The organism is Psychrobacter sp. AOP7-A1-24 (genome assembly GCF_052376235.1).
GTDB lineage: Bacteria > Pseudomonadota > Gammaproteobacteria > Pseudomonadales > Moraxellaceae > Psychrobacter.
Window position 1 is genome coordinate 1 of sequence record NZ_JBQSVM010000015.1, and the last position, 57,671, is coordinate 57,671.

Genomic DNA, 57,671 nt, shown 5'->3' on the forward strand with positions numbered 1-57,671 from the left:
ACACATACACAACGATTTTTCGAATAAATACGAGCCAGTGCCGATTTTTTTTGATAGGCACTTACACTCTTATTTTTATGTAGTAGTGATAGCGTAGTATGGATAATATGAACAATGTTATCCATACGGCTATGACTTAACACACTATCTGCGCGATCTAGATTGGACAAAACAAGATCAGGCTTACCAATGTATTTTGAGACGTATCTATCCACCATGATTGAAAAGAATTTATCACGACGCTCTAGTTTTGGTATTAACTTATAACGCTTGAAATTAAGAAAATGATAGTTCAACTTTGGATTAATCTCGTACTCTATTCTAGGCTTAAACCTTAGAATATGTACATCATAACCTAACTCATGAAAACCCTGACCCAATGTCAATACAACACGTTCAGCACCACCACCTTGCAGACAATTAATGACCAAAAGTACTATCTTTTTATCTTCTTTAGCTGCTTTTTTTCTTGTTTTAATCACACTATTAATCATTTTAAATTTTCTTAGCAACGAATATTTTGGTTATAAAAATAGCTGAGACTATTGAGTAGTCATACCGACTTGTTCAGTGAACTCTACATATTTTGCTGCTATTTTAACTGGTAGTAACGATTCATCGAATGGCGCATGAAACGCTTGCGGATTATTCATAGCCTGACGCATTTTTTTGGCAATGGCATCAACATCGTCCATTGGCATTAAATTATGTTCAGGCAATAACTCACTTGGACCTGATGGACATTTGGTACTGATAACAGGCGTACCTAGTACAAGAGCTTCAGCAATAACCAAGGCAAACCCTTCCCAATCAGAGGTCAATATTTTGAACTGCGCATGCTTGATATAAGGGAAAGGGTTATCTCGAAAACCTAAAAATATGACTTTGTCTGTTAGATTCAACTCTGTCACTAGCTCCTCTATCTCACTTTTGTGCTTGCCTTGACCTAAGAGTAATAACGGCATAGATTGATCTGTTTTTGCGTAGGCCTTTACCAATACATCATGGCGCTTGGCATCCTTAAAGCTACCGACATGAATGATATAGTTTTGATATTCAGGGACAAAAGCATCAGCCTGTTGTTGAATACTGTCTTTATCAATTGGATTATGAATGGCAGTGGTTGGCGTGATGTGACCAAAGCTCTTGATAAAATCTTTTTGAGCGCCCTCACTTACACAAACACACGGATGCTGAGCATATATCTCCACCATTCTTTGCTTCAGTTGCTCAGCATCATGATTTTTATTAAACTTGTAGAGTAGTGATACTGTGTTATGAATAATATAGGTGATATTAGGCAGTTTGCTGCTACTTAAGATACTATCCGCACGATCTAGATTGGACAGTATGATGTCAGGCTGGCCGATATGTTGCAAAACGTATTTATCAACAGCGCGTGCAAAAATGCTATCACGCCTTTGTGCGCCCGGTATCAGTTTGTAGGGCTTAAACTTTAGTACATGATAATTAAGGTTTTGGCTCAAATCGTACTGTACTAGTGGCTTGAATCTCAGAATATGCACTTCATACCCTAATTCATAAAACCCTTGCCCCAATGTCAATACAACACGTTCAGCACCGCCGCCTTGTAAACAATTAATAACGAGTAACGCTATTTTTTTATGCTGCTTCATAAATGATAACCTATGGAGTAGATCTTTGTATTCTTAAAAGAAATTATCACTGTTTCACTAAAAAACTAGCGTTTGAACAGCTTCGAAAAAAACGATTTGGAAGCCTTTGGACGAGTCACTTTATTGCCAATATATCCTTGTTGCGACTTCTTTGGAAAACTTCCAAAAGGCTCAATTCGATAGTTTTCTAGATCATATCCAGCAGCAAGTGCCTCATTATAATACTCATCAAAAAGGTCGACCAAATCTTGTCTCGGATGTGGCATCACTTCGCCATCAAACCAATGCTCGACCCCCTCCTCTCTTACTCTAGGCAACGCATATTTATGACTGAATTGCGTACCCATATCTGAATAGTGCAATATTTTCATTTCTTCGACTGCTAAGTTTTCACCATCTATACAGTTATAACTGTTTTGATAAGGCTCAATCAGCTGTTTATTTTTTTTGAATACAGCCATCATCTCTTTATGGCTTTTGGGATCTTTCCTAAGCTTTTGTACTGGCAGAACAATGTTCTTTGCAGCGTCACAGTCCCATACGCACGTGCATAGTCGTGTCATGTCAGCATTTGTCTTAGCCGCTACTATAGACTGCCCTTCGATAGGATGTTCCCACAGCTTCACTAAATCATCTAGAATAACAACATCAGCATCCATATATATAGCGCGACCAGAGTAATTGCAATACTCCGGAATTGCCCATCTAAAACCAGAGAAAGGTGTTGACCATTTGGTAGTATCCCAGCCTTTACCTGTCTCAGGATTTGAATACCAGTAGCTATTAGGGTCGCGCGATAACTGCATCCACACTATTTCCACTGGTATGCTGGTATGTTTATGAATACTATAATCTAGAACCATCATCTGCTCTAAATCACAGTTATTTGGGTCGCAGCCAACAAAGACTCTGATGGTATCAGTTGTTTTCATAATTCTATCCATTCACTGGGTAATGTCTCTATCCTTATAAATATAAGGATAGAAAACATCAATACTAATATCTGCTAAGACAATAATAACTACAAAGTTAAACCTACTCTTTCCAGTATTTCTCAATCCAACCTACTGGCAAGATAAAATGGCGCAAATGGCGCAATGGGCGTTTCAAGTTTTTAGGCTCAGTGAGTTTTCTTAGATGGTCTTTAGCATTGTTGGCAGCGTTTTTATTGTATTTGCCTTCAATAGCATGCGTAGGATACAAATCACCTGGAAAAATGACAATACGAGCGCCTTTAGGAATCTTCGGTTCTTTAATGTAGTTAAGCGGAAATGGTTGGCGACATTTACGTCTAAAGTGTGCCACCCAAGCTTTTGGAAATAGTTTTACACCGCCTGGTGCATTGCGAGTGACAAAACGCTGCTCAAAACGATATTCATCAGCGATACCTTGTGGATCAGCTTTGAATTTCTCTTGGAGTGAAACAAGTGACCCTATCTGAAATCTAAAGCAAGAGGTCTGTCCTAAGCGCTCTAGTGGATTACTTGGATTGTAAGACAAGATGACATCATCTGGCTCGCCATATTCGAAAAAAGGATCGAGACTATCAACTATAATCACATCCAAATCTACAAATAATACAGTTCCTGTTAAATTACCAAGCTTTTCACCCCACAAGCGAGATTTTGGCCATTTTCCCAATGTATTGGTTGGCATAGTGACATCTAATGGTGGCAACTCTTGACATTCAATTTCTGGACGTACGTCAGTCGTATCATCGGTAAAACATACGAAGCGAAACGGTGGCGTAATATTACGAGATACCATACCATATAGTTTATTGGCGTAATCAGCACCGTACTTCGTACCCCATTTGATACAAATAATTTGTTTGATGTTTTTATTATCGGCTGCACTAAAATCTATTGGCATTGACTGCTCACTTTGATCGTATGAATAAATATGATGGCTATATTAGCATAAAAAAAAGACTGAACAATTATGTTCAGCCTTTTTGGTCTTTAAAGTAACGGCATTGTTAATCGATAAAGCTTAACCAGTCCATATATTTCTCATTACGACCATGAACGACATCAAAGTATAAAGTCTGCAATTTTTCAGTGATTTCCCCGCGGCCACCATTACCGATGATACGGTCATCATATTCACGGATAGGCGTAACTTCAGCAGCAGTACCTGTCATAAATATCTCGTCAGCTAAGTAGAACTCGTCACGAGTGATACGACGTTCGATGACATTGATACCTAGATCAGCCGCGAACTGCAAGATAGTACGACGAGTGATACCATCTAACGCGCCACCTGATAGGTCTGGCGTATGTAACTCACCATTTTTTACCAAGAATAAGTTCTCGCCTGCGCCCTGACATACAAACCCTTGTGGGTCCATCAAGATAGCTTCATCGTAGCCATTACGCGTTACTTCTTGGTTGGCCATGATAGACACAGGATAGTTACTAGACGCTTTGGCCTTACACATAGTCACGTTTGGCATGTGATGCGTGTAAGATGACGTTTTTACACGAATACCATTTTTGATGCCCTCTTCGCCAAGATAAGCACCCCAATGCCAAGCAGCAACCATTGCATTGATACTGTTGTCACGTGAAGACAAGCCAAGTTTTTCTGCACCTACCCAAATGAGCGGACGAATATAGGCTTCTTCCAAATTGTTTTGCTTGACCACATCCTTATGTGCTTGCTCCAGAGTGGCAGCATCAAAAGGTACGTCCATTTGAAAAATTTTGGCTGAGCCAAGTAGGCGCTCAGTATGTTCTTTTAAGCGGAAAATAGCGGTACGATTATCAGCTGTTTGGTAAGCGCGTACACCTTCAAAAACAGCCATACCGTAATGCAAGCTGTGTGTAAGCACATGAACTTTAGCATCTGGCTGTTCGATCATCGTGCCATTCATCCAAAGCTTACCATCTTGTGTTGCCATATTCATTTTATTGTCCTTATGCTAGCACTGATGTCTAACTTTTTTAGGTAGGTTTTATTTAACAGTATTGATAAACATCGTATGATAACACCGCAGCGTCAATTTTTATTGCCTAAACAACAGCTTCATTATAACGAACGACTGACAGTATCATGATGATGTTTGATCGATTATATCACTGGCCGCATTAGCAAATGAAATCTTTTGGTTTGGCACTATATGGTTTTTCATTATATCGTACCTAGCTACCGTTTCTATCCATAGTTTTTATGCACGGTTTTTATTCATCGCTTTTATGCATAGTAGCGCATTACAGTTTAAGCGTCTCTTGAACTATCGGCAAGACCTTAATCATACGAGTTTCGATATTACTCGTCGTCTGTCTCCACGCCCATGAGATGCTGCCACTGTGACTGTACCAACGCTCGCGTCTCCTGCCATAGCGACTCATCAACGAGTAAAGACTGCTCTGATAGCGCTAACTGATGCGTAGCAGCACGTATCCTTAGATAGGCATCGGTCAAATCCTGACAGACTTGGTCATCCCAAATACCAAGCAAAGCCACTTCTGCAAAAATCCGCACATTATCGCTCCATTTGGCCAAACTCGGATATTCGTGCGAGTAAGCCAATACAGCAAACTGTGCTAAAAACTCAATATCTACAATACCGCCTGCATCTTGCTTAAGATGAAATTTGGCTGCCTCCCGTTGCCATTGCTTCGTACCAAGATGCTTTTGCATTTTGATACGCATACTAGTGACCTCACTACGCACTTGATCCAGTGTCCGAGGTAGTGACAGTACGTCGCGGCGAATATCACAGAAGCGTGCAGTGACACGCTTATCTCCGCAGATTGCGCGAGCACGTACCAGCGCTTGATGCTCCCATGACCATGCTTTATCAATTTGATAGGTTTCAAAAGCATGACAAGACACCACCATCATGCCAGCGTTGCCTGAAGGCCGCAGACGCATATCGATCTCATAAGCACGGCCATCACGCGTTTGAGTATTGAGATAGTTCATCAGTTTTTGTACCAGACGCGCGGCGAACTTCATACCACTGACTGACTTCTCACCAGTGGTCATGCCCTGCTCTTTTATCTTGTGTAAGAATACCAAGTCCAAATCTGAAGAATACGACAGCTCTAAGCCACCAAGCTTGCCATAACCGATAATCGCAAAGCCGCAGTCCGCTTCAGTTACTGGGTCCCCATCTTGGCCAATAGGATATCCATAACGGTTAACAATCTCTGCAAAAGCGCGCTCTAAAGCTGCTTCTAGCACTACCTCAGCGATGTAAGTTAATGAATCTGACACTTTCATGATTGGGCGTTCAGCCAATACATCACTAGCAGCGACAGCCAAGACTTGGTTCTTTTTGAATAGTCGCAGGACGGTCAACAGCTCTTCTTCATCATTTGGTTCAACGCGCAATAGCTGTTGGCGCAGGATGTCACGCAGCTCAAGTTTTTCTGGCAGGTGGCGATAACGCTGCTGTAAGAAAGTATCCAATAACACGGGGTACTGAGCCAACTCTTTTGCAATCCACGGGCTAGCAGATAGCATCGGAATCAGCTCAATCGTTGCGTTGGGATTTTCAGCAATCATAACCAAATAGATAGAACGACGACAAATCGCTTCAAGCAGTGAAACCAGTCGCGGTAACGCAGCGTTGGCAAGTTGCTGTTGTTCTTGATGTGCTAACAATGCATGAACGATGACAGGATATGCGTCATCTAAACGCTCTCTCGCCTCCTCACTTAAGTTGGCCACCATTTTTGATTGCCAGAAATTCTGTAGTAACTCGCGATTTTCTTCTGTTAATACCTCGTTTAAACGGGCAATTTGTTCCTCTAAATGCTCCGGCTCCAAATCAGTATCTTCGTTGTCAGGGACTTGACGCTCAGTGACCATACGCTCAAACGGTACATTGACACTCTCACGATGACGATTAAGTTGGTCTAATAAGGCACTCCAACTTTCAAAATTCAGCGTCACTGCCAAATTATCTTGCCACTGCTCATCATGTGGTAGGCGCTGGGTCTGCTGATCGTTAATCGCTTGAATAGCATGTTCCAGCCGGCGTAAGAACCGATATGCTGCCTGCAGTTGCTCATAAGTTGAATGCTCTAGGTAGCCGAGTTCGCACAATACTTGCATCGCTTGCAGACAAGGTTTGATTTGTAGCTGTGGGTGCCGCCCGCCATAGATCAGCTGAAAGGCTTGTACGATAAACTCAATATCTCTGATGCCGCCAGCACCAAGCTTGATATTATCTAAATCTTCACGTTGTGCAACTTGGTTTTGAATAAGAGACTTCATCTCTCTCAATGCCGAAAATGCACTATAGTCCACGTAATAACGAAAAACAAACGGCTTAATCAACGCTTGTATCTCATCATAAAATGGTTGGTCTATTTGTCCGACCACGCGCGCTTTTAACCATGCAAAACGCTCCCATGCACGCCCATGCATCGTAAAGTATTTTTGTAATGCGGACAGATGAATGGCCAAATCACTGCCATCACCCCAGGGTCGCAGTCGCATATCTACTCGAAAAACAAAACCATCAGCGGTCTTATTATCAAGTAGCTTAATGATGCCTTGACCCAACCTATTCATAAAACGTTTGTTGTCTACGCTGCGTGTTCCTTTTGCTTTGTTTCCATTGGTTTCGCCGCGTGCTTGATGCACGAAAATAAGATCAATATCACTTGATAAGTTCAGCTCTTCTGCACCGAGCTTACCCATGGCCATAATCGCCATATCATCAATCTGTACATTGCCTTGCGCATTGATAAAGGTTGGCTCACCATACTTAGCAGCCAAGTGTTGATAGGTATAGTCTTTAGCAAAGGAGATACAGCCATCTGCAAACTCAGACAACTCATCCGTCAGTTGTTCAAGACTGATCGTCTGCAAGGCATCTTGCCAAATCCAACGCATCATCAGTAGCGTCCGCAAGTGACGCAGACCACTCATGACCTTGGCCTCATCAGCGAGTTGATAGTTTTCATCTAGTGTATAATCTTGTATTAGATCATCGATTTGCTGGCGGGTTAACGTACTGTTCAATGGGTAACTACGCAAAAATGTCTGACATGAAACGGTCCGACTTTCCCAAATTTGATAAGCGAACTCACTCGCTATTTCTAGGACTTGCAGTTGTTCTACGGTAGGCTGATAATCTGTACCATTGTTAACACGTGAGGGCATAGCAGGTAACATATTGACAAAAACTCCTTACATAGAATGGTAAGATTACGTGAACCTAGCTCATAAGTTTATTGTTTTTTCTTACGAGGCAGTCACAGCATCAAGCAATAATACTCAGTGTGCCTACACTTGAGATAAAACCACGTTAAATAACAGTGATTCTATTTGGTTTGCGGCGCTTTATGTTAGCATAAACATCTTTGATAGAAACGACTCACCTCTCTTTTATGACATAACCATATTTGATGTGACAGTATGATCCGCTGTACGTCGTGTTATCAGTATAAATTCTGTTTTCTGCCACGAAAATCTACACACAAGCGCTATAATAATAACGACCAAATTACTTTATAAAAAGTATTTATAGCAATTTGGCCATAATTTTTAAACTCTTATTTACAATATGTGATACTGCGCCTTATGACAACCACTACCCCGTTACTACTGATTACTGCTGATCCTAGTCATCCATTGGCACATTTAGCGTTACGCTACGCACGCGCTTACTTAGAGAACGCAGCGAATAGTCATAATATTAATGACACTGACACTAATAGTACAGGCAGCAGTGATAACGCTACCACTGAACAGCCCCTACTCAATATCTTTTTTTATGGCGATTCGGCTCATATAGCCAATCGATTGCGTTGGCAGTCAGCCGATCAACTAGACCTGACCAAAGAGTGGCAGTCTTTGGCTGAACAGTATCAATTATCACTACCTGTCTGTGTCAGCACAGCACTTAGCCGCGGTGTGAGTGATGTAGACAACAGCACACGCCATCAGCTCGACGGTGCCAATCTTGCGACAGGGTTTACGTTAGTGGGACTCAGTGAGCTTGCAATGATGATGCAGGATAACTGTCGTTTGATACAGTTTTGATAGCGTGTCGTTTGATAGTTTGTCTATTGAGATCACTAGTAGTAGTAAATATTTTTAGGAAAAAATTATGAGATTATTAATTCAGCTGCACACGCCCACTGAAGCAGCAAGCTACGAAGGCTGTGCGCTGGCGCTAACGTTAGCGACATTTGGTCATGAGGTGCAACTGTTCTTAGATGCGCCAGTCTTTGGATTATTGATGCAATCTGACTCGCGGCTGCATGGTATGATTCAATCACTTGAGCTTTACGATATGCCCGCAGCTTGGCTACCCGATGACGTCTTTAGCGGCTGGGTCACTGGTATGTTGCCGACAGATCTGGCATCACAGCTCACATTCATACCAGAAGTCATTAACTCACAAGAGTTCGAACAGATACTCACCTTTTAAATTACTACATAGCTTAGACTTATAAAATAATAAAGCACGTAATCGGACACCTTTATGGCAACTTTATATCAATTGCATAGCACGATGGATTCCCTTAGACGTAGCACTGAAGAGATGTCTCGCACTTGGCGCACAGGCGACAGTATACTCTTGCTTGGCAGCACTCCTGCTTTTCTTGATTGGTTCAGTGCTTACTTAAATGATAGCGATATGGATGGTATTGCTGGTATTTACGCATTAGCCGATGACATCGCACAGCTCACACCAAATACAACTGGTAAACTTGATTTAGAGACTAAGTTGACTGCTATCTTAACAGACGCAGAATGGGTTAATCTGACTCAGAGCAGTCAGTTTAACAAAGTGGTGACAATTGCCTTATGAGTAATGACATGACCACTCACAACGCTGCATTATCGGCGGCTGATATCGAATTAGATCAAGACGGCCATCTATGTGACCATACGATTTGGACGCCTGTTATCGCGCAGCAATTGGCAGACACACTAGAGGTCAATCTGAGCGATGAGCATTTAGAAATCTTGCTACAAGTGCGCGCGTTTTTTGATAAATTCAATCACGCGCCAGCAACCCGTCCATTAATCAAATGGCTACAAAAGACTTTGCCAGAATTAGATATTAGCAATCAAAAACTGCAGCAGCTGTTTAATACAGGTTTGGTTGCACGTCATGTCAACCGTTTGGCAGGCTTACCCAAGCCCCCAAACTGTTTATAAGTGATTTATAAGCAATAAGACACACTAGATATCATGCTAAATAATCAGTATAAGTGAATGAGCAGTATCTAATACTTCACTGCTCATTGAGTACGCAAATACTTTTAAGTCCATCGCTACTGTCTTATTAAACGTCTATTTTGGGTCATAGACTGTCAATGTCTCGTATCCGACACTACGACCTTCATCGCCTGAAAATCCTTGCTGTCTCCATATCTCGTACAAACAGATAGCAACGCTATTTGATAAATTCAAACTACGTGAGTCAGCTAACATGGGTAGTCTGAGCCAATTGTCAGCACCAATATCTTCACGTATATCATCTGCCAAACCTGCTGTCTCAGAACCGAATACTAGCGCAATATTGGGCATAGCGGCCTTATCAGATGCTTCAGAGTCTAAGTGTTTACCAAAGTCATAATCGTAAAACGGTTTACTCAGCTTGGTCGTCAATGCCGTTACGACATTGCAGTCAGCGGCTTGTAATGCTTGCCTTGCGGCCGTCCAATCTTCATGCACTTGTAAATGAGCATATTCATGATAATCGAGACCTGCACGGCGTAGCTTTTTATCATCAAGCTCAAACCCCAATGGCCTGACCAAATGCAGCTGTGCGCCGCTATTGGCACACAGTCGAATAATATTACCAGTATTACTTGGCATCTTTGGTGCTACTAGCACGATATGAATGGTCATACTTACTCCACAAATATTCAACGCTCTATTATTTAAATTTATGAGCGGTAGGTAATCGAAAGTTACAGTTTACTGCCAATAATTACATTTTGATACTGTGCAGCGTTTTTAACTTTCACTATGATGTCTGTAACGGATAACGCGATAGCACTTACGTGTGACTGTCTTATCCAATACCCCTTCAGTGACGCTTGAGCACGATGCTTGGCATCACTGTTGTTACTTATAACCATTCACTTATTTTTGAGGATACTATTATGAAAAAAGTAATCATCGCATCTTTAACCGCTATGTTTGTTTTAACTGGTTGCAACACGTTTAAAGGCCTTGGTCAAGACGTATCAAGCGCTGGAAACGCTGTAACTGGCGGCGCACAAGACGTACAAGATAAAATCTAAGGTTTGATTTTTTTAGATTTTGAAAAGGGCTTATCATTTGTTTGATAAGCCTTTTTTATATTCTCAATTCGCTGCTATTCACCTATCATCCAAGTGCCGTTTTATAAAAATGCGCGTAATATTTGATTGAGATAACGCTGCCCTAATACAGTCGGTTGCAACTGCATATCACTATCTACCAACAATCCTTGTTTGACTAAACTATTTACTTGTTCAATAACACTATCGAGCGCTAATCCAGTTCTCTTTTCAAACATCGACCAAGCGACGCCGCCATGTAAACGCAGCGCGTTTAGCATAAACTCGCTCACCAACTCTTCTTGATTAATCGCTTGCCAGCCAACCATTTTTGGCGTAGCTTGGTGTATATCAGACTTCTCTATGGTGTCTGTTCTCACCACTACATAATCTTTTGGCAAACGCGATTTGCTGAAACGATAGATACCTGATGCTACTAATAGGTCATCTTCATTTCTACCTTTTGATGCTAAAAAATCACTATCGATACCGTTGTTACGACCAATCGTTACTTTACCATGAGCTCCTGCGCCGATTGCTAGATAGTCGCCAAATTGCCAATAGTTGATATTATGACGGCATGGTTTGTCCAACGCACCAGCCCAAGCAGATACCTCATAGTTGCTATAACCTAGTTGCTGCAATAACGCTTGACCTGCTTTTTCAATATCCGCCAAATTGTCTTCATCGGGTAAAATTGGCTGACTGCGGTAAAATACGGTATTTGGCTCAATGGTCAGTTGATACCAAGAAATATGCGTTGCGCCTGCATCATGTGCCATTTGAATATCTGTTAGCGCTTCATTCATGGTTTGCTGCGGTAGACCATGCATCAAATCAACGTTAATCCGCTGAAAACCAGCCGCTTTGGCAGCTCGAATCGCTGATAACGCTTGCACAGGATCATGGATACGTCCAAGTACTTTAAGCTTATCAGCGGCAAAGCTCTGTACGCCAATAGACAGACGATTGATACCAACCTCTAAATATTGAGCGAATGGCGCATGCTCAAGCGTGCCGGGGTTCGCCTCCATCGTGACTTCGATGTCTGCTGCAAATTCAAAACATGTACGTAAACCAGTAAACAATCGCTGATACTGAGCAATAGGCAGCAACGACGGCGTGCCACCACCGATAAATATCGAACCTATCTTTCGGCCCTGAGTTAAAGGTTGCTGCATCGCGGCGTCTAACAGTAATGCATCGACGTATTCCTCATACATAGATAGCTCGCTATCCATCGGTAGCTCATGCGAATTAAAATCGCAATAAGGACACTTCTTTACACACCACGGAATGTGAATGTAAAGAGACAATGGAATGTCGGTTACATCTATCGCGATAGTATCTGTCTGTGGTTCAGTAAGACTTAACGTCTCAAGGTCATTTGGCATACTGTCTGTATTCACTTTGGGCATAAATAAACTTATTTTATAGTAAGCAATAATGGTCGGTATCAAAAATAACGCTAGGATAGCGATTAGATGAGATAAAGAAAAGCCTATCTATCATAAATCTATTAACAAAAACACGTATAAATGCCCTATTCACCATGGCAACTTAGGAGCAGTATATAGAGGCCTTCTTAAAACAGACACTATTAAAAATATGTTTGAGAGTAAATTAATAGGAACTAACCCTAGTAAATTTAAGAACGAATTGAAGAATAAATAAAGAATCAAAGGACAGATATATGGCGTATTGGTTAATGAAATCCAACCCTAAATTTTTTGGTATTGAAGATTTGCAGCGTTTGGGCACCGATGGTTGGGACGGCGTTCGTAACTATCGTGCGCGTAATTTTATGCGCGACGATATGAAAGTTGGTGATAAGGTATTCTTTTATCACTCTAGCGCCAAGCCATCTGGAGTCGCTGGTATCATGACAGTCACTACAGCAGGGTATCCTGATCCTACTCAGTTTCACCCTGAGCATCGTCATTATGATCCTATTGCGACGGAAGAGGAACCTCGCTGGTATATGGTAGATCTTACGTTTGAACAAGCTTTTACAGAAGTATTACCATTATCAGAGCTAAAGTTTTTACCCGCTTTGGAAGACTCATTACTGCTAAGAAAAGGTTGTCAGCAATTAACAGTGATTCCATTAGAACCCAAACATTGGCGAGCGATTATGAATATGGCAGAGACACTTGAGTTGTTGCCGGAGTAAACTTGTTAAGTCACCTATTGGCTATTGCTTATCGGCTATGAAATAGAGTACAAAAAACCTAAGATTAATACCTTTATAGCGGCGCTAAAACGTTGACATCATAGTGTGGCTTCTTTACCATCTTACTATGTATATGACCTGTCAATCCATTATTTGGATCGGCGGGTTATTTTTATTTTAGTGTCTTTACTTTTATTTTCATACTCTACCTATATAAGCTTGCTCATCTTGTTTATCGGAGTATTATCGTCGGCACTAACCTCTCCTTACTGCATCAATATTAATCGATTGATATCAGTGTTTGTTTATTAATAACAACTACTTTAATAACACTTACTGCAAAGAATAAAAAGTTGCTTACCATGGTTTTTCCATTGTCTTTCAAAGATTTTAAAAGCTACAGCTTGCGTTTAGGCGTACTTGCATTCCCTATTTTAATCACTCAGTTTTGCCAAGCAGCACTTGGGGTAGTCGATGCTATCATGGCAGGTCAAGTCTCGGCGCTTGATTTGGCTGCGGTAGCCGTTGGGTCTGGTATTTGGCTACCGCTGTTTTTATTGGCCACAGGTGTGCTTATCGCAACCACGCCTCTCATTGGTGAAGCGATTGGCCAAGACCAGCACGGTCAAGTGCCACACATTACGCAGCAGTCTTTATGGACTGCTGGTGTCATTGGTATCATCGGTTTTATCATCGTCAATTTGGCTCCCAATCTTCTTGGCATCATGGGTGTACCTGAGAATATTCAACCGATAGCAACGCAATATTTACATGGCGTCTCATTTGGTTTCCCAGCGCTTGCTGTGTATGCCGTGCTACGCAGTTATTGTGAGGCATTAGGCCGTCCTGAGCCTGTCACTGTCATCAGTGTTATTGGTCTACTCGCAGACATTCCTTTGAATTATATTTTTATTCACGGGCTCTTTGGTATGCCCGAAATGGGCGGAGCAGGCTGCGGTGTAGCGACAGCATTGGTATTATGGATAAATGTCCTATTGCTTGCTGCCTATACTAGCTTTACCAAGCGCCGCGAATTTATGAGTACGCGATTCTTTTATGGTTTTTCAAGCCCCAATCGCACACAGATTAAAAAGCTATTAAAACTTGGTATTCCTATTGGTGTCTCTATCTTTTTTGAAGCCAGTTTATTTAGCTTAGGTGCACTTGTTATTAGTCCATTAGGTGAGCTGGCAACAGCGTCGCATCAGGTGGCACTGTCAGTCACCTCTCAGCTATTTATGATACCGATATCTGTCGCCATGGCGCTCACTATCATGATATCCAATCGATTTGGTCAAAAAAATCTACTAGCACTCCGTCAAGTGCAAGCTACTGGGCTTATTTGGACGGTATTAATTGCTTTGACTTGTATGCTTGGAATATGGTTATTTAGACCAGAATTAGCAGCAGCATTCACTGACAATCCAGAAGTCAGGGCTCAGTCCATGCATTTGCTTATCTTTGCACTTGCCTATCAGTTATTTGATGGCTGGCAAGTCAATGTCGCTGGTATATTGCGCGGTATGCAAGATACAACTATCCCGATGTGGGTAACGCTTTTTTGCTATTGGTTAGTTGCTCTACCGCTGGGTGTCTATCTAGTGCGTTTCACTGACGTTGGTGCTCAAGGCTTTTGGATGGCATTGATTACAGGTTTATTCTTATCATCTATCTTACTTACTTTGCGCCTACGCTATCAGCAAAAACGTTTAACTGTGCTGTGGGGTTAGGCTAACTATTCATGGATTGTATTTTATAGCCATCATTAGTGTCATCTGATCATACAGACTATGAAAAATCGTAGATATTTTCTTGCTAAAAAGATGGCTTACGTCAAAATATGTAAAAATCTTCAGTTAACAACTGTACATTGATTGCTCATTGTCTTGAATCTAGGTATCATTAGCAATTAATTAGACAATATTTAGTTACACTATTTCTCGAATTTAGTACAAGGCCAGATAAAAACTATGGATATTGAAAAAATACGCACCCTCATCGCCCTTATGGAAGAAAGTGAACTGGTTAATTTAGAAATCAGTTCAGACGACGAGCATATTAGCTTAACTCGTCACTATGACGCACCTGCGCCAACTATGATGGCTGCTCCAGCTGCGAGCGCTGCTCCTGCTGCCGCTGTTGAAGGCAAACCTGCAGAAAAAGCAGGTAGCGTTGAGTCTTCACCAATGGTTGGTGTTTTCTATTCAGCACCAAGCCCTAATGATCCACCATTTGTGAAAGTTGGTCAAAAGGTTCAGGCAGGTGATACTTTAGGTATTATCGAAGCCATGAAAATCATGAACCCGCTTGAAGCGACTCAAAGTGGTATTGTTGACGAAATCTTGGTAGATAACTCTGAAGTCGTACAGTTCGGTCAACCTGTCATACGCTACAAAGCGTAACGATATTTGCCATACTTTATTTCATTATGGCTGACTTTTGATATATAACGCATCAAAGCCAAATAACATGATGCCATGTATCGAAACTCAGTCCATGACTGACGCTTCGACAAGGATGAACCCATGATAAAAAAATTGCTCATTGCCAACAGAGGTGAAATTGCTCTGCGCATCGTCCGCGCCTGTAAAGCGCTAGGTATCCAAACGGTAGGTGTATACTCTACTGCTGATGCCAATCTGATGCACTTGCGCTTTGTTGATGAGGCAATTTGTATTGGCAAGCCTAATGCTAACCAAAGCTACCTTGATATCAACACCATCTTAACCGCTGCTGAAATCACTGGTGCAGATGCTATCCATCCTGGCTATGGATTTTTGTCTGAGAACGCTGAATTTGCTGAACAAGTAGAAGAAGCAGGATTGACCTTCGTTGGTCCTAATGCTGATCATATTCGCCTCATGGGCAACAAAGTCTCTGCCATCAACGCCATGAAAAAAGCTGGCGTACCAACTGTACCTGGTTCAGTTGGCGCTGTAACCCTGCATAATGCTGAGGAGCAAGCACGCAATATTGGCTTCCCACTATTGATTAAAGCAGCTTCTGGTGGCGGTGGACGCGGTATGCGTGTGGTTGAACGCTTTGACGAGTTGATTGGTCAAGTGCAAGCTGCCAAACAAGAAGCTGAGCTATGGTTTGGTGATGATACTGTCTATATGGAGCGCTATCTACAAAACCCGCGCCACGTAGAAATACAGGTGCTAGGTGATGGTAACGGTAATGCTATTCATTTATATGATCGTGATTGCTCATTGCAGCGTCGCCATCAAAAAGTACTAGAAGAGGCACCTGCCCCAGACATTCCAGATGATGTACGTGAGCCAATTTTAAAAGCTTGTGTAAAAGCATGTGAGCTTGTTAAATACCGCGGTGCTGGCACGTTTGAGTTTTTATTTGAAAACAATGAGTTTTTCTTTATTGAAATGAACACTCGTGTACAGGTTGAGCATCCAGTGACTGAGATGATCACTGGTATTGATGTCGTCGTCGAACAGCTCAAAATTGCTGCTGGTTATGGCCTGTCTTATCGTCAAAGTGAGATTGAGATCCAAGGTCATGCAATTGAATGTCGTATCAATGCCGAAGATGCAGCGACTTTCGTGCCTTGTCCAGGTACTATTAGCCAACTGTTCACACCAAGTGGTTCTGGCATTCGCTTTGACTCTCATTTATACCCTGGCTATGAGATACCGACCTATTATGATTCATTGATTGGTAAACTGATCTGTCATGGTCAAACTCGTCAGCAAGCCGTTGCTAAGACTGTACATGCCCTTGATGAGCTAGTTATTGAAGGCATTAAAACAAATATACCTTTGCATCGCGATGTGATTTTGGCCGACGATAACTTTACCCGTGAAGCGCAAAACATTCACTATCTTGAAAGAGAACTGTTGAATACGAACAAAGATAAAGAAGAGTCGTAGACTGAAACGCCTATAGAGTCCGATAAGCTTAATAAGTTTCACTGCCACCCTCATTTGAAAAACACAAAAAAAGCCGCTATCAATATAGCGGCTTTTTTATGTCATCAATGAACTGTCGATTATACGTAAAATACAACGAGCATGCCTAATTACGGCAACACTCTGTGGAAGTTCATAAAGCATTCGTCACCATCAGGGTCAGCACACCATTGCATCTGATTGCCATCATGGTTGATAAATGCAATCAACGCTTCATCAGTCTGGTCAATCTGATTACCTGAACAATCTATTTCATTATTATCATAAACGGTCTTAATCGCAATAACTGGTAACCCTTCTTCACGGTGAGTGACTAGATAGCGGCCGTATGTCCATTCTTCGCCACTAACGGACCACATCTCATTATCTGCACTGAAATTATATAACTCACGGCATTGATTAGACTTGCCATTTGACGCCAGTAAGTCTTTGCTAATCACTGGTTTAGTGTTTAGAACCCGCTCTTCACTTTGAGTCAGTACGCCGCCGTCCATGCCTGTCATCACCTTAGGCTCTGCACTGCTGGTCTGTTGTTTACTACTTAACGATTGATCAGCTTCCGCTTCCTTGGTCATACTGCCATCCAAGTCTATTTCCCACTGTCCGGCAATAGCTGGACTAATATGAGTGGTAATGGTCGGCTTGGTAATAGCCTCACCATTTGCAGGTATTGAGGCCAAAATAGATGCCAGGGTGAATGAAGCAAATGAGATAGGTTCCATAATTAACCTTTTATTTATAATATTTTAATATATACATTAGCGTAAGTCTTAGACACCAAAAATACAAGTAACATTATGCTATCGCTCATATGCCTGTGGTCGGAATATCATAGGGCTTTACGAAAAAAATAACGCCAGCGCTTTACTTGCTAGAGACAAGGAGCGATGGCGTTATTAGCATACAGAATTTTATGTAATATCAGTTGCTACTTAATGCTAAGCAGCCTCTGTATTTAGTGCTTGCGCGAAGGCTGATAACGCCCCTTTGAGCATGGCTGATACCGTGCTACTACAAGTACCGATACCAGAATAGACCTCACCATCAACATTCAGTTGGATGTAAGCTGCCGCATTGGCATTGGTTTTGTTATCGCTATTGGTATCATCGTCGATACCATTGCCACTGTTATGATGCGGGTTGATCGCATGCTCAGCATAGTTAATGATATGCAAGGATTTGCCAGTATGCTGCGCAAGTCCGTTGATAAATGATGATAATGGACCATTACCCGTACCATCAATATCAATGGTATCGCTATTCATTTGTACTTGACCACTAAAGTAAACCTCACCGCCTTTATTATTAACACTATAATCTAGTAGTCCAAAATTACCTTGCTGCAAATAAGTATCTTCAAAGGTTTGCAGGATTTCATCATTCTGCAACTCGCGTGCAGCCGCCTCAGCTTGCTTTTGTACCACACGGCTAAAGTCAATCTGCATCCAACGTGGTAAGTTAAAGCCATAGTTACGTTGCAAGATATATGCGACGCCGCCTTTGCCCGACTGACTATTGATACGTACCACATCTTGATAGCTGCGACCGATATGCGCAGGATCAATTGGTAGATACGCCACGTCCCAAACATTGTCTGTTTCGCTCTGATGGCTCTCATTGTAGTCGAGAGACTTCTTAATCGCATCTTGATGTGAGCCACTAAATGCTGTGAAGACCAACTCGCCTACGTAAGGATGACGTGGGTGCAATGGTAAGTTATTGCATTCGCTAACAACCTGTACAATTTCGCTCATATTGCTGAAATCAAGCTCAGGATCGATACCTTGGCTAAACAAGTTCATGGCCATAACCATGATATCCATGTTGCCTGTACGCTCGCCGTTACCAAGTAATGTGCCTTCGATACGATCTGCCCCTGCAAGCACACCTAATTCAGCGGCTGCTACGGCACAGCCACGGTCATTATGAGTATGCAAGCTCACAATCACATGCTCACGCTGCGCTAGATTACGGCAAAAGTATTCTACTTGATCAGCAAAGACATTGGGCATAGAAGCCTCAACCGTCGCTGGCAAGTTAAAAATAACTTCCTGACCCTGCTGTGGTTGCCACACGTCACACACTGCATCGCAAACCTCTACGGCATATTCCGTCTCTGTCTGACTAAAACTCTCTGGCGAGTACTGAAATACCCAATCCGTCTCAGGATACTTTGCCGCATACTCTTGTAGTAGCTTGGCACCTGTAATAGCAATCTCTTTGATTTCAGCTTTATCTTTGCCATAGACTTTTTCGCGTTGTACACGGCTGGTTGAGTTATAGACATGGACAACCGCACGCTTGGCACCTTTTAATGATTCAAAGGTGCGAGCAATCAAATGCTCACGCGCTTGTACCAATACTTGAAGCGTTACATCTTCAGGTACGTGGTTTTCTTCAATAAGCTTACGCGCAAAGTCAAACTCTACCTGCGCCGCTGACGGAAAACCAATTTCAATCTCTTTAAAACCAACATCCACTAAGGTCTTAAAGAAGCGCATTTTTTGTTCAATAGTCATCGGATCAATCAGCGCCTGATTACCATCACGCAGGTCCACACTTGCCCATATCGGTGACTTCTCAATCGTCTTGCTTGGCCAAGTACGATCTGGCAGCGATGGCGCAAATGCAAATGGACGGTATTTACGGAAGTCAAAATCGGCACTTTTTGGTGTGATCTTTGCAGTCCCTGTGGCTGCAGTATGCGTGGCTTGGTCAGACATAATCAATCCTTAGATGATATGGTTATTTGTATATTTAGCTAGGCGATTAGCTGTTAATTAGATCCGTATTTATCATACGAGATGACTATTAGTCATGCCTTAATAATATCAAAGTTTAATAGAGAGAAACCTGCTTTCTTTTACTTTATTTTCTATTATTTTAGTGGAAAAACACAATTTAGATATTATAATCGAATAAATCCACTATTAAGGCTTCAAAAATGCAAAATAATCATATTGATAGTACAGGGATAGCAGATATAGATGAGATAGATAGACAGTTGCTACGCTTATTGCAAACGCAAGCGCGTATGAGTATTACTGAACTTGCTGAGCGAGTCAATCTGTCTGCTACCCCTTGTGCACGTCGTATCAAACGCTTGGAAGATGCGAATATTATCACCGGCTACCATACCAAAACTGATGCACAAAAACTCGGCTATCCGCTAGCTGTGTTTATTGCTATTAGTATGGATCGACATACAGCAGAACGTTTTGAACAGTTTGAGCGCAAGGTTCAGAGCTTTGAAGAGGTCATTAGCTGTAGTATTGTCACAGGACGTACAGAAGACTATCTTATCAAGGTAAGAGTTCGTGATATGGCACATTATGAAGAGTTTTTATTGCACCGCCTCAACCGTATTGAAGGTGTGGCTCAAGTTCATACCAGTTTTGAATTACGAGAAGTATTTAGCCGTAGCGTAGTTTAGACGATCTAGGCGGTCGTTGGCGACTGTCGACGGAACCATATCAATAGCACCAATCCGACCATCAATCCGATAGCAGCGACAAGCAACCCAGCATTGAAATTACCCTCTTTTCCTGCCAGTGCCACCGTGACCAAAGGCCCCAAAAACTGTCCTAACGCATAAGCCAGTGTTGCCAAGGCAATCAGTAAATTAGAGTAAGCAGGATTGATGTTTTTGAACAGCGTAAGTGTCATCGAAACCATACCGACAAAGGTCAGTCCTAAAATCGCAGCATTGCCATATAAGCCAAGCGCCCCATCAAACCATATAGGCAAGCACATCCCAAATGCTTGCAATACCGTTAGCCCCATTAAGGTTTTTAGTTCACCGATACGTTTGGCAAGCGCGCCCCATAGTGGGTTTGACAACATCGCAAAAATACCAACGACCAACCAAATCATCAATCCAGCATAAATCTGTGTCGTTAGACGCTGCGCTGCCATGACGGGTAAAAAAGTTGCTGAACTAATATAACCAAACCCTGCCAGTACATAACTAATAAAAAGCAAAGTAAGCGCTTTATGATGCCCAGAAACTGCTTCATATAAAGAACGTTTGAAGTTTAAATAGGTCTGATGTACTGACACGTGTTGTTTGTCATCAATCTGTTGCGATCCCAAACTATGTACTTGTCTGGGTTTTACTGTATAAAGTAGCCATACAAGCGGTAAACTGGTAACACCTGCTACCAGCCAAATTATATCGAAGTGATAGCCCAACTTTAATAGCCACCATGTCACTATGGCAGAGGCACTAATACCAACACCAATGCCTGCATAATGGACTGCTGATAATACAGAACGGCGCTTAGGGCTTAGGTTTTGAATCACAAACGATGAGCTCAGAATCATCGCTACACCACTTGCAATACCGGCAATTAAGCGAATGACATACCATAGCGTGAGCGACATATTTGGTATAACAAGCAACATCGTAGTGACAACACTTATAACCGCCCAAAGTGTCATCGCCTGCCATGTCGAGCGCTGAGGCACAAACATAGCGATGAGAGCGCCGATAAAGTAGCCGATATAATTGATTGATGCCAGCCAGCCTGCAATCTTCGTTGATAGCGACAACTGCACCATAATATCAGGTAAGGTGGCGGTAAAGAGAAAGCGGCCATAACCCATAACGACTGCCATGCAGTACATACCGATACAGGCAATGGCAGCTTCGTTGGTAATCGTCGGGACCATACGGCCTTTAAAAGCAGTCATCATGACAGAGCCATTTTTGTGGCAATTAGCACACAATCCTTTGTGTTAGACAGTCAAAAGCGGTAATAAAAAAACGTAGAAGTAAAACAGTTATTAAGTATATTAGGCCAGCATAAAATATTCGAGAAACTAGAATATTATAGAGACTATGATACGTTTAACGTTGGCGGCTCTATCGTATCTTGTCCTAGCATTTGTACACGCTGATCGCTAAACATGTCCATATCTGGAGCTAGCGTACGCATAAACCGATCAAAATACAACATCTGTTTGGTTAACAAAGCAAAGTCGCGTGGGAAATGGATACCATGACGTTTACCAACTTCGACAATCTCAAGCATCATTTGATTAAGCTCATCGGCTTGCTCTTTGCTATTGAAAGGCACACCGCTCGTGAAACTTTTATCTTCTGCCATAATGGTTATCATCATACGCTGAAGGTCATTTCCTAATGCAGCCACATCGACCTTATTGCCACCATGCGTCATTTCCATATCAATCATATGACGAGCCATGGCTTGATAGTCACTGTCTTGCATGGCTTGCATCATACCCATGCAAGCCCGCCAGCTCTCAGCTTTTAGTTTACCGACGATACCAAAATCTAAAAATCCAATACGGCCATCAGTCAATAGCATCAAATTGCCCGCGTGCAAGTCAGCATGAAAGCTATTGCATAGCATGAGACTGGCAAACCATGTGTTGAGAGTATCAGCCATTACTTGAGCCGGATCAGCGCAATACTGACGCATGAGCGATTCATCAACCATGGACACGCCATATAGACGGCTCATCGTCAGAACACGTTTAGTCGTCAAGTCTTCATATACCGTTGGTGCAACCACGCGAGTATTGCCTGATACCGCTAAGAACTGCTGAAAATCGCGAATATTCTGTGCTTCGGCGATAAAGTCGGTCTCGGCGAGCATACGCAGACGAATCTCATCAATAATCGGCGCAATGCTAGCAAATTTCATCGATGGCATCACTATTTCAAGTAGCTTAGTCACGCCGTGTAATACACCCAAATCGGTCTGCATGATGGTCTCGACGCCAGGCTTTTGTACTTTTAGCACCACTTCATCACCATTATGCAAACGTGCTGCATGCACTTGTGCGATAGAAGCTGATGCCAACGGCTCTAAGTCAATATGCGCAAACGTATCATCAAGCGTCATGCCGTTGGTCGCCAGCTCTTCTCTTAACACCTGCTCAATATAAGCGTAAGACAAAGGCGTGGTTTGATCCAAGCAGCTTTGGAATGCTTTGACGTAATCACGTGGAAACAGTGACGGTGTACTGGCAATAAACTGACCGATTTTGATATAGGTCGTACCTAACTGCTCAAAGGTTTCTTTGAGTAGCATCGCGTCAGGTTTCTCACCTTTTGCCACTCTTAGCGCAGACAGACCTGCCACACTCGCTGTTTGGCGAACACGATTGACAACATTAAAAGTATGCTTTAATAAATGCGGACGATGAATTTTCATAAAAAACAACTATGGTAATAAGAGGAGAGTTTGAAAATAGAGAATACAGTGCAAAAATGAGTCAAAAGCCTGCTATTCAGTCAGTAATGCTACAGACTGGACACTGTGGGTCTTTTCGATAGCCCATTAGCCGCTGCTGCATCTGACTACCATCCCATATAAGCAGTTTGTTTGTCAGTAGATTTTTGGTTAATCCCAAGTACTGCAACGCAGCATTGGCTTGTAGATTACCCATGACGGCAGTGGTACTTGCCAGCACTCCTGAATTGGCACACGTACGTTCATCATCGACTTCATCAGGTACTACTGAGCCAAATACGCAATGATAGCACCCAGTGTCGAGCTGAGGTTCAAACAATGCTAACTGTCCTTGCATCGCGATTGCCGAAGCAGATAATAGAGGAATCTGGTGGCGCACACTGATACGATTAATAATGTCACGAGTAGCAAAATTATCCGTACAGTCTAAAAGCAAGTCAGGCTTGCCTGCTACCATATCAAACAATTCATAAGCATTATCTTCATCTAACCGTGCCACTGTGCCGCGAGCCTCTATCAAAGGATTGATTCGTTCTAACATGTGAGCTGCGGTCAGTGCTTTAGGCTGACCGATATCTTCTGGCAAAAACAGCGTCTGCCGTTGTAAGTTACTTGCTTCAATTTTATCATCATCGATTAGATGGACATGGCCCACTCCAGCACGTACCAATGTCTCAGAAGCAGGACAACCAAGGCCACCTGCGCCTATTATAACCACACGTGCTGACTTGAGTCGCAGCTGAGCGTCCATGTCCCAACCGTCTAGTAATACTTGCCGCGCATAACGGAGCAGCTCATCATCCGATAGCTGTACCATCTCTTTTGCCATATTCATTTGCAACCTGTAATCAAAGAAATCTACTAACAAAAACTATCTATGGATTTTGCCCAAGCGTGATGCGATCATTACCACCGTAATCTTTTACGGTATGCACTGAGTCGAAACCACTATCTAAAAACAGCTGCTGAACAGCGTCACCTTGATCATAGCCATGTTCAATGGCTAACAACCCACCTGTACATAAATATGACGTTGCTTGCTGGATAATGTGTTCGATATCAGCCAAACCTTGATTGGGCGCACTTAGGGCGCTGATTGGTTCAGCTTTTAGACCTACTAGATGCTCGTCTGTCTCGTCAATATAAGGAGGGTTAGAAACAATCACGTCAAAACGCTGCTCATCGCTAGCAGGTAGCGCTTGATACCAACTACTTTGAACAAACTCCACATTGGCAATGTTATTGCGAACAGCATTGTATTGAGCAACTTTAAGTGCCTCTGACGATAAATCGACCGCCACGACTTGCCAGTTAGCATGTCTTAATTCATGGGCAAGACTGATAGCGATACAACCTGACCCTGTACCCAAGTCGAGTAATCGTTTACTGCTAAAATATGTTGACCGGTCATTTATCCAATTTAACACCTGTTCAACCAGTACCTCTGTATCAGGCCTAGGAATCAAAGTATGCTCATTCACACTAAAGGTCAATGACCAAAACTCCTGCTGTCCAGTCAGATACGCAAGCGGTATACCTTGCTGCATTTTCGCCACACCAGCATTGAACCGCGCAACTTCACTATCAGTTAACTTGTAATCTTCCTCAATCATCAACGCTACCGCAGGCTTTTCAATGACATGTAGCAACCAATCAGTTAGCCAAAATGACGGTAACTGATTATCTGCATCATCATTCGTCAGTTGTTGAATTTGCTGCTTGATTTGACGAATAGTCGATATGGTCATAGATAGCTCATAAAAAATGGTGAATGAATAAAAGTTAAAATGCGACCAAACCTACTCTGACGCGCGTGGTGGTTCTTTGGTATCGGTCATGTTTGGATTGGTTTTGCTCAGCTTGTCGCCTAACCCATTGCCGCCGCTTCCATCATCGTTATCATCGCCATAGATATTATCGTTATCGCCAATGACAATATGTCTATCAACGAAGTAAATCAGCGCCAAAATCGGAATGCCGATAGCGAAGGTAAAAATAAAGAAAAACGGGTAACCCATATTATCGACGACGGCGCCAGAATAGCCGCCCATAACTTTAGGTATCAGGGTCATCAATGAAGAAAAAATCGCATACTGTACCGCGGTAAAGCGAATCGATGTCAGTGCTGATAAGAAAGCGATAAATACAGCACTTGCAAGACCCGCAGCCAAGTTATCAAATATCACTGCCATATACATGACTGGCAGGCTACCTGGATTATATGTCAATACTACAAATAGTAAGTTGGTCGCACACGCCAAAATCGCGCCAATCATCATGGCATGCATGATACGGAAGCGCTGAGCCAAAATCCCGCCCAAGAAGCCACCTCCAATTGCCATAATCACACCAACAAGTTTTACGGCATTGGCGATATCTGTTTTGCTAAAGCCCATATCTTGATAAAAAACATTGGAGATTACGCCTGCAACGATATCTGAGATACGATATAGACCGATCAATGCTAATAACAGTAGCGCCTTTTTGCCATAACGTCGGAAAAAATCTAAAACAGGCTCGATCCACGTTGCCATGGCCACTTCTTTTTTCACCAGCCCTACTTGTACCAGTGCATAACCTGCTACCATCGCCGCCCCTAGGCTTACTAATAAGTGCAAGGTTTCTACAAAGAAGCTAGAAAAAGCACCTTCAAATTCGGGTAGAACTTGCCCCATCAATATATAAGCGGCGATAAAAGCTATCACTGAAAATACAAACAACGCTACCAGTCTGACGTAGTCTTCACGAGTTTCAGCGACCAACGGGGCTTTGTTGATAATTTTTGGCTGGTTAATAATGAAGTACAGCAATAATAATGGCGCGCATGCGACTAATGCTAAAAAGTAAAACTTAATCGCTGGCATTGCCATTAGTGGTATCAAGGCTACTGCACTATCAAATACGGTATTGATCAAAATATTAATTAGATAAACAAAACCAAACAGTAGGCCTGGGATAAGCAATAACGCCGAATAAATCAGGAATACTTTTAAATTACCTTTCTGTTTTTTACTTTGCAAAGTCTCAGCGGTCGGCTCATAGCTGGCAAAGGTCGTTAATACCCCTAACGTCATGACCCCCGCCATGATGTAATAAGTATTGCGCCACGCTTCATAACTATAAAACGTCTCATTTGAGCCAAAAAAGTCAGCCAAATATAAGGCGCCTGCCCCTGCGACAATCATACCGATACGGTAACCTGACACATAAATAGAAGACAAAATAGACTGCATAGATGGCGGCGCAAGCTCAATACGGTACGCATCAATCACGATATCTTGCGTCGCAGAAGAGAACCCAAGCAACACGGCCGCACCTGCCATATAAACCAAGACGTCTTCGCTGACAGGATTCACCCTTGCCATCAAAAAGATAGCCAGCACAATAAGCAGCTGTGATACAACCATCCAACTACGACGGCGCCCTAGCCACTTGGTCAAAAACGGTACAGGCAGCGCATCAATCAACGGTGCCCAGATAAACTTGAACGAATACCCCAACGCCGCCCAACTGAACATAGTGACGACACTACGATCAATACCTGCTTCTCTAAGCCATAGCGACAGACTTGAGAAAATCAGCAAAATAGGTATACCCGCTGAAAACCCCAAAAACAGCATAATAATGACACGAGGATCGAGATAGGCTTTTGTAGCCTCGCCCCATGACTTTTTGGCAACTGGTTGATTGGGCGGTACGGATTTGACAGCAGACATAATAACTCACCAACAATTCAGACAAAGAACACAACCGCGCACAATTTTTATCAATCTTTAGAATCAGTTATCGACAAAAGGATCGATAAAAATTGCTCTACGTTGCACTAATATTGTCATTACAACAAAATCCAGTTATGGTACTTGAGAACCTTTATCTTGACTAGATGTTTTTGCGTTAACTTAGCGATTTCAGCTCCTTGGCAGTCGCTTATATTTCTTGATAATGACGCAAAAGGACATCGTGTTTTACCAGAGTTATCTTAGCTCTCTTTTTTATTGCTACCTCTATTTTAAAAGATATCTGGCAATAGCATCGTTTATAGGTAATATAAAGGTAATAGTAAAATTGATGATTAGTTGGCTGTAATTCATTGGTTTAATCCTAACTAACAATGACGAGTACAGGTGTCGATAAAGATTTAATTAAACAAAATATCAAGCTTCTTATGATTGGTAATTTAAAACTTATAATTCTTATATATTAGTTTTATAAATCTACTCAGCTTGGTTATTCTTTATACATAAACAATGACTACCAAAATTAACAGCTTGTTATTTCTATTATCATAGCCTAGGAGTTACACCATGTCCGACTCAACCAATAGTACCATTGACAAAAACACCACCCCAGATACTGCCCGCTGTCCTGTAGATCACGAAAACAGCAATAGTGCTGCTCCTACCAATACAACCTATGATCAAGGTGATGATAAAGGACCGACTATCCATAGTGAAAACGTCGATCATACGCATGCATCGCAGCGTCCTAGTATGGGTGGCTGTCCTGTTATGCATCAGGCACATACTACCACTGCTTCTGCTGCGACAGATTGGTGGCCAAATGCGCTAAACTTAGACATATTGCATCAGCAAGATAAAAAGACTGATCCAATGGGTGAAGATTTTGACTACGCTGAAGCTTTCAAGCAATTGGATCTAGAAGCGGTCAAAACTGACCTAAAAAACCTAATGACTGAATCACAAGAATGGTGGCCAGCGGATTGGGGGCACTATGGTGGATTGATGATTCGTATGGCATGGCATTCAGCGGGTACGTATCGCGGGGCTGATGGTCGCGGCGGCTCTAATACTGGTAACCAACGCTTTGCACCATTGAACAGCTGGCCTGATAACGTCAACCTTGATAAGGCCCGTCGCCTATTATGGCCTGTTAAGAAAAAATACGGCAACAAGTTGTCGTGGGCAGATTTGATGATTTTAGCTGGTAACATGGCTTACGAATCTATGGGCTTCAAAACCCTAGGATTTGCTGGTGGCCGTGCTGATATCTGGCATCCAGAAAAAGATATTTATTGGGGTTCTGAGCGTGAGTGGCTTGCCGCTACCAAAAACCGTTACGAAAGTGATGAAGAGCGCGAATCATTAGAAAACCCTTTGGCTGCTGTGCAAATGGGCTTAATCTATGTCAATCCTGAAGGTGTTGATGGCAATCCTGATCCGTTGAAGACCGCTCAAGATATGCGTACTACCTTTGCTCGTATGTCAATGAACGATGAAGAGACTGTCGCGCTAACAGCTGGTGGGCACACCGTCGGTAAATGTCATGGCAATGGTGATGCGACAGTATTAGAAGACGAGCCAGAAGCTGCTGATGTCAAAGAGCAAGGTCTAGGTTGGCGCAATCCTAAAGGTCTTGGTAATGCAGGTGATACCGTTTCAAGTGGTATCGAAGGCGCATGGACCACCAACCCGACCCAGTGGGATCATGGATATTTTGAGCTACTATTGAACCATGAATGGGTACTAACCAAAAGTCCAGCGGGCGCATGGCAATGGGAGCCAACTGATATTAAAGAAGAAGATCGTCCGTTAGATGCTCATGATTCAAGTGTCCGTCGTAACCCAATCATGACTGACGCAGATATGGCATTGAGCAAAGATCCTATCTATCGTGAGATTTCAGAGAAATTCCATAACAACCCAGCGTACTTTGATGAAATATTTGCCAAAGCGTGGTTCAAACTGACTCACCGCGATTTGGGACCAAAATCTCGTTACTTAGGTGCCGATGTACCAAGCGAAGATTTTGTATGGCAAGACCCTATTCCTACAGGCAATGCGGACTTGATTGATGATGATATTGCCACGCTAAAATCACAAATATTAGACAGTGACATCGAACCTCGCGAGTTTATCATCACCGCATGGGACAGCGCTCGTACATTTCGCGCTTCGGACTATCGCGGCGGTGCCAATGGGGCACGCATCCGTTTAGCTCCACAAAAAGATTGGGCAGGCAATGAGCCAGAACAATTACAGCGCGTGCTTGAGACATTAACCAGCATTCAGTCTGGCTTTGATAAAGACTTGAGCTTAGCAGACCTGATTGTATTGGCTGGTAACGCAGCTATCGAACAGGCAGCAAACGGTGCAGGCGTAGATATTACGGTACCGTTTAATCCAGGTCGCGGTGATGCTGACGCTGAAATGACTGACGCTGAATCTTTCGCTGATTTAGAGCCGCTACATGATGGCTATCGTAATTGGATTCAGGGCGACTATGCGGTATCACCAGAAGAGATGCTACTTGATCGCACGCAGTTGATGGGATTGACAGCACCTGAGATGGTCGTATTACTTGGTGGTATGCGAGTGCTTGATACTAACCATGGTCAGAGTCAACATGGTGTCTTTACTGAACGTGCTGGCGTGCTTACCAATGACTTCTTTGTCAATTTAACAGACATGAATTACACTTGGCATCCTATAAAAGCAGCTGACAATACTGCTAACAGCTACGAAGTACGTGAGCGTGGTACAGGAAATGTCAAATGGCAAGCAAGCCGTGTAGACTTGGTATTTGGCTCTAACTCTATATTGCGTGCTTATGCTGAACTATACGCGCAGGACGACAACTTGGAAAAATTTGTTCGTGACTTCGTCCACGCTTGGACCAAGGTTATGAATGCCGATCGCTTTGATATCGCCAAATAGATTGAGTTTTGCGCTAGCCAGTATCAACTGATTATCAGTAATCAATAACTTTATGAATAACGAGCAGCTACCTTTTGAAAGGTGGCTGTTTTTTTATGTTCGATAAACAATAATCGCTCTTTATAAATTGTTGGGTCCAATGGTTTCACTAACAGAGCAGTATTTACTGAACAGATAATTTTTTAGTATTGCAAGATATAAACTCTATATTCATAATTATCATAAATTCATAGCTATTTATTATATACAAGAATAATAGCTTTGTTTTACACTACTTTATTACTGTATGTTCAGACATTTTTACTTTCATATACAGACGAGGTTTGTATATTTATACAATAGGATTAAGTTATGGCAATCGACGTAGTGGTCAACCAACGACATTTGCAGATTCAGCTCAAACAGCTAGAAACAGTGTGGCATACGGTGATTAATGGTTATAACTTAAGTCAAGCGGCGACCGTGCTACATACCAGTCAGTCAAGCCTATCAAAACATATTGCCGCGCTAGAAAATCAGTTAAAGACGGAAGTGTTTGTGCGACAAGGCAAACGCTTGACGGGACTGACTACGATGGGCACAGCGCTTATGCCTCATATCGAGTCTATATTTGCTGAAATCCGCACCATTGAGAACCTTAGTCTAGACTTCAATAATCCAAACATTGGTACATTGACGATTGCCACCACTCACACACAAGCACGCTATGTACTGCCACAAGTGGTTAAAGAATTCAAAGATCGCTTCCCTAAAGTAAACTTGATTTTGCAACAGGCAGACCCTGAGACCATCGCTCAGATGGTCATACGTGGTCAAGCGGATATCGGTATCGCAACTGAGTCCTTACTGCATAATAACTATCTTAGATGCTACCGTTACTATGACTGGACGCATCGCGTTATCGTACCGAGCGATCATGAGCTTGCTAGCCAAGAGTCTATTGACCTGCCCACGCTTGCCAGCTATCCAATTGTGACCTATCACGGCGGCTTTACAGGACGCGGCGCGATTGACAAGACATTTGATGAAGCAGGACTAGAGCCAGATATCGTACTAGCGGCGCTCGATGCCGATGTGATCAGTACTTATGTCGGTTTAGGCTTAGGTATCGGTATTATTGCAGAAATGGCGTTTGAGCCAAGCCATTATCAAAACTTGACTGCTATACCTGTAGATCACTTTGGCCGATTCACCAGTTGGATGGCAGTACGTGATGATGCAGAAATACGTCAATATGGGCGTGCTTTCATGGAGCTGTGCCAAAAGCAATTTGCAAATTAATGAGCATTTGTTAAATAAAGTATCTCAGACTTACTCACCCTTACTAGACTAAGTTGTGAATGATAAAATAAATTTTAGAATGTTATTCAATGTTTCTTTTATATGTTATTCATACTTGTATTGGTTTTTAGTAGAATCAAGTTGGCTATTAATTAAAAATATCAATACATATCAACTTGCTCTTTTGTAAACAGGTGATACCGCTCATGGAAAAATTCGTAGCGATCATTATGGCAATTTTTGCCGCCCCTCTACTCATTGGTGGCGCCTATTTATTGTCCTTAGGCGGTAGTCCTTACTACCTCATTGCTGGCGTTATTATACTAACGACAGCTTTTTTATTGTTCAAAAAACACTGGAGTGCTTATGGGTTATACGCGCTATTTATAGTGGCAACTATGGCGTGGGCACTTTGGGAGTCTGGCTTTTATTGGTGGGCGCTAGCACCTCGAGTTGGCTTCCCGCTCATCTTCGGTTTGCTCATGCTATTGCCGTGGGTATCTAACAAAATGCGTGGGCCTAAATATCAAGCTCCTGCAAACGCTACCACTAGTACACCAACCACAGGCTCTACCAAAAAAAATCCTCTGTACTATTGGGGGCTGCTCGTAAGCGTGGCCGTAGGTGCATTACTCTCTTTTGGTAGTCTAGCCAATAATGCCACTGACAAACTTGGTGAGCTGGACTTGACTGCTGCAAACGATGATGAGCAAGACGTCAGTTCAGATGAAGCATCAACTAACCTTGGCGACCCATTATCAAACGGTCAACAGACACCAGATGGTGAATGGAGCGCATATGGTCGCACTGATTATGGCCAGCGCTACTCGCCTCTAGATAAAATCAATACTGATAACGTGAAGGATCTAGAGCTTGCATGGCAAATTCAAACAGGCGATGTCAAAGGGCCTAACGATGTTGGCGAGACCACTTATCAGGCAACGCCATTAAAAATTGGCAATGGCTTATATCTATGTACCCCTCATAACTGGGTAATGGCACTAGATGCCGACTCTGGTGAGACACTGTGGAAGTTCGATCCTCAAGTAGGGGAAAACTTACAACGCCAACATCAAACGTGTCGCGGCGTGTCTTATTATGCTGGTCAAGCGACTAATCCTGACACTATCCCTACAGCTACCAATAACTCAGCAGAGAATAGCAATAGTACAGTCAGCCCCGTGCAAGTACAAAAAATTGCTGGCAATACCTTCGAAAACGCATCTAAACAATGCGACGCCAAGATATTTATTCCATCCTCGGATGCGAAGTTATATGCACTCGACCCAAATACTGGGCAACGCTGCCAAGACTTTGGTGATGATGGTGCGTTAGATTTGATGCATAACATGCCTTTCAATCAAGCAGGATACTACTATTCGACGTCGCCACCAGTAATTGCTGGTGATGTGATCATTGTGGCTGGTGCAGTCAATGACAATTATGATGTCAACTCGCCTTCTGGTGTGATACGTGCATATGACGTCAATACGGGTGAGCTTATGTGGAATTGGGATTCAGGCGATCCTGACAATACCGCGCCTTTCGATGTCAATGACCCGACCCAGACTTACAAGACCAGCTCACCGAACTCATGGTCAGTTGCTAGTGCGGATGAAGAGCTTGGATTGGCATACTTCCCTATGGGCAATCGCACACCCGATCAGCTAGGTAGCTACCGTAATGCTGCTGAAGAAAAGTATGCAACGTCTGTTGTCGCGTTGGATATCGAAACTGGTGAAGCGCGCTGGGTTCAGCAATTTATTCATCATGACCTTTGGGATATGGACACGCCTGCTCAGCCAACTTTACTAGACTTAGAGACCGCTGATGGTGTGCAGCCTGCGCTAGTTGTGCCAACCAAACAAGGCGATGTATATGTCTTGAACCGTGCAACAGGTGAGCCTATTGTCCCGATTAATGAGCGTCCTGCTCCGCAAGGCTATCTTGTAGCAGGAGAACACGCAGCGCCGACTCAACCTTACTCTGGTTTGAGCTTCGAGCCTGAGCCACTGACTGAAAAAGACATGTGGGGCGCCAGTCTCGTTGATCAAATGATGTGCCGTATTGAGTTCAATCAACTTAATTACGATGGTCGCTATACACCGCCATCAACCAATGGTAGCTTGGTCTACCCTGGCAATTTCGGTACCTTCAATTGGGGCGGAATCGCTGTCGATCCTGAAAACGGCGTGATGTTCGGTATGCCGACATACTTGGCATTCAAATCAAAACTTATTCCTAGAGACACGTTGGGCGATGCAGAGACCAACAAAGGGGAGCAAGGCGTCAATGCCAATGCAGGTGCGGATTACGCAGTGGAATTGGGACCCTTCTTATCTCCGCTAGGCGTACCTTGTCAGCAGCCACCATGGGGCACCATTGCTGGTGCTGATCTCGCTACAGGTGATATCGCTTATCAACGCAAAAACGGTACAGTACAAGACTTATCTCCTGTTCCGATAAAACTAGAATTGGGTGTACCTGGTATTGGTGGACCTATCATCACCAAAGGTGGCGTCGCTTTCTTGTCAGCAGCAACGGAAAACAACTTCCGAGCTTACGACTTGAAAAATGGTGACGTACTATGGAATGTCCGTATTCCAGCAGGTGGTCAAGCCACGCCAATGACTTACTTGAACTCTAAAGGTGAGCAAATGATCGTGTTGGTCGCAGGTGGTCATGGTTCAGTTGGGACAACCATCGGTGATTATGTCTTAGCTTATAAGCTTAGTGACCAAGATAAATAGGGTTGTGTTTAGTTTTTAGGACAATGGTAATTTGATTTATCATTTCATTATAATTGACCAATTAGAAAAGCAGGTAACTTAAGTTGCCTGCTTTTTTTAATGCAACAACACAATGTTAGGACGCGCTCTTACGATACTGTTTATAGCTTATTCCAATAAAAGACAACCTTTATCAATACATACTAATATTGTTAAGTGCGCTTAAAAACAGAGTTAGCTGACTTTGTTAAGATTCACTAACAATGACTAGCGACACTTGAAACTACCACTGACTATAAGCATATCAGTAGAAAATAATTTACACGCTACTGGAACATTTATGAGTAAAAAAATTCCTTTATCTTTTCTAGATCTCGCACCCGTCCCTCAAGGTAAGACCATCGCCGAAGGCATTGCCCAAACTGTCAAAACCGCACAGCAGGCCGAAAAATCAGGCTTAAACCGCTACTGGATGGCAGAACATCACAATATGCCAGGCATCGCCAGTGCAGCCACGTCAGTACTACTATCGCATATCGGTAGTCAAACCAATCGCATCCGTATCGGTGCTGGCGGCGTGATGCTACCAAATCATGCCCCTCTAGTTATTGCCGAGCAGTTTGGTACTTTGCAAGCGTTGTACGGTGATCGTGTAGATTTAGGTCTGGGCCGTGCACCTGGTACTGATGGTGCGACATTCCAAGCGTTACGTCGACAAATGAAAGATGCCGAGCGTTTTCCACAAGATGTCCAAGAGCTGATGTATTTTTTAGGTAATGATACAGATGGCAGCCCTGTACAGGCATTCCCTGGGGCAAAATCAGGTATTCCTATTTGGATATTGGGCTCTTCTCTATTTGGGGCGACCTTGGCCGCACATTTGGGACTACCTTATGTGTTTGCCTCACATTTTGCCCCGCAAATGCTTGGGCAAGCCATTGAGGCTTACCGTGAACAGTTCAAACCGTCTGTCTATCTAGATAAACCTTATGTAATGCTGGCTGCAAACTTGTTACTGGCTGATGATGATGCGACAGCTCAATATCATTTTACCTCAGCGCAGCAGAGCTTCGTACGTCTGCGCCGTGGTGAAACTGGTCAAATGCCTAAGCCTACTCACGATATGAACAGTATCTGGAGTCAAGCAGAAAAAATGATGGTAGACAACGCATTGTCAGTATCATTCATTGGTTCTGTTGAAACGGTCAAACCAAAACTCGCTGCATTTTTGGCAACGTATGAGCCAGATGAGCTGATTGTGACGGCTAATATCTATGACCAGGCTGCTCGTATTCGTTCACTTGAACTTACACCGGAGCTAAACTTATTTACTTTACAATGATAACGGACATTTGCATAATTATTGATACACCCTAATAAGAAGAAAACTATGGAAACTTCTACGTTTATTGGTTCGTCAATATTTTTGTACATTGTTGCATTTATCGTTGTAATGGTTATTGGTGGCTATCTAACCTATCGTACCAGTCCAAAGCGCAAGCAGCGCCGTGAAGACAAACGTAATAAAGACAATTCAAACTGATATAAAAATTCCCCTTCTGATATCCAAAAAGGGGAATTTTTAATTTTAACCAACTATAACGACATCATTTATTACTTTTCAACGACAAGCGACTCTACCAATCAACTAAAGAACCAAGATTCTGTTCTTGGGCTTGTTTTGCTACATGCAATGAAACTACCGCATCAAAACTAGCCGCACCGACCGATTTAAATAGTGTAATAGCTTTATCGTCCTTAGTCTTTCCCTCTTCGTTAGTACTGCCCTCTTCTAATGACGCTGTGACTAATGCCTGCAAGTCACCACTCAAGTCATTCCATACCCACGTACAATCCTCGCTCTCATGCGCCTGAATCAAGTCACCTGCTTCGTGATGACTGCCGACCAAGTCGTCAACAATAACCATTTTACTGTTGGCAATAACATCATTGCTTATCTCTTTCATCGAAGGCTGATAAGCGCCGACTGCATTGATATGTACCTCAGATTTTATTTGATCAACATTAAATAAACCGTCAGTTGCACGTGTGGCTACGTTAATAATATCCGCATTACAGATGGCATCGTCTAATACTTCACAGACCTTAATATCCACGTTCCATTGAGCATAATCACGGGTAAAACGTGTTTTAAATTGTTGTGCGCCTTCAGTATGTCTATTCCATAAATATACCGTCTTGATCTCTGGACGTACCGTTAGTACCGCATGTAACTGCTCATAAGCCATGCCGCCACAACCGACCACTGCCACACTCTGACAATCGGGCTTTGCCATATACTTGGTCGCAATACCTGAAAGCGCGGCAGTACGTACCTGCGTAATATAAATACCATCCATCATCGCTAGTATGGCGCCGTTATCATTATTTGACACCGTAATGATAGCCGTGGTCGTTGGCAGATCGCGGCTAGGATTATCAGGACAAATAGTTACTAGCTTTACGACTGTGTATTCGTTCTTGCCATCATACATCGTGGCTGGCATAGATAGATGCGAGCCTGAACGATGACTATCAGAATCAGTAAAGGTGTTTATTACTAAACGTTCAGGTGATTTAGTCCAGCTAGGATGTGCTGCTTGCTGATGCAACAACGCCTCTATCACATCAATGGCGGCTTGCATATTGAGATGCTCTGTCACGACTGCTTTATTTAACAATTGCACGATTAGCGCTCCTATTTAAGGGTTTGTTATTCAAATCGTATTTCGTTCTAAAGAACCACGAGAGTGATTACATCATACCTAGTCCGCGTAAGGTTGCCGCACCAATTGCCATGCCAAACATACCAACAACTGTGGTAAACGCTAAAATATTAGCAGCGAGTATGTCATTACCACCCATCGCTTTTGCCATGACATAACTGGCTGCGGCGGTTGGTGATGCTACCATCAGAAACAGTACACCCATATGCACACTAGATAGACCAAATGCTAAGCCAATGACGATAGCCACAATCGGCGCAACAATAATACGCCCTATACTGGCCTGCATAGATAGCCCTGACGGATGTAGCATTGACTTCATATCAATGCTAGCGCCTGCACAAATAAGTGCTAATGGCAAAGCGACTGCTGCCAACAAATCGCCAGTCGTGTGAATGACACCAGTGATGGGCGGCAATGGCAGCGCTTTATAGACAAATGCCCCAACCAATGCCAAAATCAGTGGATTGGTTGATAGTTTTTTCACGATCATAGTGCCACGACTAATCCATGTATCATCCACACTTTTGGATACACGGCTTAGGGTAATGACCGCTAAGACATTAAACAGTATCGTTACCACACCCATATAAACAGCACCGATACTTAGGCCTTGTGTGCCGTAAGCATTAGCTACCGTTGCAAGGCCAATGATAGCCATGTTGCTACGGAACACGCCCTGTACAAAAACACCTTGGTCCTCAGGACGCTTAACAAAGCGTTTGGCATAAAATTCTGCGCCAATAAATAATATGAACGTCACCAAGATACCGACAAGAATAAGCGTGATTTGCTTAGCATAATCGACGTCACTATCAACCACGCTAAAAAACAATAAACAGGGCAAACAATAGTTAAAGACAAAACTTGATGCCTGATCGATAAAAGTTTTACTTGCTTCACCGCGTCGTTGCATAAAAAAACCCAACCACATTAAGGCAAGGTTGGGTAGGACAATGGTAATAGCAAAAACAATAGCATCAATCATAAGTAGACTCAATTCGGTGATAAGCCCATTAATAAATAGGCATCATCGAGACAAAATAACAGGTAGTAAGAAAAATTTCTGACTTAGTATAGAGATAAAGTAGCAAGTAGGACAAGGTTACATGCTACTTTCTTTTAAAATAGACTATATTCTGACAAACAAAAGCCCGTAATAATATTTCATTACGGGCTTTCTATACTATAAATACTTTATGATAAAAAGCTTTGCTACGCTGTTATTATGAGTCTAATGCAGCTTTTGCTTTTTTGTGCTTTTTAACCGTCATTGCCAACAGCTGTATAGCTGCCGGGGTGACACCACTGACACGTCCCGCTTGAGCTAGCGTCGCAGGACGAACTTTCGTAAGTTTCTGTACAATCTCATTTGATAAACCTGACACGACGCTATAATCAAAATCTAGCGGCAACGCTGTATTTTCTAGACGTTTCATTTGATCGATATCTTCTTGCTGACGATCAATGTAGCCTGCATATTTAACAGAAATCTCTATCTGTTCTCCTACTTGCGCATCAACGGTTGAGTCAGTGATAGCAGCAATATCAGCAAAATGTATTTGCGGACGTTTGAGCAAATCAAAAGCAGTCGACTCTTTAGACAGCACCTCTCCTGTTTGCTCAGTCACTTGTTTACCTAAAGCATTAGCAGGCGTGGCCCACATGTCTTTTAAGCGTGATGTTTCTGTGGCGATAGACTCCATCTTTTCTTGATAAGCTTGCCAGCGTACATCGTCCACTAGACCCAGCTTACGGCCAGTCTCTGTCAAACGTTGATCTGCATTGTCTTCACGTAAGAGCAAGCGATATTCTGCGCGGCTCGTAAACATACGATACGGCTCAGTGGTGCCATGGGTAATCAAATCATCAACCAACACACCAAGATACGCTTCATCACGGCGCGGTGTCCAGGTATCAAACTCACTATTATTGGTCGTTTCGAGTGCAGCATTGGTACCTGCGAGCAAGCCTTGCACCCCTGCTTCTTCATAGCCTGTCGTACCATTAATCTGACCAGCAAAATACAGGCCATCAATAGACTTCGTTTCAAGCGTTGGCTTTAAGTTTTGCGGATCAAAATAATCATACTCAATCGCATAACCTGGACGAGTAATATGTGCATTCTCTAAGCCTTTCATACTATGAATAAACTCTAACTGCACATCAAATGGCAAACTGGTTGAAATGCCATTTGGGTATAGCTCATGCGTGGTCAAACCTTCTGGCTCGATGAAAATTTGATGGCTGTCTTTATCCGCAAAACGATGGATTTTGTCTTCAATCGACGGACAATAACGCGGACCTACACCTTCGATTTTGCCAGAAAACATCGGTGAACGATCAAGATTTTCACGAATAATGTCATGGGTGCGCGCATTGGTATGCGTAATATAGCAGTTGACCTGTTCAGGATGCATAGAGACGTCACCCATATAGCTCATCACTGGCAATGGTGTATCACCCGGCTGCACCGTCATCACACTAAAGTCAACACTACGCGCATCGATACGTGCTGGTGTACCTGTTTTTAAGCGCCCTACTGGTAGTTTCAGCTCACGCAGACGGTCAGCAAGCTTAATCGAAGGCTGATCCCCTGCACGGCCACCTTTAGAGTTTTCCAGTCCGATATGAATGACACCGCCTAAGAAAGTTCCTGATGTCAGAACTACTGTCTGCGTCTTGAAAATAATACCTGTAGAGGTAACAACTGCTGTGGCACGACCGTTCTCTACCAAAATATCGTCCGCACCTTGTTGAAACAAATCAAGGTTTGGCTGGTTTTCTAAGGTATGACGAATAGCAGCTTTATAAAGAATACGATCCGCTTGAGCACGTGTGGCTCGTACTGCTGCGCCTTTACGGCTATTTAGTACACGGAACTGGATACCCGCTTTATCTGTCGCCAATGCCATTGCACCGCCTAGCGCATCAATCTCACGTACCAAATGCGATTTACCGATACCACCAATCGCAGGATTACAGCTCATCTGCCCGAGTGTTTCGATGTTATGCGTCAACAATAAGGTCTGTGCGCCCATACGTGCAGCCGCTAGAGCAGCTTCTGTACCAGCGTGACCACCGCCGATCACTATCACGTCATAATGTTTTGGGTATTGCATGTGTGCCTCACTTGACTCATAACGTTGCTGATTGTCATATCCTATCGTTAGATAAAATAATAGATAGTCAGCGAATAAACGTCAGTCGTATTTATAAAAGAGATAACGACTCAGTTAAGTCGTTCATAATTGGTTAGATAACCTGTCATTATAACAATTTTTTGACGCTTAAAAAACGTTGGAACAAAAACTATTATAATTAAGTGAAAAGATATCTACCTTAGCAATTATAGATCTAATCAACCCCTAACCACTTTAGTTAATGCCTCTCTAGTTGTTATCCTATTATTCGCTATTTTGATTATCATTTTGGTCGTTGTTACCAGGGCTAAGCGGTACGACCTGATCTGATTGACCACTAGACAGCATGTGATGGCTACCATACCCTTCTGGATTAATCTGTAGATAGGCGTTCATTTGACCAATCGCCTCACCATCGTCACTCGCCAAGATCTGATTTTTGATGAGATCGACTGGCGGTAATGGTAAGTTTTTAAGCAATGCCAAACGCTGATGGTTATCACCTTTGTTGACCACCAATTCGATAAGCTGACGGGCATCGATGGGCAAATCTGGTGTGTTTTGTGCTAATAATGCCAAATGATAAGCACCTGCAGAATCTTGGTCTACCACGATGCGCTGCTCAATGGCCACATATGTCGCTTCAGTTGCACCGCCTGCCACACTAAGCTGATGGATACATTTAAGTGCTGAATATGATTCATTATTAGCAATCTCAATAATGCGAGTAGACTCATTTTTTAAACGCTCACGGCGTTTTTCAATCGCCGCTTGCTCGGTAGCTTCTTTTTGCTCGCTTGACTGGTCTGTGGTTTGGTTACTCATAAAGCTCTCTTACTCATCTGATAATTATTATTTATATAGCTGATATCTTGGACATTATATGGGGGTGTATCCTATAAAAACAATGAAGTCTAAAGACACTGAAATATAGAGTTAATAAGGACACCAGTAAACACAATATCAGCGGCAATAAAAAACCCAAATAGCCATCAAATGACTATCTGGGTTTGCTGTGCTTGTGTCTTGCAAAGGCTAGTTGGACATCAAAGACATCCAATTCACACTTTCAAGTATTAAGCAGCAGGGCTGTTTGCTTCAACCAACGGCTTTAGCTCGCCTGATTGATACATTTGCAAGATGATGTCTGATCCACCCATCAACTCGCCATCAATCCATAATTGTGGGAACGTTGGCCAGTTCGCAACCTTTGGCAACGTTGCACGGATTTCTGGGTTTTCTAAAATGTTTACAAACGCAAATGGACGACCAATCTGAGTCAACACTTCGATAGAGCGTGCTGAAAAGCCGCACTGTGGAAATTGCGGTGTGCCTTTCATGTAAATAATAACTTTATTGTCACGGATTTGATCACGGATCAATTGTTCAACGTCGTTTGCAGCAGTGTTTGGGGTTTGCTCACTCATAAAAGCTCCTATTGATAAAGTGGTTCATTAAAATGATTATTTATATAAAATAATTGTATAAAGACGTGGCTGATACATGGGGCGACTGCCACTGTATTACAAGCACAAATTTCGATCTATATCGGTTCAACAGCATTAGGAACTAATAATACCACGGCGTTGGCCATGATGCCCTCTTGTCGACCCGTAAATCCCAATTTTTCAGTTGTGGTCGCTTTCACACTGATATTGCTACTATCTGTTTGTAAGTCGCTTGCGATATTGGTACACATTGCTAGATTATGCGGCGCTAACTTTGGACGCTCACACATCACCGTGATATCAGCATTACCTAGGCTATAACCAGCCTCTTGCACTTTGCTATAGACATAACGCAGTAGCACTCGTGAATCCAAACCAGCATGTGCCGCATCGGTATCAGGAAAATGCTGCCCGATATCACCAAGCGCCAATGCGCCAAGTAGCGCGTCTGCGAGCGCATGCAACACCACATCCCCGTCAGAGTGTGCGAGCAAACTGTGAGTATGCTCAATGGTCACACCTGCTAGCACCACGTATTGCTGCTGCTGACCATTGTTATGAAAAGCGTGAACGTCGATACCTTGACCGATTTTTATCATTATTATTCCAAGATGAGTTAGAGATGATTAAAATAATTCAAAACCATTATCTGAATTTTCAAAGTGGTTTTCCTAGTAGCCAGACACCATCGGTCGCCACCCGTTTCAATTAACTGGTATAATATGACGTTTATTTTATCATAATACCAGATCCAAAAGACAAGCTGACGTTATGGTGCTGATACTGCGCATTGTAGTAATCACTCAATTCGTAACGTCGAGCTGTAATTTGGACAACGTATAAATAGTTGAGCCGTTTTATGTCAGCCATACAAAATACCTCAAGCACAACCGTTTCTGAGTCTTTTAATACTCATCGCCCTTTAACACTTGCTGATGTCGAAAACCCTAGTACCAAGCATGTGATCGTCGGTATGTCAGGCGGGGTCGACTCTTCTGTATCCGCCGTTCTACTTCAACAAGCCGGCTTCAAGGTCGAAGGCTTATTTATGAAGAACTGGGAAGAAGATGACGGCACCGAATACTGTACGGCGATGGATGACCTAGCAGACGCGCAAGCCGTATGTGACAAAATCGGCATGAAGCTGCACACGGCCAACTTTGCTATGGAGTATTGGGATCGTGTATTCGAGCATTTTTTAGCAGAATATAAAGCAGGACGTACCCCAAACCCTGATATTTTGTGCAACAAGGAAATCAAGTTTAAGGCGTTTTTAGACTATGCATTGACTCTTGGTGCTGATTATATCGCTACTGGTCACTATACGCGCCGCAGTGTGAACTACAAGAATGACGACGATACTGAGGTTGCCCAGCTACTACGCGGTCTTGATAATAATAAAGACCAAAGTTACTTCTTGCATGCGGTTGGCGGCGATAAAATCGCTAAAACGCTATTCCCAGTTGGTGAGCTTGAAAAGCCAGTAGTACGTCAGATTGCTGAAGAGCATGACCTAGCGACAGCTAAAAAGAAAGACTCTACGGGAATTTGTTTTATTGGTGAGCGCCGCTTTAAAGACTTCTTGCAGCAATACCTGCCTGCCCAAAAAGGCGAGATACTTACTGATGATAATACAATCATCGGTACTCATGACGGCCTTATGTATTACACATTGGGTCAACGCGGCGGCATCGGCATTGGCGGTGTTAAAGACCGTCCTGAAGAACCATGGTTTGTATTGGCAAAAGACTTAGAGAAAAATCGTTTAATTGTGGGTCAAGGTCATGAAAATCCAATGCTAATGAGCAACGAGCTAAAAGCCTATAAGCTCGATTGGACGAATGGTCACGCCCCTGCAGATGTGTTTAGCGACGAAGGTCTAGCCTGTGTGGCAAAATCTCGCTATCGTCAGCCAGATCAAGCATGTCGTGTATTTGCGACCAATGCTGATGGCAGTGAAGTGCGCGTGGTATTTGATGAGCCACAGCGCGCTGTCACCCCAGGTCAATCAGCGGTATTTTATATCGATGAAGTATGTCTAGGCGGCGGCGTGATTGAATCTATCGATGCACCTTGCGGATTTTAATTACTGCATAAGACTACAACCTAAAGCATAGAGGTTAATGTAGTGAGTAATATAATTTTAACGAGCTTTAACATCGCTTTATTTGCATAGACCACTTTTTTAATATCATATTTCTGCTATATTACGCGCAACGATTTTGACGTCGTTTATTATATGGTAATTTTTTATCTCGACTCTTGCAGTTTTTTATTTCATAACTACTGAGGCATAACCATGACCCCACTTACCGCTCTCTCTCCAATTGATGGCCGTTACGCATCAAAGGCTGACAGCTTACGTCCTTATTTATCTGAATTTGGTCTAATCAAAGCCCGCGTCACGGTAGAGATTCGCTGGTTGCAGTCTTTGGCTGACAACAGCGCAATTGGTGAATTAGCAGCATTTGATGACCAGACCAACGCTTTTTTGAATGCAATCGTTGATAACTTTAGCGAAGCAGATGCTCAAGCTATCAAAGACATCGAAGCGACGACCAATCATGATGTAAAAGCGGTTGAGTACTTTATCAAAGACAAATTCCGTGGTCAGGATGCCTTGATTGACTCACTTGAATTCATTCACTTTGCCTGTACCAGTGAAGACATCAATAACCTATCATATGCATTGATGCTAAAAGACAGCCGTGAGCTCGTCGTTGCCAAAATGCAGCAAGTGACTGACAGCATCGCTGAGTTGGCTATTGCTCATGCTGACCAACCAATGCTATCGCGCACGCATGGTCAGACAGCCAGTCCAACGACGCTTGGTAAAGAGATGGCAAACGTGGCCTATCGCCTAGCTCGTCAAATCAAGCAAATCGATCAAGTAGAGCTGTTAGGTAAAATTAACGGCGCCGTTGGTAACTACAATGCCCATTTTTCAGCGTACCCTGATGTTGACTGGCAGACTCACGCTGAATCATTCATCAATCAGCGTTTAGAGCTAACGTTTAACCCTTATACGACTCAGATTGAGCCGCACGATTATATCGCTGAGTTGTTTGATGCTGTTAAACGCTTCAATACCATCTTGATCGATTTCAACCGTGATATTTGGCAATATATTAGCTTAGGTTATTTCAAACAGCGTCTAAAAGACGGTGAAGTTGGCTCTTCTACCATGCCGCATAAAGTTAACCCCATTGATTTTGAAAACTCTGAAGGTAACTTAGGCGTTGCCAATGCGACGCTGGCACATTTGGGTGAGAAGCTACCAATTTCACGTATGCAGCGTGATTTATCAGACTCAACCGTATTACGTAATATCGGTGTTGGCCTAGCACAGAGCATGATTGCTTTTGATGCTTGTCTAAAAGGTGTTGGTAAACTTGAATTGAATGCACAACGTTTGAACGATGATTTGAATCAAGCGCAAGAAGTATTGGCAGAACCGATTCAAACCGTTATGCGTCGCTACCGTGTTGAAAACCCGTACGAAAAACTAAAAGCATTAACTCGTGGTAATGCCATGACTCGTGAAGCCATGCTAACATTTGTCGAAAGCGATGAGCTATCGGCGGTTAGTGATGCGGATAAAGAACGCTTACGTGCTTTGACGCCTGCTACTTATATCGGTAATGCCGCTGAGCAAGCACGCGCTATTAAAGAATGGATTGCCAAGCTTTAATAACTGATAAGAGTATACTTGTAATGAGATCAGACTAGAGAGTTAGAAGCGCATAGTATTATTTACTCGCTCCTATCTTTCTAGTACTTTTATCTTATTAAGGTGTTATCTCAATAAATAATAACCTTACTTTGAATACTATGACTGGTTTTGATTCGATTGATTTTGATTCAAAACCCATAGTTGATAAGTAAGGTTTTATTTTTTATCATCATCGTCATCACTGTCGCCTGGTATGACTGCTTTACCCACAGCAACGGTTCCTTTGACCACGCCTTTGGTAGTTTTATAAGCGATTTTAGCAGGTACTGTGACGATTTTATGCACACAGGCTTGTAGCAAAAACACGCTAGCGATGATGACAACAAAATGTAGCTTTTTCATAACTTTCCTACGATTGAATGGATGCTCTGATGACAGCTATTATCTTGATAACCGTTATTGCTTAGATGCACTGTATAAACGTCACCAAAATAATAGACATCAAATAGATGACAATCTTAAACTATTAAAACCCTCCTATAAAGCATCCCTTATTATTAATCTTGTACGCAGCTAAAATATGGATTTATCAATGACTTCTATACCTCTTTGTTTGCCCGACTCTATGACACCTGAGCAATTTTTGACTGAATACTGGCAAAAAAAACCATTGCTTATTAAGCAAGGGTTGCCGCAGCTGGTTGATATGTTTGAGCCAGATGACATGATTGGGCTTGCGCTTGAAGAAGATGCGAGTGCACGACTACTGACTCAAGCAGCCAGTAAAAAAGAAGGTCAGGCGCAATGGCAACTCAAAAAAAGCCCGCTCACTGAGGCAGACTTTGAAAACCTACCAGAGCAATGGACCGTATTGGTACAAAACCTTGAGCAATGGTCTCCAGAGCTTGGTCAGTTGTGGCAAGCGTTTGACTTTATTCCGCAATGGCAACGTGATGACATTATGGTATCTTACGCGCCAACAGGTGGTTCGGTCGGTAAGCATTATGACGATTATGATGTATTTTTGGCACAAGGATACGGCTCTAGACGTTGGCAGTTAGGAAAATTCTGTGATGAGCAGACAGAGTTTGTGGCTGATGAGCCTCTGCGCTTGTTTGACGATATGGGTGAGCTTATCTTTGATGAGATACTAGAAGCGGGTGACGTCCTTTATGTACCGCCGAAACTATCACATTTTGGTGTGGCGCAAGATGACTGTCTGACTTTTTCTTTTGGTTGCCGTCGCCCAAACCTCATGCAAATCATCGATAGTGTGGCCGATATTGCGACCAATGACAGCAAATTATTTATTCCGATGCTACTACCCCAAACGCTACAAGCATCAGGTAAATTACAAGCGGATAGTATTACGGCTATTAAAACTCAATTGTTAGAGATGCTACAATCTGATCGCGGTGACGATATGATTCGCCAAGCAGTATCAGAAGTGGTGAGTAAACGCCAATATGATGCGCTGATGCCAGAAGAGACATTAGATACTGATGAGCTCATGCAAGCGCTATCAGCAGGTGCTACATTGCAAGCCGACTATAGCAACCGCCTACTCTATAGCCAGACCGATAATAGCATCGTGCTATATGCCAATGGCCAACGTATTGATGGGCTTGATGAAGCTGCTATATCAGTATTAGTACGATTGGCAAATGGTGAAGCATTACAGCATAGTGACGTCACCGATGTCGATGTAGACGATTTGAGCGAATGGATAGAGAACGGTTGGGTATGGGTAGATATTGCTGAATAAAACTCTACAATCAAACTTCAGCTAGAGCCATAAATAAAAAAAACCGCTATCTAATAATTACTCAGATAGCGGTTTTTTCTTATACATTTCATGCATTCACTAGTTTGGTATTTATAGTATTACCAAACACCACTTAGCCTTTATAAAAGTTGATATAAAAGCCAAGCAGATTCGTAATTAATGTAACTTTTCTACTCTGTACCAAGCTCAAGCAAGCTCGCGTTACCACCGATTGCTGTGGTATTGATAGTCTTGACGCGCTCAGTGACAAAACGATGTAGATAATCAGGCGTTAGCATTTCTGACAAGCCTTCCATATCAGTGACACTAATCACTTGTGTCAAAATACCGTCAGTGTTGGCAAGCTCTTGACTGATAGCTTGTACTTCGCTGCGGCTACCAGAAGCAGCCACTTGCGCTAGACGATCGATATACAATAGCGTGACCGTTTGCGAGTCATTAGCCACACTCAATACATCTTCGCTGATACCTGTATCGTACAATATCTTGGCAGCTTCATTGCACATCTCATCTTGACTTGGGCAATGCAATATAACTTCATTGCCTGTCAACAATGCCGCGATAAGCTGACCTAGTACTGCCATGGCTCTAGCAGATTCGCCACCGATGACCATCGTCTTACCACGACCAGTGACATACAAGTCATTAGACTCGCCCGTCGCACCCGTCAAACGATGCATCTCATCCAAGCTAGGCGCAGCGCTCAACAAATGGTTGAACAAACGCTTTGCTTTGTTGGCATCACCAGTGAGTAGTGCCAGTTTTGGAATGGCTGCTTGTAGATACGTTGCGCGGTTGACTGCGCCAAGTAGTCGCCAAGATTCACAAACCTGGGCATGATTTTTTTTGAATTCAGTCGCCATGTTGCTACTCCTTATGCGAGTTCTGTTTGAGTGGTAGTTTGGGTTTCGGTCGCTGTCATGTGAGCCGCTGACTGTTCAGCATTTACTGATTCTGAGCTAAGCTGCATTAAACGCGCGACATAGTGTGGGCCACCAGCTTTAGGGCCAGTACCAGATAGACCACAACCACCGAATGGCTGTACGTTTACGACCGCGCCGATTTGGTTACGGTTGATATAAGTGTTACCGACAAAGGCACGGCGTTCGATATGCTCAACAGTATTCTCGATACGGCTATGAATACCTAACGTCAAACCAAAACCTGTGTTGTTGATGGCATCAATCAGCTTATTCAAATCACGCGCTTGATAACGCAGTACGTGTAAAATTGGGCCAAAATGCTCACCACCGATCACATCAATACTATTCACTTCGATTGCTGTAGGCAATACAAAAGTAGATTTCTCTTGGCTAACGACTGAGCTTGAGCTCATTGGCGTCTGTGCCAAAATAGTAGCGGTCGGCTCAGCACTCATACGTTCAATATGCGCCTCTAAACCCTCCTTGGCATCAGCATCGATGACTGGGCCTACATCTGTAGCAGCGTATAGCGGATTGCCGACAGATAGCTCAGCCATGTTACCTTGTAATAACTCGATTAAACCATCAGCCATCTCTTCTTGCACACACAATATGCGACAAGCTGAACAACGCTGACCTGCTGAACCAAATGCTGAGAGTACTGCATCTTTAACAACTTGCTCTGGCAATGCCGTTGAATCAACGATCATCGCGTTTTGACCGCCAGTCTCAGCGATAAAGACAGGCAGCTCACCACTGGTTTGTGCATGATCATTCAAGCTTTGGTTGATACGTTGTGCAGTTTGAGTAGAGCCTGTAAATATCACACCTGCAATATTGTCAGCAGCCGTCAAAGCCCCACCTACGTCGCCTGCACCAATCACTAACTGCAAAGCTTCTGCTGGGATACCCGCTTGATACATTAACTGCGCACCAAAGTGTGCAACCAAACTGGTTTGTTCGGCAGGTTTGGCTACTACGGTATTACCTGCAGCAAGCGCAGCTACAATCTGTCCTGTGTAGATAGCCAATGGGAAGTTCCATGGGCTGATACATACGAAGGTGCCACGTGGTTTATATACTTGGCGAGACTGCTTGCCAGCCAAATCTGTAAACTCATGTACCACATCATCTAGACGCTCTGCTTCATCGGCATAAAAACGACAGAAATCAACAGCTTCTTTGATTTCATCGATACCGTCCTGCATGGTTTTACCCGCTTCAACTTGGCATAGTGCCATTAGCTCAGCGTAGTTTTCCTCATATAGCTCACCAATTTTGCGCAAGATTGCTGCACGCTTAGCAGCTGGCACATTTTGCCATACATCTTGACCAGCAACTGCAACGTCAATCGCTTGGCGAGCCACATTAGCGTTAGCATAAGTTACTTCACCAGCACTAACTTCGTGATTCCAAGGCGCAAGTACAGTCTGCTTATCAAGTTGATGCGTTTGACCATCTACCTCATATGTATCAACAGCTTTACCATTAATGATAGAGGTTGCTGACCAAGTTTTGTCTAAATGACTGTCGATGGCTGCTTTGAAACGTAACCACTGCGACTCTACAAAGATATTCGGGCCAAAACTTGCACGACGCTCACCATAAATCTCTAACGGTAATGGGATGTCTGTATTGTGCAATGTTGCATTACCAAGCAGCTTGTCATATGGATGCACCGTTAGCTTTTCAATTGGGTAAGACTTGTCTAGCAACTGATGAACAAATGAGCTATTAGCACCGTTCTCTAATAAGCGACGTACCAAGTACGGCAGCAAATCCTTATGTGCACCTACCGGCGCATAGATACGTACAGGAATCTGATACGCTTGCAGAATATAATCATAAAGTGCATCACCCATACCATGCAGACGTTGGAACTCAAAGTCTCTATGTGCACTCATGGTAATGATTGACGCAAGTGTGTGCGCATTATGCGTCGCAAACTGTGGCCAGATTAGCCCGCGCAGATGGTCTGACAATAAGAAACGCGCACAAGCAAGATATGCCGTATCCGTACCTTCTTTGCGTGTCCAAACCGGATAGCCTGATAGACCTTTTTGCTGAGCAAGTTTGATCTCAGTATCCCAATAAGCGCCTTTTACTAGACGAAGTGGAATACGGTCACCGACTTCAGTAGACAAACGAGCAAGCCAACCTAATACAGCGATTGCGCGCTTAGAGTACCCTTGCACGACGATACCTAAACCATCCCAGCCCGCCGTCAAATTATCACGGTACAAAGACTCAAACAGTTTCAAAGAAATCTCAAGACGATCTGCTTCTTCAGCATCAATGCTGATATCGACGTTGACTTCACGTGCCGCCTCAATCAACAGCAGGCAGCGCTGACGCAATAACCCCATTACCTGAGCTTCTTGCGTCGCTTCATAGCGAGGATGCAATGCTGATAATTTAATAGATACTGATGGCTTTGGCATGCCTTCTTTTACTTTGACGTTGGCAGTGGCTCTGATCGCATGTAGATAGTCGTTGAAATATTTTTCAGCGTCTTGGTGCGTGATAGCCGCTTCACCTAACATATCAAATGAATAGGTATATCCTCTATTACGATATGGCTGACTGTTTTTGTTAGCTTCCTCAATGGTCTCACCCAATACGAACTGATGACCCATGATACGCATGGCTTTTTGCATCGCGCTACGAATGACAGGCTCGCCCATCTTTTTCGTCATACGATCCAAGAAACCTGATGCTGTCGTGCTACTGTCAATACTGACAACACGACCAGTCATCATCATGCCCCATGTTGACGCATTGACCATAAAGCCATTATCATTTTTAATGTGCTTTTTCCAGTCGGCTACACTCATTTTGTCATGAATAAGCGCATCAGCAGTATAATTATCTGGTACACGAATCAGGGCTTCTGCTAAGCTCATCAGCAAGATACCTTCTTGGGTATCAAGGCTATACTCAAGCAATAATGAGTCAACCATCTTGACGGCTTTACCATCATTACGCACGTGCTCAACCAGTTTACGCGTTTGCTCAGCAGCAGCATCGCGTTCTTCTATACTAGGTTTGGCAAGTGGTAACAACTCAGACAACCAGCGTTCTTCATCGACGCTATATAATGGCGAAACACGCTTATGTAACTCTTCTGCTGACTGGGCGAGATACTCAGGCAACAGCATGTCAACAGGATTAAACAAGATCGGCTCTTGCGGGGTAAACTGGTCTACTGGGTTCATAATAACTCCATAACTATCGTTTAAAAACCATAATAAATGGTGCTTTAGGAAGTCTGATCGTCCTGTATAACTGCTCATAACCACTATCAAAAATAGTGGTTATTGACGGAGATTCACAGCAATAATCAAAAGACCAAACGGCGCCATCACAAAACTAGAAAATCCAGCATAAGCTGGAGACGGTTAAGTAGGTCGTTCGACTGTTAAACGGGCTACGTTAACAATACAAAGGCAACAACGGAAAGCTAAGCGGCATTAGTGCCTTCTTCTTGTTAGTAGTGAAAGGAGTGTGATGACCAAATATCGCATTATTGAACCGAAAATCGCTCTAATAATCACAAATTTGTCATCTTTGATGATGCTAATTCACTGTAAGAAAAACCTCTACGGCGTTGATTGAGGTGATGCGCTTAACTTGGCTATAATATCATGAAAGTTTTTTTCCAACTAACGAAATTTATTATTTTCATAAATTAATATATATCTAAATAACAATAACTTACAAGCACTTTATTAACGATAACACTTTGGTCACGTTTTTTTGTTTACTATTGTCGATTGTTTGTAATACCTATGCCTATCACAACTGTTAAAAATACCAGCGCCAATATCAGAACTACCGAGCTACATCACTAACAAAAAAACCCTCTTTATCATTCATTGATAAAGAGGGTTTTTTTGTTAGTGCGTGTTTAAAATAACATCTCAGTCGTTACCGGTTTTAGGCACCATTAAACTAAGACAATTTTTGCCAATAGTACGAGAGTCAACAACCATACTGGAATGCTAATGTCAGAGAATTTACCTGTTAATGCCTTGGTTGCAGTATAAGTGATGAAACCTAAAGCAATACCATCAGCGATAGAGTATGTCAGGGGTGTAAACAATAATACAACCGCAACAGGTCCTGCCTGAGTCAAGTCAGACCACTCTACCTCTTTTAATGTACCCAACATCAGTACCGCAACATAGAAAATCGCCCCTGCTGTGGCATAAGCAGGAATCATGCTGGCTAAAGGAGCAAAGAAAATACTGAGCAAAAATAGGATGCCAACAGTCACAGCGACCAATCCAGTACGACCACCTGCAGCAACCCCTGAAACACTTTCGATATAACTGGTCGTTGATGACGTACCAAAGAAAGTACCTGCTACTGTCGCCGTAGAATCAGCAAGCATGGCTTTACCCATATTCTTGACTTTACCGTCTTTATCAACCAATCCTGCCTGTTGAGTAGTTGCAATCAACGTACCTGCCGTATCGAACAAATCGACAAATAAGAAGGCGAAAATAATACTGATCATACTTACATCAAAAGCGCCAGCAATATCAAGCTGCATAAGCGTAGGGGCTATAGATGGTGGCGCAGAGATAATACCTGTGAACTGAGTATTTCCCGTTAATAAACTGACTAACGCCACAAATAAAATGCCAATGGTGACAGCACCTGGAACTTTCTTATAAGACAAAGCCATAATAACAATAAACCCTACCGCAGCCATCGCCGGAGAGAATGTCGTCATATCACCTAGACCAACCAAAGTGGCATCATTATTAACGATAACCCCTGAACTTTGTAGTGCAATAAACGCTAGAAACGCGCCAATACCAGCAATCACACCTTGCTTGAGTGACACGGGAATAGAGTTGATGATCAACTCTCGAATCTTGAATAGGCTTAAAAGCACAAAGATACAACCAGACAAAAATACCGCACCAAGCGCTACTTGCCATGTGTAGCCCATACCAAGTACAACGCCATAAGTAAAGAAAGCGTTAAGACCCATACCAGGAGCCTGAGCAACAGGCAAGCGAGCATAGAGACCCATGATAAAACACCCGATTGCCGCTGCTAGACAAGTCGCTACAAACACAGCTCCTTTGTCCATGCCTGCGTCGGCTAAGACGTTAGGGTTAACAAAGATAATATAGGCCATCGTCAAGAACGTGGTTATACCAGCGATGATTTCTGTTTTGATCGTGGTATTTTCACCATTAATCCCAAAATAGCGTTCAATTGCATTCATAAGTGTCGCCCCCGACTGGCTAATAAAAAGTCATCATTACCTAAAATTAAGCATGACCTCAGCAAAAAATAACGATGCCACAATAAGAATAATGCAGTAACAAAGCGTAACATATTAGACGAGTTATCTTACAAACTCAATCATTGATAATGTCTATCTCGTACAAAGCTGAATTTCGAGAAGCTGTGAAACGACAGCATAGAAAAACGATATAAAGCCATATATAGTCGTATTGCTTTAGGCTATTCAAAAAACTATTTTCTACTCATTATTGAGATGGTATTCGGTTTGAGTCATAAATTTTAGGCAATAACTATTTGCTCTGTCATTATTCATGTTATTCAACTAACTACTGACTTAACCAATAGCAGCCCAACTAAATAGTCCTTTAACACATTAATAATGACCTTTTTCTCATTTAGAAGTAAACTAGGGGGCTATTATACCGATGCCTATATGGCGATACTTATTGTTGAAGCTTTTTTCTCAACACAGTTACAAATTTCTGGTGAAGAAATCTACTACGTATTAAAAAATAAACAGTGTTTGTTTAAAGGTTGTCTGGTTTGGACGACACTATTCCAGCCAGCTGTTATCAATTATCCGTGAGTCCATTACATGCCTGAATCATTAAATATTGTCGATCTTATTACCCAAGCCAGTCTACTGGTGCAGATTGTGATGGTACTATTGTTATTAGCCTCTTTGCTCAGCTGGGTTATGATCTTTCGCATGAGTGCGCGACTTGGTACAGCCAAAAACTTTGATCAACAATTTGAGACTTGGTTTTGGTCAGGCGAAGACTTGGCTAAACTATATCAAGGCATCCAAGGCTCTCCTGATCGCCAGGGACTTGAGCAGATTTTTTATGTAGGCTTTTCAGAATACCTGAGAATGCATAAAAAGCGTCAACCTAAAGACGACATTATCGATGGTGTTGAACGCAAGTTACGCGTCGGTCTAGGACGCCAGCAGCAATTGCTAGAGTCAGGGCTGACGACGCTAGCCAGCATTGGCTCCGTTGCACCATATATTGGACTGTTCGGTACAGTATGGGGCATCATGAATGCTTTTTTGGGACTGTCTCAAACTGAGCAAGCTACCCTCGCCTCGGTAGCGCCCGGTATCGCTGAAGCCCTAATTGCTACAGCTATGGGGTTGTTTGCGGCTATCCCTGCGGTATTGGCATACAATCATTTCACAGCAAAATCGAGCCAGTTATATGACTCACGTGCCTTATTTTGTGATGAAATGACAGGCATGTTACAGCGTGAGACCAGCGTGCAAACGCCTATGAGTAAAGAAACCCAAGTTACTGCAGGTCAGGTGACAGGGCTATGAAACCAAACCCCTACGGCCGTGAAAAAAAAGCGCTCAATGCGGAAATGAACGTCGTTCCTTATATTGACGTTATGCTTGTATTATTGGTGATATTTATGGTGACAGCGCCGATGCTGATTACAGGTGTCGATGTCGACCTACCAAAAGAGCAAACCAATACCATCAGTCAAAGCCAACTACCTGTGATTGTTTCTTTGACCGACAAAGGTGATATCTTTATAAGCTATGAAAGCAATGTCGACGTGCCAGTAAATGAGCCTGAGCTGATTAATACATTATCTAACCTACAGTCTCAAAGCGACAATAATAATGCTGAGCCAGTACAGGTGATGATCAATGCGGATCAAAACAATCAGTACGGTGCCATCATGACACTCATGGCAACCTTGCAACAAGCAGGTATTGAAAAAGTAGGGTTACTGACCGGTGCGCCTCTACCTACACCTTCCTTGTAGTGATGAGCGTCCCTTGAGACACCCTTCAAATAATAATAACTAATACTAGTAGTCAATCCGACACACCACGTTCATGAGTATCCTTACCATGCATAATGCTCCTGCCGTCTATGTACCTACCGAACCAGAAAGCAATGGGCTCACATTACCTACGTTGCTCAGCTTTCTGGCGCATGGTCTTATTATCGGTATATTGGTTTACAACTATCAAACCACTGAAGTTGAGACTGCTGGTAGTATTGAAACGGTCATGGTATCTCCTGAGCAACTTGCTGAAATGCAAGGACAAATATTGGCCAGCCGTGCAGCAGCCAATACGATGCCAATGAATAGTAGCACTAGCGACTCGTCTAGTAATGCCCAGCCACAGGTATCTAGTGTTAGTACGCAAACTACAAGCCAGACAACCTCTCAACGTGTGCCTGTATTTACACAAACTGAGGAGCCAGCTGGTCAACCCATACTGATGAGCGAAGACCATCAAAAACGTCTGCTTGAACAAAATCAAGAATATGAACGCAAAATGGCTGAGTGGGCAGCACAATTAGATGAGTCAGCTATGGAAGAGCTTGACCAAATCGATCAAAGCAAACGTGATCAGCTCGTAGAAGAACAAAAAAGGCTGGGAGAGTTTCGTCAAAAGCAAAACAATTCACCAAAGATAAGACGTCCCACTGCTAGCGATCGTAACATAGAGATTGATACCGACGGCTCTGGTAACGCAGGGAAAACCTTTAGCCTGTCAGATGGTCAGTCAACTATCTCTGGCGACACACCAACCTCTAGTATATCCAAAGGCAGTAATCGCTCTGCATCGAGCGACAGTCGTGGTACTAGCAACAGTGAAATCATCAATTTAATCAAACGCAACTATACGCCACCTACCGCCGCGCGAGGCTCTACCCAACGCGCAACCTTGACTATCACTGTCAATGCCAATGGCGATGTAGTCAACGTGACAGTTTCCGGACCTGATAGTACGGTCAACGAAGCGGCAAGACAAGCAGTACTCAATATTGGTAGTCTCCCGATTGATGCTGATGACTCTAAATACCCGACTTTTACCATACAGTTTAAAGGCAGTAATTAATCAGTTGCTAGGTCTTTGTAAGATTGGTAACGTAACATTAGGCGGCTTGTCTCGCATAGGTTGCTGCTCATCTAGATGCCTGTCTCATTAAATAAAAAAATGAATATCATACTAATTTTAGGAGCTCGATTTACTCATGCGTACCCATAACAAGTTACTAGTCTCATTACTCGCCAGCACTTCAGCATTAATAGCGTCGCAAAGCGTACTTGCAGCACCTGTTGTATTAGAGCTGGACTATGAGATTCCTGTTCAACAAAACCAAGTCGCATTTGTATCGTTTGCAGGTGACTCTGTGTTATCACCGATTATATTAAATGACTTGAGTAAAACAGAGCTTAAAGTAACCAATCAAGATCTGCCGCAGCAGCCACATAGTAGTAAAGAGCTGACAGGTACCTTACCTGTTTGGCAAAGCATGGGTATACCGTATCTGGTCGTCGGTAGTACGCGTACCAATCGTGGCAAGATAATCACCGATTATGAAGTCATCGATGTCAAATCTGGTCGTGTGATACAAGGTAAGCAAAGCCTAACCGCTGACAATAATAGAGAGAGTATGCGTTATGCTGGTCATGTTATCGCCGACAAAGTATACGAGCTAATTACTGATACTCCAGGAGATTTCTCAGGGCGTATTGCTTACATTGAGGAATCAGGGACTGGCAAGCAAAAAATCTCTCGTCTCAAGGTGATGGATGCTGATGGCGAAAACGCGAGAACCATTACTGAAGTGGCTGGCTCTATTTTTTCACCAGCATGGTCGCCTGATGGCAACCGTATCGCCTATTCAGTACAACGTGAAAAATCATATCCTGTTATCTACGTGCAAAACGTCAATGGCGGCGGCGCAACTGCCCTAACGCCTTTTTCAGGTAGTAATTTAAGTCCTTCATTCTCCCCTGATGGTAGCAAAATACTATTCTCTAGTAGTTTTGAAGGCAGTGCGGATATCTATGAGATGAGCGCTAGCGGCGGCACGCCTAGAAAACTCACCAATTTACCAAGTAGTGAAGTACAGCCAAGCTATGCACCAGACGGTAAATCTTTCGTGTTTGTCAGTGATAAGACTGGCTTTAACAAGCCGCAAGTTTATCGCTACGAGTTTGGCTCAGGAAGCATCACTAAAGTATCAAACGGGGGTTATGCAACCAGTCCGCAATTTAGCAGTGACGGTACACAAATTGCCTTTTTGAGTGGGCGCTCAGCGGCTATTATGAATAGTAATGGCGCGGTCACTACCAATCTTGGTAATACGGGTATCGACGAAGCACCAAGCTTCTCGCCAAACGGTAAACGCGTCGTCTACGCATCGACTCAAGGCGGCAAAGGCGTGCTGACCATCAAGTCTCTCAATGGTGGCGAGGCGTTTGGTAAGTCAGGACAAGGCGTTATTCGCTCACCAGTATGGTCATCAAGCCCCAAATAATCTGTCATCTATTAACGTAGCCATCTTGGATGTCATGCAACAGGTATCAACTGTTAAACAAACGTTAGAAAGCCCCAATCATATTCATTATGATTGGGGCTTTTTTATGATAAAAAATAACGATTAAAGTAATAGTACAGCTTGACGCTGATTCACTTTCAATATGCGACTCCTTTCGTTTTTGACCATTCAATGTTACTTAATCCTTCCTACCTCGTAACAAACCTGTAAACTCACTAGTACCAAAAAAAACATTGCAATGTCTTGTATTTTACCTATACCCTAAATAGACCTGACTAATTGGTCAGGTTGTACAAAAATTAGCCAACATATATTAGCTATTTTATTGTTCATCTTACAGACGGATGCTTACCCTCTATTGTCTACATCGATAAAACAGCAAGTCAAGGGTGGAGTTAAAACCTTTATCTCGTGATTTACCACATTGTCTGATATCTACAGTTAAACGGGTGCTAAGCAGTTATTTTAGGAGGAAACCACCATGAGTGAAAACGTTCCAGAGAATACC

48 protein-coding genes (1 of these 48 running past the window's edge) are annotated in these 57,671 nt (G+C 42.9%); 23 read left to right on the forward strand and 25 right to left on the reverse strand.

The window, feature by feature from the left end; genetic code table 11:
• The 6 genes from ACT3QQ_RS06915 to glnE form a co-directional block, all read right to left on the reverse strand.
• A partial coding sequence (locus ACT3QQ_RS06915; protein ID WP_444527426.1) for a glycosyltransferase occupies positions 1 to 494 on the reverse strand: 494 nt, incomplete at its 3' end.
• A gap of 48 nt (positions 495 to 542) precedes the next feature.
• Positions 543 to 1,637: a glycosyltransferase gene (locus ACT3QQ_RS06920; RefSeq protein WP_444519735.1), complete on the reverse strand. Its 1,095-nt coding sequence runs from the start codon at positions 1,635 to 1,637 to the stop codon at positions 543 to 545.
• A gap of 65 nt (positions 1,638 to 1,702) precedes the next feature.
• Positions 1,703 to 2,569 carry a glycosyltransferase gene (locus ACT3QQ_RS06925; protein WP_444527427.1) on the reverse strand — a complete coding sequence of 289 codons (867 nt, stop codon included), beginning with the start codon at positions 2,567 to 2,569 and terminating at the stop codon, positions 1,703 to 1,705.
• Positions 2,570 to 2,672: 103 nt separating this feature from the next.
• The gene (locus tag ACT3QQ_RS06930) at positions 2,673 to 3,509 is read right to left on the reverse strand and encodes a glycosyl transferase (RefSeq protein ID WP_444527428.1); all 837 of its coding nucleotides are present in this window, start codon (positions 3,507 to 3,509) and stop codon (positions 2,673 to 2,675) included.
• A gap of 106 nt (positions 3,510 to 3,615) precedes the next feature.
• Positions 3,616 to 4,545 (reverse strand): branched-chain amino acid transaminase, encoded by a 930-nt coding sequence (locus tag ACT3QQ_RS06935; RefSeq protein ID WP_444519732.1) that lies wholly within the window; start codon positions 4,543 to 4,545, stop codon positions 3,616 to 3,618.
• A 362-nt stretch (positions 4,546 to 4,907) separates the two neighbouring features.
• The gene (gene glnE / locus ACT3QQ_RS06940) at positions 4,908 to 7,772 is read right to left on the reverse strand and encodes a bifunctional [glutamate--ammonia ligase]-adenylyl-L-tyrosine phosphorylase/[glutamate--ammonia-ligase] adenylyltransferase (RefSeq protein WP_444527429.1); all 2,865 of its coding nucleotides are present in this window, start codon (positions 7,770 to 7,772) and stop codon (positions 4,908 to 4,910) included.
• Between the two features lie 408 nt (positions 7,773 to 8,180).
• Here glnE and tusD point away from each other — a divergent pair, with 408 nt between their 5' ends.
• The 4 genes from tusD (at position 8,181) to ACT3QQ_RS06960 (ending at position 9,770) form a co-directional block, all read left to right on the forward strand.
• The gene (gene tusD, locus ACT3QQ_RS06945) at positions 8,181 to 8,642 is read left to right on the forward strand and encodes a sulfurtransferase complex subunit TusD (protein WP_444519730.1); all 462 of its coding nucleotides are present in this window, start codon (positions 8,181 to 8,183) and stop codon (positions 8,640 to 8,642) included.
• Between the two features lie 67 nt (positions 8,643 to 8,709).
• Positions 8,710 to 9,033, forward strand: a complete 324-nt coding sequence (locus tag ACT3QQ_RS06950; protein WP_444519729.1) for a hypothetical protein — start codon at positions 8,710 to 8,712, stop codon at positions 9,031 to 9,033.
• A gap of 54 nt (positions 9,034 to 9,087) precedes the next feature.
• Positions 9,088 to 9,417, forward strand: coding sequence for a hypothetical protein (locus tag ACT3QQ_RS06955; protein WP_444519728.1), 330 nt, complete (start codon positions 9,088 to 9,090; stop codon positions 9,415 to 9,417).
• A gap of 8 nt (positions 9,418 to 9,425) precedes the next feature.
• A complete protein-coding gene (locus ACT3QQ_RS06960) occupies positions 9,426 to 9,770 on the forward strand; it encodes a TusE/DsrC/DsvC family sulfur relay protein (RefSeq protein ID WP_444519727.1) in 345 nt (114 codons plus the stop codon).
• Positions 9,771 to 9,905: 135 nt separating this feature from the next.
• On the opposite strand, the gene ACT3QQ_RS06965 is transcribed toward ACT3QQ_RS06960, so the two are convergent.
• Positions 9,906 to 10,466 (reverse strand): tRNA (cytidine(34)-2'-O)-methyltransferase, encoded by a 561-nt coding sequence (locus ACT3QQ_RS06965; RefSeq protein WP_444519726.1) that lies wholly within the window; start codon positions 10,464 to 10,466, stop codon positions 9,906 to 9,908.
• A 257-nt stretch (positions 10,467 to 10,723) separates the two neighbouring features.
• Between ACT3QQ_RS06965 and ACT3QQ_RS06970 the strand changes: the two genes are divergently transcribed.
• The gene (locus ACT3QQ_RS06970) at positions 10,724 to 10,864 is read left to right on the forward strand and encodes an entericidin A/B family lipoprotein (protein ID WP_101204419.1); all 141 of its coding nucleotides are present in this window, start codon (positions 10,724 to 10,726) and stop codon (positions 10,862 to 10,864) included.
• A 101-nt stretch (positions 10,865 to 10,965) separates the two neighbouring features.
• Here the strand turns inward: ACT3QQ_RS06970 and hemW are convergent, their stop codons facing one another.
• Positions 10,966 to 12,276 carry a radical SAM family heme chaperone HemW gene (gene hemW / locus ACT3QQ_RS06975; protein ID WP_444527465.1) on the reverse strand — a complete coding sequence of 437 codons (1,311 nt, stop codon included), beginning with the start codon at positions 12,274 to 12,276 and terminating at the stop codon, positions 10,966 to 10,968.
• A 299-nt stretch (positions 12,277 to 12,575) separates the two neighbouring features.
• On the opposite strand from hemW, the gene ACT3QQ_RS06980 reads away from it, so the two are divergent.
• The 4 genes from ACT3QQ_RS06980 (at position 12,576) to accC (ending at position 16,942) form a co-directional block, all read left to right on the forward strand.
• Entirely contained in the window at positions 12,576 to 13,055 is a 480-nt protein-coding gene (locus ACT3QQ_RS06980) for an EVE domain-containing protein (RefSeq protein WP_444519725.1), read from the forward strand.
• 362 nt (positions 13,056 to 13,417) lie between these two features.
• On the forward strand, positions 13,418 to 14,785 hold the full coding sequence (locus ACT3QQ_RS06985) for an MATE family efflux transporter (protein WP_444519848.1): 1,368 nt from the start codon (positions 13,418 to 13,420) through the stop codon (positions 14,783 to 14,785).
• A gap of 240 nt (positions 14,786 to 15,025) precedes the next feature.
• Complete coding sequence (accB, locus tag ACT3QQ_RS06990; RefSeq protein ID WP_102092842.1) at positions 15,026 to 15,457, forward strand: acetyl-CoA carboxylase biotin carboxyl carrier protein; 432 nt, start codon at positions 15,026 to 15,028, stop codon at positions 15,455 to 15,457.
• Between the two features lie 123 nt (positions 15,458 to 15,580).
• Positions 15,581 to 16,942 carry an acetyl-CoA carboxylase biotin carboxylase subunit gene (gene accC, locus ACT3QQ_RS06995; RefSeq protein ID WP_444519724.1) on the forward strand — a complete coding sequence of 454 codons (1,362 nt, stop codon included), beginning with the start codon at positions 15,581 to 15,583 and terminating at the stop codon, positions 16,940 to 16,942.
• 149 nt (positions 16,943 to 17,091) lie between these two features.
• On the opposite strand, the gene ACT3QQ_RS07000 is transcribed toward accC, so the two are convergent.
• On the reverse strand, positions 17,092 to 17,703 hold the full coding sequence (locus ACT3QQ_RS07000; protein ID WP_444527430.1) for a hypothetical protein: 612 nt from the start codon (positions 17,701 to 17,703) through the stop codon (positions 17,092 to 17,094).
• A gap of 216 nt (positions 17,704 to 17,919) precedes the next feature.
• Entirely contained in the window at positions 17,920 to 19,704 is a 1,785-nt protein-coding gene (gene leuA, locus ACT3QQ_RS07005) for a 2-isopropylmalate synthase (protein ID WP_444527431.1), read from the reverse strand.
• Positions 19,705 to 19,925: 221 nt separating this feature from the next.
• Here leuA and ACT3QQ_RS07010 point away from each other — a divergent pair, with 221 nt between their 5' ends.
• Complete coding sequence (locus ACT3QQ_RS07010; protein WP_444527432.1) at positions 19,926 to 20,414, forward strand: Lrp/AsnC family transcriptional regulator; 489 nt, start codon at positions 19,926 to 19,928, stop codon at positions 20,412 to 20,414.
• A 5-nt stretch (positions 20,415 to 20,419) separates the two neighbouring features.
• On the opposite strand, the gene ACT3QQ_RS07015 is transcribed toward ACT3QQ_RS07010, so the two are convergent.
• The 5 genes from ACT3QQ_RS07015 to ACT3QQ_RS07035 all read right to left on the reverse strand — a co-directional run bounded on the left by ACT3QQ_RS07015 (position 20,420) and on the right by ACT3QQ_RS07035 (position 26,918).
• On the reverse strand, positions 20,420 to 21,676 hold the full coding sequence (locus ACT3QQ_RS07015) for a YbfB/YjiJ family MFS transporter (protein WP_444527433.1): 1,257 nt from the start codon (positions 21,674 to 21,676) through the stop codon (positions 20,420 to 20,422).
• 143 nt (positions 21,677 to 21,819) lie between these two features.
• Positions 21,820 to 23,163 (reverse strand): ABC1 kinase family protein, encoded by a 1,344-nt coding sequence (locus ACT3QQ_RS07020; RefSeq protein WP_444527434.1) that lies wholly within the window; start codon positions 23,161 to 23,163, stop codon positions 21,820 to 21,822.
• A 76-nt stretch (positions 23,164 to 23,239) separates the two neighbouring features.
• Positions 23,240 to 24,031, reverse strand: coding sequence for a HesA/MoeB/ThiF family protein (locus ACT3QQ_RS07025; protein WP_444527466.1), 792 nt, complete (start codon positions 24,029 to 24,031; stop codon positions 23,240 to 23,242).
• A 46-nt stretch (positions 24,032 to 24,077) separates the two neighbouring features.
• On the reverse strand, positions 24,078 to 24,950 hold the full coding sequence (gene prmC / locus ACT3QQ_RS07030) for a peptide chain release factor N(5)-glutamine methyltransferase (protein WP_444527435.1): 873 nt from the start codon (positions 24,948 to 24,950) through the stop codon (positions 24,078 to 24,080).
• A gap of 51 nt (positions 24,951 to 25,001) precedes the next feature.
• Complete coding sequence (locus ACT3QQ_RS07035) at positions 25,002 to 26,918, reverse strand: AmpG family muropeptide MFS transporter (RefSeq protein WP_444527436.1); 1,917 nt, start codon at positions 26,916 to 26,918, stop codon at positions 25,002 to 25,004.
• 774 nt (positions 26,919 to 27,692) lie between these two features.
• On the opposite strand from ACT3QQ_RS07035, the gene katG reads away from it, so the two are divergent.
• The 5 genes from katG (at position 27,693) to ACT3QQ_RS07060 (ending at position 35,429) form a co-directional block, all read left to right on the forward strand.
• The gene (katG, locus tag ACT3QQ_RS07040; protein ID WP_444527467.1) at positions 27,693 to 29,876 is read left to right on the forward strand and encodes a catalase/peroxidase HPI; all 2,184 of its coding nucleotides are present in this window, start codon (positions 27,693 to 27,695) and stop codon (positions 29,874 to 29,876) included.
• A 351-nt stretch (positions 29,877 to 30,227) separates the two neighbouring features.
• Entirely contained in the window at positions 30,228 to 31,157 is a 930-nt protein-coding gene (locus ACT3QQ_RS07045; protein ID WP_057759664.1) for a LysR substrate-binding domain-containing protein, read from the forward strand.
• A gap of 206 nt (positions 31,158 to 31,363) precedes the next feature.
• Complete coding sequence (locus ACT3QQ_RS07050) at positions 31,364 to 33,907, forward strand: membrane-bound PQQ-dependent dehydrogenase, glucose/quinate/shikimate family (protein WP_444527437.1); 2,544 nt, start codon at positions 31,364 to 31,366, stop codon at positions 33,905 to 33,907.
• 319 nt (positions 33,908 to 34,226) lie between these two features.
• The gene (locus tag ACT3QQ_RS07055) at positions 34,227 to 35,228 is read left to right on the forward strand and encodes an LLM class flavin-dependent oxidoreductase (RefSeq protein ID WP_444527438.1); all 1,002 of its coding nucleotides are present in this window, start codon (positions 34,227 to 34,229) and stop codon (positions 35,226 to 35,228) included.
• Between the two features lie 48 nt (positions 35,229 to 35,276).
• On the forward strand, positions 35,277 to 35,429 hold the full coding sequence (locus ACT3QQ_RS07060; RefSeq protein WP_444527439.1) for a hypothetical protein: 153 nt from the start codon (positions 35,277 to 35,279) through the stop codon (positions 35,427 to 35,429).
• A gap of 94 nt (positions 35,430 to 35,523) precedes the next feature.
• Here the strand turns inward: ACT3QQ_RS07060 and ACT3QQ_RS07065 are convergent, their stop codons facing one another.
• The 6 genes from ACT3QQ_RS07065 to ispF form a co-directional block, all read right to left on the reverse strand.
• Positions 35,524 to 36,573, reverse strand: coding sequence for an ornithine cyclodeaminase family protein (locus ACT3QQ_RS07065; protein ID WP_444527440.1), 1,050 nt, complete (start codon positions 36,571 to 36,573; stop codon positions 35,524 to 35,526).
• 67 nt (positions 36,574 to 36,640) lie between these two features.
• Positions 36,641 to 37,600: an AEC family transporter gene (locus ACT3QQ_RS07070; RefSeq protein WP_444527441.1), complete on the reverse strand. Its 960-nt coding sequence runs from the start codon at positions 37,598 to 37,600 to the stop codon at positions 36,641 to 36,643.
• 238 nt (positions 37,601 to 37,838) lie between these two features.
• Positions 37,839 to 39,734: a tRNA uridine-5-carboxymethylaminomethyl(34) synthesis enzyme MnmG gene (mnmG, locus tag ACT3QQ_RS07075; RefSeq protein WP_444527442.1), complete on the reverse strand. Its 1,896-nt coding sequence runs from the start codon at positions 39,732 to 39,734 to the stop codon at positions 37,839 to 37,841.
• 285 nt (positions 39,735 to 40,019) lie between these two features.
• Positions 40,020 to 40,580 (reverse strand): hypothetical protein, encoded by a 561-nt coding sequence (locus ACT3QQ_RS07080; protein WP_444527443.1) that lies wholly within the window; start codon positions 40,578 to 40,580, stop codon positions 40,020 to 40,022.
• 251 nt (positions 40,581 to 40,831) lie between these two features.
• Positions 40,832 to 41,182: a Grx4 family monothiol glutaredoxin gene (gene grxD / locus ACT3QQ_RS07085; protein ID WP_193012410.1), complete on the reverse strand. Its 351-nt coding sequence runs from the start codon at positions 41,180 to 41,182 to the stop codon at positions 40,832 to 40,834.
• A 116-nt stretch (positions 41,183 to 41,298) separates the two neighbouring features.
• Positions 41,299 to 41,802 carry a 2-C-methyl-D-erythritol 2,4-cyclodiphosphate synthase gene (ispF, locus tag ACT3QQ_RS07090; protein ID WP_444527444.1) on the reverse strand — a complete coding sequence of 168 codons (504 nt, stop codon included), beginning with the start codon at positions 41,800 to 41,802 and terminating at the stop codon, positions 41,299 to 41,301.
• A 260-nt stretch (positions 41,803 to 42,062) separates the two neighbouring features.
• Between ispF and mnmA the strand changes: the two genes are divergently transcribed.
• Both mnmA and purB read left to right on the forward strand, forming a co-directional pair.
• The gene (gene mnmA / locus ACT3QQ_RS07095) at positions 42,063 to 43,289 is read left to right on the forward strand and encodes a tRNA 2-thiouridine(34) synthase MnmA (protein WP_444527445.1); all 1,227 of its coding nucleotides are present in this window, start codon (positions 42,063 to 42,065) and stop codon (positions 43,287 to 43,289) included.
• Between the two features lie 213 nt (positions 43,290 to 43,502).
• Positions 43,503 to 44,894 (forward strand): adenylosuccinate lyase, encoded by a 1,392-nt coding sequence (gene purB, locus ACT3QQ_RS07100; protein ID WP_444527446.1) that lies wholly within the window; start codon positions 43,503 to 43,505, stop codon positions 44,892 to 44,894.
• 198 nt (positions 44,895 to 45,092) lie between these two features.
• Here purB and ACT3QQ_RS07105 read toward each other — a convergent pair whose 3' ends face one another.
• Positions 45,093 to 45,278, reverse strand: a complete 186-nt coding sequence (locus ACT3QQ_RS07105; RefSeq protein WP_444519706.1) for an NF038104 family lipoprotein — start codon at positions 45,276 to 45,278, stop codon at positions 45,093 to 45,095.
• 190 nt (positions 45,279 to 45,468) lie between these two features.
• Here ACT3QQ_RS07105 and ACT3QQ_RS07110 point away from each other — a divergent pair, with 190 nt between their 5' ends.
• Positions 45,469 to 46,641 (forward strand): JmjC domain-containing protein, encoded by a 1,173-nt coding sequence (locus tag ACT3QQ_RS07110; RefSeq protein WP_444527447.1) that lies wholly within the window; start codon positions 45,469 to 45,471, stop codon positions 46,639 to 46,641.
• A gap of 191 nt (positions 46,642 to 46,832) precedes the next feature.
• Here ACT3QQ_RS07110 and ACT3QQ_RS07115 read toward each other — a convergent pair whose 3' ends face one another.
• From ACT3QQ_RS07115 to ACT3QQ_RS07125, 3 genes are all read right to left on the reverse strand, one after another.
• Positions 46,833 to 47,525: a 1-pyrroline-5-carboxylate dehydrogenase gene (locus ACT3QQ_RS07115; RefSeq protein ID WP_444519704.1), complete on the reverse strand. Its 693-nt coding sequence runs from the start codon at positions 47,523 to 47,525 to the stop codon at positions 46,833 to 46,835.
• 11 nt (positions 47,526 to 47,536) lie between these two features.
• The gene (gene putA / locus ACT3QQ_RS07120; protein WP_444527448.1) at positions 47,537 to 50,800 is read right to left on the reverse strand and encodes a bifunctional proline dehydrogenase/L-glutamate gamma-semialdehyde dehydrogenase PutA; all 3,264 of its coding nucleotides are present in this window, start codon (positions 50,798 to 50,800) and stop codon (positions 47,537 to 47,539) included.
• A gap of 731 nt (positions 50,801 to 51,531) precedes the next feature.
• Positions 51,532 to 52,827: an NCS2 family permease gene (locus ACT3QQ_RS07125; protein ID WP_444527449.1), complete on the reverse strand. Its 1,296-nt coding sequence runs from the start codon at positions 52,825 to 52,827 to the stop codon at positions 51,532 to 51,534.
• A gap of 618 nt (positions 52,828 to 53,445) precedes the next feature.
• Between ACT3QQ_RS07125 and tolQ the strand changes: the two genes are divergently transcribed.
• The 5 genes from tolQ to ACT3QQ_RS07150 all read left to right on the forward strand — a co-directional run.
• Complete coding sequence (tolQ, locus tag ACT3QQ_RS07130) at positions 53,446 to 54,168, forward strand: protein TolQ (RefSeq protein WP_444527450.1); 723 nt, start codon at positions 53,446 to 53,448, stop codon at positions 54,166 to 54,168.
• Positions 54,165 to 54,623, forward strand: a complete 459-nt coding sequence (tolR, locus tag ACT3QQ_RS07135) for a protein TolR (RefSeq protein ID WP_444527451.1) — start codon at positions 54,165 to 54,167, stop codon at positions 54,621 to 54,623. Before tolQ ends, tolR begins: the two co-directional genes overlap by 4 nt.
• A gap of 88 nt (positions 54,624 to 54,711) precedes the next feature.
• Positions 54,712 to 55,713, forward strand: a complete 1,002-nt coding sequence (locus ACT3QQ_RS07140) for a cell envelope integrity protein TolA (protein WP_444527452.1) — start codon at positions 54,712 to 54,714, stop codon at positions 55,711 to 55,713.
• Between the two features lie 136 nt (positions 55,714 to 55,849).
• Positions 55,850 to 57,142, forward strand: a complete 1,293-nt coding sequence (locus tag ACT3QQ_RS07145) for a translocation protein TolB (protein ID WP_444527453.1) — start codon at positions 55,850 to 55,852, stop codon at positions 57,140 to 57,142.
• A gap of 502 nt (positions 57,143 to 57,644) precedes the next feature.
• Positions 57,645 to 57,671 carry the start of a nucleobase:cation symporter-2 family protein gene (locus ACT3QQ_RS07150; RefSeq protein ID WP_444527454.1) on the forward strand. The gene runs 1,380 nt beyond the window's last position, so the window shows 27 of its 1,407 coding nt (coding positions 1-27); it begins with the start codon at positions 57,645 to 57,647; its stop codon lies off the right edge, out of view.

Excerpts from the sequence above, each read along its gene's own strand:
- ACT3QQ_RS07000 (WP_444527430.1), bottom strand. The coding sequence starts at position 17,703 with ATGGAACCTATCTCATTTGCTTCATTCACCCTGGCATCTATTTTGGCC.
- glnE (WP_444527429.1), bottom strand. The coding sequence starts at position 7,772 with ATGTTACCTGCTATGCCCTCACGTGTTAACAATGGTACAGATTATCAG.
- leuA (WP_444527431.1), bottom strand. The coding sequence starts at position 19,704 with ATGTCTGACCAAGCCACGCATACTGCAGCCACAGGGACTGCAAAGATC.
- tolQ (WP_444527450.1), top strand. The coding sequence starts at position 53,446 with ATGCCTGAATCATTAAATATTGTCGATCTTATTACCCAAGCCAGTCTA.
- ACT3QQ_RS07110 (WP_444527447.1), top strand. The coding sequence starts at position 45,469 with ATGACTTCTATACCTCTTTGTTTGCCCGACTCTATGACACCTGAGCAA.
- katG (WP_444527467.1), top strand. The coding sequence starts at position 27,693 with ATGGGTGGCTGTCCTGTTATGCATCAGGCACATACTACCACTGCTTCT.
- tolR (WP_444527451.1), top strand. The coding sequence starts at position 54,165 with ATGAAACCAAACCCCTACGGCCGTGAAAAAAAAGCGCTCAATGCGGAA.
- ACT3QQ_RS06980 (WP_444519725.1), top strand. The coding sequence starts at position 12,576 with ATGGCGTATTGGTTAATGAAATCCAACCCTAAATTTTTTGGTATTGAA.
- ACT3QQ_RS07070 (WP_444527441.1), bottom strand. The coding sequence starts at position 37,600 with ATGATTGATGCTATTGTTTTTGCTATTACCATTGTCCTACCCAACCTT.
- mnmG (WP_444527442.1), bottom strand. The coding sequence starts at position 39,734 with ATGCAATACCCAAAACATTATGACGTGATAGTGATCGGCGGTGGTCAC.
- ACT3QQ_RS07140 (WP_444527452.1), top strand. The coding sequence starts at position 54,712 with ATGCATAATGCTCCTGCCGTCTATGTACCTACCGAACCAGAAAGCAAT.
- ACT3QQ_RS07035 (WP_444527436.1), bottom strand. The coding sequence starts at position 26,918 with ATGTCTGCTGTCAAATCCGTACCGCCCAATCAACCAGTTGCCAAAAAG.
- ACT3QQ_RS06970 (WP_101204419.1), top strand. The coding sequence starts at position 10,724 with ATGAAAAAAGTAATCATCGCATCTTTAACCGCTATGTTTGTTTTAACT.
- accB (WP_102092842.1), top strand. The coding sequence starts at position 15,026 with ATGGATATTGAAAAAATACGCACCCTCATCGCCCTTATGGAAGAAAGT.
- ACT3QQ_RS06960 (WP_444519727.1), top strand. The coding sequence starts at position 9,426 with ATGACCACTCACAACGCTGCATTATCGGCGGCTGATATCGAATTAGAT.
- accC (WP_444519724.1), top strand. The coding sequence starts at position 15,581 with ATGATAAAAAAATTGCTCATTGCCAACAGAGGTGAAATTGCTCTGCGC.
- ACT3QQ_RS07045 (WP_057759664.1), top strand. The coding sequence starts at position 30,228 with ATGGCAATCGACGTAGTGGTCAACCAACGACATTTGCAGATTCAGCTC.
- ACT3QQ_RS06930 (WP_444527428.1), bottom strand. The coding sequence starts at position 3,509 with ATGCCAATAGATTTTAGTGCAGCCGATAATAAAAACATCAAACAAATT.
- ACT3QQ_RS07025 (WP_444527466.1), bottom strand. The coding sequence starts at position 24,031 with ATGGCAAAAGAGATGGTACAGCTATCGGATGATGAGCTGCTCCGTTAT.
- grxD (WP_193012410.1), bottom strand. The coding sequence starts at position 41,182 with ATGAGTGAGCAAACCCCAAACACTGCTGCAAACGACGTTGAACAATTG.
- ACT3QQ_RS07020 (WP_444527434.1), bottom strand. The coding sequence starts at position 23,163 with ATGAAAATTCATCGTCCGCATTTATTAAAGCATACTTTTAATGTTGTC.
- ACT3QQ_RS07050 (WP_444527437.1), top strand. The coding sequence starts at position 31,364 with ATGGAAAAATTCGTAGCGATCATTATGGCAATTTTTGCCGCCCCTCTA.
- ACT3QQ_RS06965 (WP_444519726.1), bottom strand. The coding sequence starts at position 10,466 with ATGACCATTCATATCGTGCTAGTAGCACCAAAGATGCCAAGTAATACT.
- hemW (WP_444527465.1), bottom strand. The coding sequence starts at position 12,276 with ATGCCAAATGACCTTGAGACGTTAAGTCTTACTGAACCACAGACAGAT.
- ACT3QQ_RS07015 (WP_444527433.1), bottom strand. The coding sequence starts at position 21,676 with ATGATGACTGCTTTTAAAGGCCGTATGGTCCCGACGATTACCAACGAA.
- tusD (WP_444519730.1), top strand. The coding sequence starts at position 8,181 with ATGACAACCACTACCCCGTTACTACTGATTACTGCTGATCCTAGTCAT.
- ACT3QQ_RS06935 (WP_444519732.1), bottom strand. The coding sequence starts at position 4,545 with ATGAATATGGCAACACAAGATGGTAAGCTTTGGATGAATGGCACGATG.
- ACT3QQ_RS07080 (WP_444527443.1), bottom strand. The coding sequence starts at position 40,580 with ATGAGTAACCAAACCACAGACCAGTCAAGCGAGCAAAAAGAAGCTACC.
- ACT3QQ_RS07145 (WP_444527453.1), top strand. The coding sequence starts at position 55,850 with ATGCGTACCCATAACAAGTTACTAGTCTCATTACTCGCCAGCACTTCA.
- ACT3QQ_RS06925 (WP_444527427.1), bottom strand. The coding sequence starts at position 2,569 with ATGAAAACAACTGATACCATCAGAGTCTTTGTTGGCTGCGACCCAAAT.
- ACT3QQ_RS07105 (WP_444519706.1), bottom strand. The coding sequence starts at position 45,278 with ATGAAAAAGCTACATTTTGTTGTCATCATCGCTAGCGTGTTTTTGCTA.
- ispF (WP_444527444.1), bottom strand. The coding sequence starts at position 41,802 with ATGATAAAAATCGGTCAAGGTATCGACGTTCACGCTTTTCATAACAAT.
- ACT3QQ_RS06920 (WP_444519735.1), bottom strand. The coding sequence starts at position 1,637 with ATGAAGCAGCATAAAAAAATAGCGTTACTCGTTATTAATTGTTTACAA.
- ACT3QQ_RS07060 (WP_444527439.1), top strand. The coding sequence starts at position 35,277 with ATGGAAACTTCTACGTTTATTGGTTCGTCAATATTTTTGTACATTGTT.
- mnmA (WP_444527445.1), top strand. The coding sequence starts at position 42,063 with ATGTCAGCCATACAAAATACCTCAAGCACAACCGTTTCTGAGTCTTTT.
- ACT3QQ_RS07010 (WP_444527432.1), top strand. The coding sequence starts at position 19,926 with ATGCAAAATAATCATATTGATAGTACAGGGATAGCAGATATAGATGAG.
- ACT3QQ_RS07055 (WP_444527438.1), top strand. The coding sequence starts at position 34,227 with ATGAGTAAAAAAATTCCTTTATCTTTTCTAGATCTCGCACCCGTCCCT.
- purB (WP_444527446.1), top strand. The coding sequence starts at position 43,503 with ATGACCCCACTTACCGCTCTCTCTCCAATTGATGGCCGTTACGCATCA.
- putA (WP_444527448.1), bottom strand. The coding sequence starts at position 50,800 with ATGAACCCAGTAGACCAGTTTACCCCGCAAGAGCCGATCTTGTTTAAT.
- prmC (WP_444527435.1), bottom strand. The coding sequence starts at position 24,950 with ATGACCATATCGACTATTCGTCAAATCAAGCAGCAAATTCAACAACTG.
- ACT3QQ_RS07115 (WP_444519704.1), bottom strand. The coding sequence starts at position 47,525 with ATGGCGACTGAATTCAAAAAAAATCATGCCCAGGTTTGTGAATCTTGG.
- ACT3QQ_RS06985 (WP_444519848.1), top strand. The coding sequence starts at position 13,418 with ATGGTTTTTCCATTGTCTTTCAAAGATTTTAAAAGCTACAGCTTGCGT.
- ACT3QQ_RS07125 (WP_444527449.1), bottom strand. The coding sequence starts at position 52,827 with ATGAATGCAATTGAACGCTATTTTGGGATTAATGGTGAAAATACCACG.
- ACT3QQ_RS06950 (WP_444519729.1), top strand. The coding sequence starts at position 8,710 with ATGAGATTATTAATTCAGCTGCACACGCCCACTGAAGCAGCAAGCTAC.
- ACT3QQ_RS06955 (WP_444519728.1), top strand. The coding sequence starts at position 9,088 with ATGGCAACTTTATATCAATTGCATAGCACGATGGATTCCCTTAGACGT.